The sequence below is a fragment of the Alkalitalea saponilacus genome (assembly GCF_900168165.1).
Classification (GTDB): domain Bacteria; phylum Bacteroidota; class Bacteroidia; order Bacteroidales; family Marinilabiliaceae; genus Natronoflexus; species Natronoflexus saponilacus.
In genome coordinates this window covers 57672-115342 of sequence record NZ_FUYV01000013.1, presented here as the reverse complement: position 1 = coordinate 115342, position 57671 = coordinate 57672, and the positions used below count along the sequence as shown (strand labels likewise).

General features: G+C 40.3%; 50 protein-coding genes and 1 tRNA gene (2 of these 51 cut by a window edge). 25 read left to right on the top strand and 26 right to left on the bottom strand.

What is annotated here, in order from left to right:
• The 8 genes from cobA to B5X70_RS11470 form a co-directional block, all read right to left on the bottom strand.
• A protein-coding gene (gene cobA / locus B5X70_RS11505; protein WP_079558050.1) for a uroporphyrinogen-III C-methyltransferase crosses the window boundary here: on the bottom strand, positions 1-1391 show its 5' portion. It extends 13 nt beyond the left edge of the window; the window shows 1391 of its 1404 coding nt (coding positions 1-1391); the start codon lies at positions 1389-1391; its stop codon lies beyond the left edge, outside the window.
• Complete coding sequence (locus B5X70_RS11500) at positions 1388-1876, bottom strand: precorrin-2 dehydrogenase/sirohydrochlorin ferrochelatase family protein (protein ID WP_079558049.1); 489 nt, start codon at positions 1874-1876, stop codon at positions 1388-1390. Before B5X70_RS11500 ends, cobA begins: the two co-directional genes overlap by 4 nt.
• Before the next feature lie 43 nt (positions 1877-1919).
• Entirely contained in the window at positions 1920-2150 is a 231-nt protein-coding gene (locus B5X70_RS11495) for a DUF2061 domain-containing protein (RefSeq protein ID WP_079558048.1), read from the bottom strand.
• Between the two features lie 3 nt (positions 2151-2153).
• Complete coding sequence (gene cysI, locus B5X70_RS11490) at positions 2154-3857, bottom strand: assimilatory sulfite reductase (NADPH) hemoprotein subunit (RefSeq protein WP_079558047.1); 1704 nt, start codon at positions 3855-3857, stop codon at positions 2154-2156.
• Positions 3858-3981: 124 nt separating this feature from the next.
• The gene (locus tag B5X70_RS11485; protein WP_079558046.1) at positions 3982-5790 is read right to left on the bottom strand and encodes an assimilatory sulfite reductase (NADPH) flavoprotein subunit; all 1809 of its coding nucleotides are present in this window, start codon (positions 5788-5790) and stop codon (positions 3982-3984) included.
• A gap of 198 nt (positions 5791-5988) precedes the next feature.
• The gene (cysK, locus tag B5X70_RS11480; RefSeq protein ID WP_079558045.1) at positions 5989-6915 is read right to left on the bottom strand and encodes a cysteine synthase A; all 927 of its coding nucleotides are present in this window, start codon (positions 6913-6915) and stop codon (positions 5989-5991) included.
• Positions 6916-6929: 14 nt separating this feature from the next.
• Positions 6930-7358 (bottom strand): RrF2 family transcriptional regulator, encoded by a 429-nt coding sequence (locus B5X70_RS11475; RefSeq protein ID WP_079558044.1) that lies wholly within the window; start codon positions 7356-7358, stop codon positions 6930-6932.
• Positions 7359-7718: 360 nt separating this feature from the next.
• Positions 7719-7792: transfer RNA gene (locus B5X70_RS11470), tRNA-Met, on the bottom strand.
• 206 nt (positions 7793-7998) lie between these two features.
• Here B5X70_RS11470 and B5X70_RS11465 point away from each other — a divergent pair.
• The 9 genes from B5X70_RS11465 (at position 7999) to xseB (ending at position 19023) form a co-directional block, all read left to right on the top strand.
• Positions 7999-8388, top strand: a complete 390-nt coding sequence (locus tag B5X70_RS11465; protein WP_079558043.1) for an START-like domain-containing protein — start codon at positions 7999-8001, stop codon at positions 8386-8388.
• 105 nt (positions 8389-8493) lie between these two features.
• The gene (locus B5X70_RS11460; protein ID WP_079558042.1) at positions 8494-9972 is read left to right on the top strand and encodes an LptF/LptG family permease; all 1479 of its coding nucleotides are present in this window, start codon (positions 8494-8496) and stop codon (positions 9970-9972) included.
• 603 nt (positions 9973-10575) lie between these two features.
• A complete protein-coding gene (locus B5X70_RS11455; RefSeq protein WP_079558041.1) occupies positions 10576-11814 on the top strand; it encodes a bifunctional 3,4-dihydroxy-2-butanone-4-phosphate synthase/GTP cyclohydrolase II in 1239 nt (412 codons plus the stop codon).
• 315 nt (positions 11815-12129) lie between these two features.
• Positions 12130-13116, top strand: coding sequence for a dihydroorotate dehydrogenase-like protein (locus B5X70_RS11450; protein WP_079558040.1), 987 nt, complete (start codon positions 12130-12132; stop codon positions 13114-13116).
• Positions 13117-13305: 189 nt separating this feature from the next.
• Positions 13306-15222: a molecular chaperone DnaK gene (gene dnaK, locus B5X70_RS11445; protein ID WP_079558039.1), complete on the top strand. Its 1917-nt coding sequence runs from the start codon at positions 13306-13308 to the stop codon at positions 15220-15222.
• A gap of 172 nt (positions 15223-15394) precedes the next feature.
• Positions 15395-16222, top strand: a complete 828-nt coding sequence (locus tag B5X70_RS11440) for a toxin-antitoxin system YwqK family antitoxin (protein WP_159450005.1) — start codon at positions 15395-15397, stop codon at positions 16220-16222.
• Positions 16223-16246: 24 nt separating this feature from the next.
• A complete protein-coding gene (gene xseA, locus B5X70_RS11435; RefSeq protein WP_079558037.1) occupies positions 16247-17635 on the top strand; it encodes an exodeoxyribonuclease VII large subunit in 1389 nt (462 codons plus the stop codon).
• 197 nt (positions 17636-17832) lie between these two features.
• On the top strand, positions 17833-18774 hold the full coding sequence (locus B5X70_RS11430) for a sensor histidine kinase (protein ID WP_079558036.1): 942 nt from the start codon (positions 17833-17835) through the stop codon (positions 18772-18774).
• A 48-nt stretch (positions 18775-18822) separates the two neighbouring features.
• On the top strand, positions 18823-19023 hold the full coding sequence (gene xseB / locus B5X70_RS11425) for an exodeoxyribonuclease VII small subunit (RefSeq protein WP_079558035.1): 201 nt from the start codon (positions 18823-18825) through the stop codon (positions 19021-19023).
• Here xseB and B5X70_RS11420 read toward each other — a convergent pair.
• The 6 genes from B5X70_RS11420 to B5X70_RS11395 all read right to left on the bottom strand — a co-directional run bounded on the left by B5X70_RS11420 (position 19020) and on the right by B5X70_RS11395 (position 26052).
• Positions 19020-19499, bottom strand: a complete 480-nt coding sequence (locus B5X70_RS11420) for a cytidine deaminase (RefSeq protein ID WP_079558034.1) — start codon at positions 19497-19499, stop codon at positions 19020-19022. The genes xseB and B5X70_RS11420 overlap by 4 nt on opposite strands.
• A gap of 15 nt (positions 19500-19514) precedes the next feature.
• Positions 19515-20471 carry a glucosaminidase domain-containing protein gene (locus tag B5X70_RS11415; protein WP_079558033.1) on the bottom strand — a complete coding sequence of 319 codons (957 nt, stop codon included), beginning with the start codon at positions 20469-20471 and terminating at the stop codon, positions 19515-19517.
• 131 nt (positions 20472-20602) lie between these two features.
• Positions 20603-21562, bottom strand: coding sequence for a methionyl-tRNA formyltransferase (gene fmt, locus B5X70_RS11410; RefSeq protein WP_079558032.1), 960 nt, complete (start codon positions 21560-21562; stop codon positions 20603-20605).
• Between the two features lie 97 nt (positions 21563-21659).
• Positions 21660-22238 (bottom strand): rubrerythrin, encoded by a 579-nt coding sequence (gene rbr / locus B5X70_RS11405; protein ID WP_079558031.1) that lies wholly within the window; start codon positions 22236-22238, stop codon positions 21660-21662.
• Between the two features lie 129 nt (positions 22239-22367).
• Positions 22368-24083 (bottom strand): OmpP1/FadL family transporter, encoded by a 1716-nt coding sequence (locus B5X70_RS11400; RefSeq protein ID WP_079558030.1) that lies wholly within the window; start codon positions 24081-24083, stop codon positions 22368-22370.
• A gap of 316 nt (positions 24084-24399) precedes the next feature.
• Positions 24400-26052: a hypothetical protein gene (locus tag B5X70_RS11395; RefSeq protein ID WP_079558029.1), complete on the bottom strand. Its 1653-nt coding sequence runs from the start codon at positions 26050-26052 to the stop codon at positions 24400-24402.
• Between the two features lie 555 nt (positions 26053-26607).
• Between B5X70_RS11395 and proS the strand changes: the two genes are divergently transcribed.
• The 4 genes from proS to B5X70_RS11375 all read left to right on the top strand — a co-directional run bounded on the left by proS (position 26608) and on the right by B5X70_RS11375 (position 31154).
• Positions 26608-28083: a proline--tRNA ligase gene (gene proS, locus B5X70_RS11390; protein ID WP_079558028.1), complete on the top strand. Its 1476-nt coding sequence runs from the start codon at positions 26608-26610 to the stop codon at positions 28081-28083.
• A gap of 179 nt (positions 28084-28262) precedes the next feature.
• Entirely contained in the window at positions 28263-28937 is a 675-nt protein-coding gene (locus B5X70_RS11385) for a hypothetical protein (protein WP_079558027.1), read from the top strand.
• Between the two features lie 18 nt (positions 28938-28955).
• The gene (gene pepT, locus B5X70_RS11380; protein ID WP_079558026.1) at positions 28956-30176 is read left to right on the top strand and encodes a peptidase T; all 1221 of its coding nucleotides are present in this window, start codon (positions 28956-28958) and stop codon (positions 30174-30176) included.
• Between the two features lie 345 nt (positions 30177-30521).
• Positions 30522-31154, top strand: coding sequence for a peroxiredoxin (locus tag B5X70_RS11375; RefSeq protein WP_079558025.1), 633 nt, complete (start codon positions 30522-30524; stop codon positions 31152-31154).
• Between the two features lie 79 nt (positions 31155-31233).
• Here the strand turns inward: B5X70_RS11375 and B5X70_RS11370 are convergent, their stop codons facing one another.
• Positions 31234-32547, bottom strand: a complete 1314-nt coding sequence (locus tag B5X70_RS11370) for a mechanosensitive ion channel family protein (protein ID WP_232468380.1) — start codon at positions 32545-32547, stop codon at positions 31234-31236.
• A 78-nt stretch (positions 32548-32625) separates the two neighbouring features.
• On the opposite strand from B5X70_RS11370, the gene B5X70_RS11365 reads away from it, so the two are divergent.
• From B5X70_RS11365 to B5X70_RS11355, 3 genes are all read left to right on the top strand, one after another.
• Complete coding sequence (locus B5X70_RS11365; RefSeq protein ID WP_079558024.1) at positions 32626-33912, top strand: M64 family metallopeptidase; 1287 nt, start codon at positions 32626-32628, stop codon at positions 33910-33912.
• Between the two features lie 119 nt (positions 33913-34031).
• Positions 34032-35036, top strand: coding sequence for an L-glyceraldehyde 3-phosphate reductase (gene mgrA, locus B5X70_RS11360; protein ID WP_079558023.1), 1005 nt, complete (start codon positions 34032-34034; stop codon positions 35034-35036).
• Between the two features lie 49 nt (positions 35037-35085).
• Complete coding sequence (locus B5X70_RS11355) at positions 35086-36954, top strand: ABC-F family ATP-binding cassette domain-containing protein (RefSeq protein WP_079558022.1); 1869 nt, start codon at positions 35086-35088, stop codon at positions 36952-36954.
• Here B5X70_RS11355 and B5X70_RS11350 read toward each other — a convergent pair.
• The 4 genes from B5X70_RS11350 to B5X70_RS11335 all read right to left on the bottom strand — a co-directional run bounded on the left by B5X70_RS11350 (position 36941) and on the right by B5X70_RS11335 (position 40702).
• Positions 36941-37705, bottom strand: a complete 765-nt coding sequence (locus B5X70_RS11350) for an ABC transporter ATP-binding protein (RefSeq protein WP_079558021.1) — start codon at positions 37703-37705, stop codon at positions 36941-36943. The two genes, B5X70_RS11355 and B5X70_RS11350, sit on opposite strands and share 14 nt — an antisense overlap.
• A 132-nt stretch (positions 37706-37837) precedes the next feature.
• Positions 37838-38956 (bottom strand): ABC transporter permease, encoded by a 1119-nt coding sequence (locus B5X70_RS11345; RefSeq protein WP_079558020.1) that lies wholly within the window; start codon positions 38954-38956, stop codon positions 37838-37840.
• Between the two features lie 70 nt (positions 38957-39026).
• Positions 39027-39617, bottom strand: a complete 591-nt coding sequence (locus B5X70_RS11340) for an ABC-type transport auxiliary lipoprotein family protein (protein WP_198314217.1) — start codon at positions 39615-39617, stop codon at positions 39027-39029.
• An 80-nt stretch (positions 39618-39697) separates the two neighbouring features.
• Positions 39698-40702 (bottom strand): MlaD family protein, encoded by a 1005-nt coding sequence (locus B5X70_RS11335; protein ID WP_079558018.1) that lies wholly within the window; start codon positions 40700-40702, stop codon positions 39698-39700.
• A 208-nt stretch (positions 40703-40910) separates the two neighbouring features.
• Between B5X70_RS11335 and B5X70_RS11330 the strand changes: the two genes are divergently transcribed.
• The 5 genes from B5X70_RS11330 to B5X70_RS11310 all read left to right on the top strand — a co-directional run bounded on the left by B5X70_RS11330 (position 40911) and on the right by B5X70_RS11310 (position 47209).
• Positions 40911-42914 (top strand): ATP-binding protein, encoded by a 2004-nt coding sequence (locus tag B5X70_RS11330; RefSeq protein ID WP_079558017.1) that lies wholly within the window; start codon positions 40911-40913, stop codon positions 42912-42914.
• Between the two features lie 324 nt (positions 42915-43238).
• Positions 43239-44141 carry a prephenate dehydratase gene (locus B5X70_RS11320; RefSeq protein ID WP_079558015.1) on the top strand — a complete coding sequence of 301 codons (903 nt, stop codon included), beginning with the start codon at positions 43239-43241 and terminating at the stop codon, positions 44139-44141.
• Positions 44142-44164: 23 nt separating this feature from the next.
• Entirely contained in the window at positions 44165-45325 is a 1161-nt protein-coding gene (locus B5X70_RS17925; RefSeq protein WP_088328533.1) for a pyridoxal phosphate-dependent aminotransferase, read from the top strand.
• Between the two features lie 6 nt (positions 45326-45331).
• Positions 45332-46435, top strand: a complete 1104-nt coding sequence (locus B5X70_RS17920; protein WP_088328531.1) for a bifunctional 3-deoxy-7-phosphoheptulonate synthase/chorismate mutase type II — start codon at positions 45332-45334, stop codon at positions 46433-46435.
• A complete protein-coding gene (locus B5X70_RS11310; protein ID WP_079558014.1) occupies positions 46436-47209 on the top strand; it encodes a prephenate dehydrogenase in 774 nt (257 codons plus the stop codon). It begins immediately after the preceding gene.
• A gap of 121 nt (positions 47210-47330) precedes the next feature.
• On the opposite strand, the gene B5X70_RS11305 is transcribed toward B5X70_RS11310, so the two are convergent.
• Positions 47331-48788 (bottom strand): DUF6298 domain-containing protein, encoded by a 1458-nt coding sequence (locus B5X70_RS11305; RefSeq protein ID WP_079558013.1) that lies wholly within the window; start codon positions 48786-48788, stop codon positions 47331-47333.
• 90 nt (positions 48789-48878) lie between these two features.
• On the opposite strand from B5X70_RS11305, the gene B5X70_RS18175 reads away from it, so the two are divergent.
• A complete protein-coding gene (locus tag B5X70_RS18175; RefSeq protein WP_198314216.1) occupies positions 48879-49091 on the top strand; it encodes a cupin domain-containing protein in 213 nt (70 codons plus the stop codon).
• Between the two features lie 6 nt (positions 49092-49097).
• Positions 49098-49727 (top strand): helix-turn-helix domain-containing protein, encoded by a 630-nt coding sequence (locus B5X70_RS11300; RefSeq protein WP_200812613.1) that lies wholly within the window; start codon positions 49098-49100, stop codon positions 49725-49727.
• Between the two features lie 297 nt (positions 49728-50024).
• Here the strand turns inward: B5X70_RS11300 and tpx are convergent, their stop codons facing one another.
• Positions 50025-50537: a thiol peroxidase gene (gene tpx / locus B5X70_RS11295; protein WP_079558012.1), complete on the bottom strand. Its 513-nt coding sequence runs from the start codon at positions 50535-50537 to the stop codon at positions 50025-50027.
• 393 nt (positions 50538-50930) lie between these two features.
• Between tpx and B5X70_RS11290 the strand changes: the two genes are divergently transcribed.
• The gene (locus B5X70_RS11290) at positions 50931-51542 is read left to right on the top strand and encodes a hypothetical protein (protein ID WP_079558011.1); all 612 of its coding nucleotides are present in this window, start codon (positions 50931-50933) and stop codon (positions 51540-51542) included.
• A 63-nt stretch (positions 51543-51605) separates the two neighbouring features.
• On the opposite strand, the gene B5X70_RS11285 is transcribed toward B5X70_RS11290, so the two are convergent.
• From B5X70_RS11285 to rpmH, 4 genes are all read right to left on the bottom strand, one after another.
• Positions 51606-52586 carry a D-alanine--D-alanine ligase gene (locus B5X70_RS11285; RefSeq protein WP_079558010.1) on the bottom strand — a complete coding sequence of 327 codons (981 nt, stop codon included), beginning with the start codon at positions 52584-52586 and terminating at the stop codon, positions 51606-51608.
• Positions 52587-52597: 11 nt separating this feature from the next.
• On the bottom strand, positions 52598-53674 hold the full coding sequence (locus tag B5X70_RS11280) for an RluA family pseudouridine synthase (protein WP_079558009.1): 1077 nt from the start codon (positions 53672-53674) through the stop codon (positions 52598-52600).
• A gap of 18 nt (positions 53675-53692) precedes the next feature.
• On the bottom strand, positions 53693-54541 hold the full coding sequence (locus B5X70_RS11275; RefSeq protein ID WP_079558008.1) for a PASTA domain-containing protein: 849 nt from the start codon (positions 54539-54541) through the stop codon (positions 53693-53695).
• 123 nt (positions 54542-54664) lie between these two features.
• Positions 54665-54823: a 50S ribosomal protein L34 gene (rpmH, locus tag B5X70_RS11270; RefSeq protein WP_079558007.1), complete on the bottom strand. Its 159-nt coding sequence runs from the start codon at positions 54821-54823 to the stop codon at positions 54665-54667.
• Positions 54824-55116: 293 nt separating this feature from the next.
• Between rpmH and B5X70_RS11265 the strand changes: the two genes are divergently transcribed.
• Positions 55117-57072: an SPOR domain-containing protein gene (locus B5X70_RS11265; RefSeq protein WP_159450004.1), complete on the top strand. Its 1956-nt coding sequence runs from the start codon at positions 55117-55119 to the stop codon at positions 57070-57072.
• A 5-nt stretch (positions 57073-57077) separates the two neighbouring features.
• Here the strand turns inward: B5X70_RS11265 and rsmG are convergent, their stop codons facing one another.
• Positions 57078-57671: the 3' portion of a 16S rRNA (guanine(527)-N(7))-methyltransferase RsmG gene (gene rsmG / locus B5X70_RS11260; protein WP_079558005.1), read on the bottom strand. Its footprint extends 30 nt past the window's final position; 594 of the gene's 624 nt are visible here — the last part of the coding sequence; the start codon falls outside the window, past its right edge; the stop codon is at positions 57078-57080.

The window sequence follows — 57671 nt, the reverse complement described above, 5'->3', positions numbered from 1 at the left end:
ACTGTATTTAAATCTTTTTTCAATTTACCACTCAACTCAAAAAACCGTTGTTCGGACTGCTGACCTCTGAATACGTATTCTAGGTGTTCGGGAAACGCTTTGTAAACCTCGAAGAATCTTTCTACAGCCGGAACTGAAGAAAATTCTACACCATGGAATTCCTCCAAATTGTGAATCACAATGTTTAGAGGTTTTCGGTTATAAAAGAGAACAATGGTAGTGATTTTATTGTCAAGTTTACTTAATGTATCAGGCAAATATTTTGAACTTTTGTCCGAACAGGGTATTAGAACTGACTGGTTTCTGATTTGATTTAGTTTGTAAAACTCAACCAAATCCTCCGAACTGCTGTTCAATCCGCGGGGTTCTGCAATAATTCCACGCTTTAATAAGGCTTCTGCTGTTACCGGTCCAATGGCATCAATCTCAACATTGGCCAGACTTCTTATGTCTTTTCGTACTTCTGTTAACCGGTCAAAGAAATGCTCCACGGCATGGCGACTGGTAAAGATGATGCGGTTAAAATCATGGATGTTCTCTATGGCATGCTCTGACACATCATCTTTTTCTGCCGGTTCAATGCTTACCAGTGGAGCATGAATCAGCATTCCCTTTTGGCGGCATTCGGTGATGTTTGAGCCGGTGTACAGCCACTTTTCAGGCAGATGGCTGTTGTTTTCTGCGGCTGTCCATCCAACTATTATAATAACAGGAGAAACCAATAAATCGTCTGTGTTTTCAAGTTGCTCCAGCGTGTATCGCTTGTTAACGCTGTGCGCGTACGATGCATTCTGTACCACAGCCACAGGAGTTCGAGCATGCCACCCCTCTTTTAAAAGGCGTTTTGCCAACTGGTTTTGCCTCGATGCGCCCATGAAAAAAACAAGGGTTTCTGCTTTTGGGATTACCAGTTTTGATATGTCATGACCCGACAGAAAAACCACCGATGAAGAAACACCCCTTGCCGTAAGTGGAACCAAAGCGTCAGCAGCAGCTGCCATGGCACTTGATATGCCGGGCACCAACTCCACATTTATTCCCCGTTTGGCCAGGTAATGGTACTCCTCAATGCCGCGTCCAAAAATCAGCGGGTCGCCACCCTTTAGCCGCACCACATTTTTGCCTTCCAATGCAGAGGAATACAACTGTTCGTTAATTTTATCCTGACTGAAAGCATGATTGGAGCTTCGCTTTCCTACATAAATCTTTTCGCCGGGAAATTGGTCAAGCAGAGAGGCATCCAATAAATCGTCGTAATATATCACGTCGGATGCTTTCAGTGCTTTCAATGCTTTTACTGTCAGTAATTCAGCATTGCCGGGGCCAAAGCCGGCCAGGGTCACTTTTCCACTCTTTGCGATTTCCCTGTTAGCTATATTGTTTTCAGTCATAATGTCTTCTCCTTATCTTTGTTCTCGGGTATCCACTTAATGAGTCCTTTTTCTGCCAAATCCCTGATGTCGTTGCGCCATTTTACGGCAGCATGCACATTTTTTCCTCCTGAACTTACCGCAACAGTCATATCACCTTCACTAAAAATAGCCGGAGAAATAAAATCTCCTGTTGATGGAGCGTCAACTACATTTACAAGGCAACGATGCTTTTGAGCATCGTTCCGTACTTGCTCGTTAACTTGTCGATGGTTTGTTGCAGCAAAAACCAGAAAAGCTCCTTTCAGGTCTTCCGAATCATAGATTTTTTCTTCCCATTTAATCCATTCCCTTTTCAGCAACCCGGGATGTAGCTCCGGCGAAACCACTCTGATGTTTTGTGTGAAGCGTTCCAATCCTTCCACTTTGTGAAGAGCTACGTTTCCGCCCCCAATAATGAGGATTTCCGCATCGGTAAGATTTATGTTTATGGGAAGATAAGTCATAAGTATACTTGTTTCTCAGGATTGTTGGCCGAGTGAAGTCAGCTTAAATTTCGTACTCCGGTTTTGCCGGTTTTTTTCCGTACTGAATTTTATCCCACAACCGCTCGTGAAAATAGTAGGCAAATATTTTTGAAACGGCCTCAAATCCGCTGATAGAAGCAGCCAAGACCAATCTCCCTGTTATGATGTAAGCTGCCAGAAAGGTGAATATCGTACCGGTTACCCGGTACGATACTGCTTTCATGATGCTTCTTTGTCTGTTTTCTTTTGACATCGCTTAAATAGTTTTAATGGTTTGGCCGGATTTCACGATGCCTTTTCGAACCACGAAATCACCAAATCGTTCTCCTTTATTTCTTTCTTCCGCGTATTTTGGAATGATTTCAGATAGTTCAGCCAGAATAGCCTGTTCATCCAGCATCTCTTTGTAAAGCGTGTTGAGACGCTCGCCGGAAAATCCGGCTCCCAGATATAGATTGTATTTCCCGAGTGAACGACCTACCAATCCTATTTCTCCAAGGAATGGCCTTCCACAACCATTTGGACAGCCGGTCATTCTTATCAGAATGTCTTCATTGGTTAAATCCACTTCTTTTAAAATGGCCTCAATTTTTGTGTTTAGTTTTGGCAGATAGCGTTCGGCTTCGGCAAATGCCAGGGTGCAGGTGTTAAGTGCAACACAGGCGATGGCATGTTTTCTTAATCCTGATAGTTTATCCAGATGATAAACATTGTATTTTTTCAGAATTTTTTCAACGGCAGCTTTGTCCGGTTCATCAATGCGACCAAGAACCAAACCTTGATTTCCGGTTAACCGGAAATCACAAACCTTAATTCTTGCCAAATCGCGCAAAGCCGATTTGAGTTTGTAATCACCAACATCTTTTACACGACCGTGCTCTACAAATAAACCGAGATACCATTTGTTGTTTTCGGCTTTCATCCACCCAAAAACATCTCCGTTTTGCTTAAATTCGTACTCTATAGCCGGCTGTAATGTGATTCCGGAGCGCTCTTCCACAAGCTGTTTAAAAACTTCTGTCCCCAAACGGTCAACGGTGTATTTCAAGCGAGATAGTTTTCTGTTTTCCCGGTTTCCGTAATCACGCTGAACTTTTACTATCTCCTCAATTACCTTAAGCGCGTCCTCTTTTGGCACGTAACCAATGATGTCAGCTAAGCGAGGATAGGTCTCTTCGTTCCCGAATGTCATGCCCATACCACCACCAATGGCAACGTTGAAACCCTTTAGTTCTTTGCCTTCGCCAATGGCAATGAGACCAATGTCGTTGGCAAAAATATCGGTGTCGTTGTATGGCGGTACGGCCAATGCTATTTTGAATTTACGGGGAAGATAGGTTTTTCCATACAATGGTTCATCGTCTGTTTGGCCTTCCGTAATTAGTTTCTTATCGAGCCATATTTCGTGGTAGGCGGTGGTTTTTGGCAGCAAATGGTCGCTGATTTTTTTTGCAAAGGCTGCCACTTCCGGCACAAGTGGTGATAATGCCTCGTTGGATGTGCCCATCACGTTGCGATTCACATCACCACAGGCGGCAATGGTATCTACCAAAGTGGAGTTAATGCCCTGCATGGTTTTCTTCAGGTTTCTTTTTAGAATCCCATGCCACTGGAACGTTTGGCGGGTAGTTAGTTTCATGGTGCCGTTTCCATATTGAACCGCCAGTCGGTCAAATACCAGCCATTGGTCTGCTGTTGCAATGCCTGCAGCCACCCTGGCACGAATCATAAAGCTGAAAAGTGGTTCCAGCTTTTGCTTTTTGCGCTCAGCATCCAGATCGCGGTCAGTTTGTTGATAACTGCCATGGAATTTTATCAGTTGGGTGTCATCTTTGGAGATGGAACCTGTGGTTTCATCTGCAAGGCTTTCCTTGATGGTTCCTCTGAGAAAATCACTCTTTATTTTTATATGTTCCACCGGGGATGGTTTCCACTCGATGGGGTCTGGTAATTTTGCCATGTATTCTCTTAATTATGGGTTACTTTAAATTTTATTTCCGAATGTAAAACGAACGTAGTGAGTTTTCTATACTTCAGTTAAGTCTATACAACATCACCTTTCTCAGCTCTCAACCTTCCCACCTCTAATATACATCTTCCTGATACCTGCCTTCTTTTCTCAATTTGGTTAAGAAGTTTTCACTCTCTTCGCGGCTCATGTTCCCTTCAATTTGCATGATGTCGAGAAATGCGCTTTTTACATCGCCGGCCATCTTTTTCATATCGCCGCACACGTAAAAATGTGCTCCTTCAGCAATCCAGCGATAAAGTTCTTTACCGTGTCGTTTCATGCGGTGTTGAACGTATCTTTTCTCCTCCTGGTCGCGAGAGAATGCAACATCAAGACGGGATAGCAGACCACTTCTTTTATACTTAAGCCATTCGGCCTGATATAAAAAGTCGGTTGTGAAGTGTCTGTCTCCAAATATCAGCCAGTTTTTTCCCTGGTCGCCTAAGGCAGCTCTGTGTTGGATAAATGCTCTGTATGGAGCAACACCAGTGCCGGCTCCTACCATGATGACGGGTTTATTGCCATCCGATGGCAATCTGAAATTGTTATTCGGCCTGATTTTAACTTTTACTGTATCGTCGTTTCCAAGTCGGTCGGCAATGAATGTTGAGCAAACTCCGCCTCTTTCTCGATTCTCTTTCTCGTATCTCACTGCGCCAACGGTAATGTGTACTTCATCGCCAACTTCGGCAGGACTGCTGGAAATTGAGTAAGCGCGAGGTGGTAGTTTCCTGAGAACAGATAATAATTGTTCTGCATTTACCGAAACCGGGTATTTTTGCAGTAAATCCAACACATCTGTCCCCACCAGGAATTCATCCAGTTTATCGGCATCATCGAGCAATTGATTCAGGGAATCGTTGCCCAAAAGGGTTGCGTACTTTTTTAAAACCTGAGGTGTTACGATGGTTAGTTCGTAATAGTTGGTCAGCGCTTCTTCAAGGTTTATTTTGCGCTCGCCAACTGATACTTGTTCGGTTGCGCTCAATGCAGTTGCGTTGAGTATTCCATTTACCAGTTCCGGGTTGTTGTTGGCATACACTTCAAGTGCATCTCCCGGCTGATATACCAACCCTTTTCTATCTGTGGAGATTTCCAGATGCCAGGTCTCTTTTTCTGAACCGCGTCCATTCAACTGAACTTTCTCTAGTACAGGTGCTTCAACCGGCGAGTTTGAAACTTGTATTTTCTCTACATTTTCTTTTTTTGGAGCCGATGAAGCAGACGCCTGTGATGCTGCAAACAGTTTTACCACGGAAGGAATCAATTCCCCAAGTTCATCATTAAAATCGGTATCAAGTGCAGCTACCTGTCTCAATGGTTTTCCTCCCTGTCGTTCCAGAAAACTGTAAAAATCGTAACCGGTTTTGCAAAAATGTTTATAGGAGCTATCGCCCAAAGCAATGACTGCGAATGGTTTGTTCGTAAAGTCAGGTGCATTTTTGCCGGATAGTTTTTCATAGAGTTCCTGCGCTGATAATGGAGGCTCACCTTCGCCGTGTGTGGAGATGACAACCAATACCTGTTCCTCATCTTTCAGAAACCGTGCGTTGTAGTCCTCCATGTTTTTTACTTTGCTTTTTATCCCTTGTCTTTCAGCTTCCTGATGCGCCAGCGTTGCAACTCTTTGTGAATTTCCGGAATGAGAACCAAAAAGTATGGTCAGGGATTTTTGTCCTCCAATGGCTGTATGCTCTTCTGTTTGAGCTACTGCCTGAGGCTCAATAATGGGGTCGGTGTAATTGCCGGAGGCTGAAGGTGCAAAGTCAATGGCAGCAGAGATGTAACCTCCCAGCCAAAGCAACTGTTCGCGGTTGAGGCCTGAAAGCACTTGTTGTAAACGGCTCCGTTCTTCCGGTTTGAATAATTGATTGTCAGACATTTTGAATGGATATGATTGTTTAAGTTTTGATTTTGAGCTTTGTTGTAATGTAATAGTTCGTTAAACTTTTTTATTTACTTGATTCTATCAAATATCTAAAAATCTAACGATCTATTGTAATGAGGTCTATTTCGAATCTGATACAAAACTGCCCCGTTGGGGGCAGTTTTTATTATTTAAGTTTTTTAGCTCAATTCCTTAGCTCTCAATGTTAAACGTGCTCAGGTAGCGCTCTCCGGTGTCAGGAAGAATCACCACAATTCGTTTCCCTTTATTTTCCGGCCGATTGGCAACTTCAATGGCAGCTGTTAAGGCAGCTCCGCAAGAGTACCCGCACAACAAACCTTCTTCTTTGGCTGCTCGGTGAGCCATCTCAATGGCATCTTCGTTGCTTACTTTTATTACTTCATCATATACCGATGTATTAAGCACATCAGGAATAAATCCGGCTCCAATTCCTTGTATTTTATGCGGGCCGGGTTGGCCTCCGGATAAAATTGGACTGGCCTCAGGTTCAACAGCCACAATTTTAACATTGGGATTGCGTTCCTTTAATACCTCACCTACACCTGTAATAGTTCCGCCTGTTCCGATTCCTGCTACTAATATGTCAACTTTTCCGTCTGTATCTGCCCAGATTTCTTCTGCAGTTGTTTTTCTGTGTATCTCAGGGTTTGCCAGATTTTTAAACTGTTGAGGAATAAAAGAATTTGGATTTTCAGCGGCTATTTCTGTTGCTTTGGCAATGGCACCTTTCATGCCGTTGGCGGCAGGTGTCAGAACCAGTTCTGCGCCAAACTTTTTCAAAAGTTTACGTCTTTCAATGCTCATACTTTCAGGCATGGTCAGAATCAATTTATATCCTTTTACTGCAGACACAAAAGCAAGTCCCACGCCCGTGTTTCCACTGGTAGGCTCTACAATGATGGAATCCTTTGTTAGAATTCCCTTGCGCTCTGCATCTTCAATCATGTTTAAGGCGATTCTGTCTTTTACCGAACCGGCAGGGTTGAAAAACTCACACTTTGCAACAAGCTCTGCTGCATCTGCATTAACCAGTTTGTTTATTTTTACCAAAGGTGTTTTACCAACCAGCTCTGTAATGTTGTTAGCTATTTTTGTCATGGCTTTAAGTTTTGTTAAATATAATACATTATTTTATCTGTTCTGTCGTAATATTTCTGGTGAAGCTGCTTTAAGGTGATGTTTTCAAGCGATTGCCAGAAATCGGTCATCACTGAATCCAAAACCTCTTCAACGACCTCACGAGTTGTTTCAATGTCTTTAATGATATTGTCTTTTCCGGATTCAATGCCTTCAATTGCCTTTACCACTTCAGCGAGTGTTATCTCTTCAGGCGCTCTGTTTAAACGGTAACCGCCTCCGGCTCCCCTTTTTACAACAACAGTTCCTCCTTTTTTCAGGCTCACGGCAATTGATTCCAAAAATTTATGCGGAATATTGCAGGAGATGGCCGCTCGTTGAATGTCGGTAAATTCCTCTTCATCCACATTTAAAAAAAGCAGAAACTGAAGTCCGTATTTAATCTTATTTGAAAATCGTATCATATTTGTATGATTTTGTATTGCAAATATATTAAGGAAAAAAGTGTTATGATGCAATATGTCTTAGGATAAAACATATCAAAAAGATATGAAAAATAGGGTCGCAGATCACTATTGTTGGTTAAGTGTCAATAATACAGGATAATGGGTGTTTGTATGTGTTGGAGTATTTTATTCATACAAAATAGGTATGAAAAGTATGCTTATGGTTTTTTAGTGTTGGAGGCAAATCATTTTTATTCGATATGATCTTAAGTGTTCGAAGTTGTTTTAAGGATGAATTAATGCAGTCGATTGGGGCTGCTTGAAATTTTTTTGTCAAAAAAAAGAGTTGCAAGATTAATCTTACAACTCTTTTTTCAGTACCGAGAGGCGGGCTTGAACCGCCGACCTCATGATTATGAATCATGCGCTCTAACCAGCTGAGCTACCTCGGCATCTCGTTTTTGCGGTTGCAAATGTAATGTTTTATTGTATTCGTTCCAACCCAAAACCTACAAAAAATAATAAAATTCTATTAGGTTGGGTTTAATTAGTTGTTGTACAGTTTGTTTGAGAATTATGATTAAAAAGGTGGTAATAGATTTTTTTTTATTAATAAAACCATTATATTGCCACCGATAATCCTTTTAGAACTCAAAAAATGACAGAACAAAGAGAAAAAATCGAGCTGGAATACATGCTCAAAACTTCACCCGCTATTCTCTTTAACAGGTTAAGTACCCCAAGCGGATTGAGCGAGTGGTTTGCAGACGATGTCTCGGTTAAAGGTAAAGAATTTATATTTATCTGGGGAGAGAGCCATCAATCTGCTGAACAAACCCTTCGCAAAGAGAATAAACTGGTTCGCTATACTTGGCTTGACGATGAAATGGACGGCTCATGGTTTGAGTTTCAGATTAATGTAGATGAACTTACCGGAGATGTTGCTTTGGTTGTTATAGACCATGTTGAACCTGAAGAAGTGGAAGATTCTAAGGAGTTGTGGAACCAACAAGTTGATGTTTTAAAACATGGATTAGGTTCTGCATAAGATTTAATCCTGTTTTTAGTTTCTAATCATTAAATTTGCACCCGTAACAGACACACTGTTCCGGGTGTTTTATTTTTAGGAACAGAGTTTGTAAAGAAATCAGTAATGAAAAAGCTACATCTTTTTATATTGAAGAGTTTTATCGGACCTCTGATAATGACCTTTTTTATTGCCATGTTCATCTTAGTCATGCAGTTTCTATGGCGATACGTGGATGATTTGGTAGGGAAAGGGCTGGAGTGGACGGTGCTTGGGGAACTTTTATTTTATGCGTCACTGCAAGTGGTGCCAATGGCTTTGCCATTAGCTATTTTACTGGCAGCATTAATGACTTTCGGAAATCTGGGAGAAAATTATGAGCTCACAGCGCTAAAAGCGGCAGGTGTTTCTCTTTTAAAAATCATGAAACCGATTTCCATTCTGATTGTTGCCATTTCGGGGTTTGCCTATGCTTTTTCAAATAATGTTTTGCCTGTAGCTAATCTAAAATTGGTTTCTATTCTTCATGGTATCAGGGAAACCCGGTTGGAAATGGATATTAAGGAGAGGGTCTTTTACAGAGGTGTAGATGACTTCAGTATTAAGGTTAACGAAAAGGATCGTGAAACCAATATGCTAAGAGATGTGATGATTTATGATCACCGGGACAGGCATGCAAGAAATAGCAATGTAACACTGGCTGATTCAGGGATTTTGCAAATGTCAGCAGATAAGCGTCATCTCGTACTTACATTATACGACGGAATTCGTTACGACGAAAGGGTTACGGCAGAGGGTAATCGCCGTCAGCAGAGACGTGATTCCAGGCTCTTTAGAACCGATGAGTTCCGAAAACAGGTGGCAATTATGCAGGTTCATGGTTTTGATTTTTCACGTACAGATGAAAGCTTGTTTCGACAAAGTGACAGAATGAAAAATATTGCACAACTAACACATGATCTGGATTCTATTCGAGGAGAGCGTGGCGTGTTTGTGGATTTAATTGAAGACAGATCTTCTCTGACTTATTTTAGTCGCATTCACCAAACACATGCCAATAGGCTGGAAATGATAGATACAGCTTCTGTATTAGTAAATGTTGATTCTCTCTTTTTAACGCTTGAAGGATCTCAAAAGCAGATGGTTATTCAGAATGCATTACGAACAGCTCGAGACCTCAAACAATCTATCGATGATCAGATGCGATTTATAGAAAGGGAGGATTTGCGGATTAGGCGTCATGTAATGGAAATACACCGAAAGTTTACGCTTTCGTTCGCATGTTTGATTTTCTTTTTTATTGGAGCTCCATTGGGAGCGATCATTCGAAAAGGAGGTCTTGGTATGCCGGTGGTCATCTCCATCTTCTTTTTTATCGTTTATTATGTTATAGACACCATGGGGGCGAAGTTTGCCCGTGATGGAGTATGGATGGTACATCAGGGTATGTGGCTCTCTTCATTTGTGCTGCTTCCGATTGGTATATTTTTGACTTATAAATCGGCCACTGATTCGGCATTGCTAAATGCCGACGTCTACTACTCAAATTTGCGAAAATTCAGAGAAACGATTGAAAAATATCTGAAAAAGAGAAGAAGAGAGTGATTTCAGAATCACTGGTTTCCGTTTAAAATCTTTAAGTATATTAGCACGTTTTGGTACGTGAGGAGTTAAACATATTTAGCATAGAGGGAATAGAGCGGAGAGACTTGTTGCTGCTCGGTCAAATTCATACCATCAGTGTCTGATTGTTGTTTTATGAATCTTTCAAATTCAACAACTAAATAATCTGTGAAAAATCAAATTGTTTTTTGTGAAAGATAGGTTAAGTGTCATGATGTTAGTTAGATGAGTGTTCTTGTTTGTATGACTCTGGTTTAGATAGAACAGAAGCATCCTCAAGTTGTTTATAGGTCTATAGTCCGAAACTGCTTTAATTTATTAATTTTGTGCTTTTATTTTTATATCCGATTGTTATACCCTCATATTAGTTCGCTTGATGAAATTTAGATTTTTTAGGCTTGAACAGGCTTCGGTCATCCGAAAACTAAAGAATTCAAACCAATGAAATCTTAAGTATAGAATTATTATCGAACTATTGTATATCAGTCGGTTAATTTTATTAAATTGAATATTTAATTTTTGTCTGCTAGAAAAAGCAGATTTTGAAATCAAAATAGTGATCAAATAACATTCGAAATACCTGATATGTCTGAACAGAGTGATATAAAACTGGATAGTATTGAAGAGGCAATAGAAGCCATTAAAAAAGGAGATCTTGTAATAGTTGTCGATGATGAAGATCGTGAGAATGAGGGTGATTTCATCGCGGCAGCGGAGTTGATAACTCCTGAAAAAGTGAACTTTATGGCCAAGCATGGCCGGGGATTAATTTGTGCTCCTATTACTGAGAAAAGATGTGAGGAACTGGAACTGGACTTAATGGTGGGACAAAACACTTCCCTTCATGCCACTCCTTTTACTGTCTCAGTCGACCTTATTGGTGAGGGTTGTACAACCGGGATTTCTGCTTCAGATCGTGCAAAAACGCTTTTGGCGTTGTGTAACCCTGATACGAAACCGGAAGATTTGGGTCGCCCCGGACATATTTTTCCATTGAAGGCCAAGGAACGTGGTGTTTTGCGTCGGGCAGGACACACCGAAGCTTCTGTGGATTTAGCACGTTTGGCCGGATTATATCCTGCCGGTGTGTTGGTGGAAATCATGAATGATGATGGTACCATGGCTCGCTTGCCTGAACTCATTGAAATCGGCAAGAAATTTGGTCTGAAAATTATATCCATTAAAGATTTGATCGCCTACAGATTAAAACAGGATAGCTTGATTACCAAAGGCGTTGAAGTGCATTTGCCAACCATCTACGGAGATTTCAGATTTATTCCTTTCAGACAAAAATCCAACGGGTTGGATCACATGGCTCTGATTAAGGGCAGTTGGAATGCAGATGAGCCTGTTCTTGTCCGGGTTCATAGCAGTTGTGCTACCGGCGATATTTTTGGGTCTCAGCGTTGCGAATGTGGTGAACAACTAAGAAAAGCCATGGAGACCATCGAAAAAGAAGGTCGTGGTGTGATTGTATACATGAATCAGGAGGGCAGAGGAATTGGGCTCATGAGCAAAATTGAGGCTTACAAGTTGCAGGAAGAAGGACTTGATACTGTTGATGCCAACATCGAACTGGGGTTTGAAGCTGATGAGAGAGATTATGGCGTTGGTGCACAGATTCTTAGGGAGCTTGGAGTGTGCAAAATGCGGTTGATGACCAATAACCCGATAAAAAGAATTGGATTAGAAGGATATGGTCTCGAAATAGTAGATAACATCCCCATTGAAGTTGAGCCAAATAAGTTCAATGAATTTTATATGCATACGAAGAAAAAGCGTATGGGGCATAACCTACAGTACTTCAAATATAATGTTAAGTAGATTTTCGAGAAATAGATAGCTATTTCTGAGTTGTCTTTACTATAAAACTTAAGCAACGACTCAATCTGGTAATACCAGATTGAGTCGTTGCTTTTTTAATAACCATGACTCATTTTTTTAATTCTAAAACCTGCTAAATTGATCATTCAGGTACCATTTTGTAAATTAATCTGACCATTTAATAAAAAAAAGTTTTTTTAGAATTATCCTTTTTGTCTTGTTCTTTGTAACTTGGAGCATAATCAATAAATGAAACTCGTTCCGAGGCTTCGGGAGCAACTTGAAAATATATTATAAACACTTGAAATTGGCGTTATGGTTGATTTATCTACATTTTACATGGGGCTGATGTTACCCTCACCAATTGTGGCAGCAAGCAGTGGATTAACCGGAAATATTGAGCAACTAAAGGAGTTGGAGGCTAATGGAGCCGGTGCTGTTGTCCTTAAATCCTTATTTGAAGAGGAGATTGTGGTTGATCTGGAAAGACATATGAACAAATTGCATTCGGAAAACTACCTGTACCCGGAAACAATGGATTTTTATGAGAATACCAATGTTGAAGATACTTTGACAAATTATTTGAAACTGATATTTGAGGCTAAAAAGGAACTATCTGTTCCCGTTATTGCCAGTGTAAATTGTATAACTCCATATAACTGGCCACGTTTTACTCAATATTTCCAGGAAGCAGGTGCCGATGCTGTAGAATTAAATGTTTTCTCTCTTCCGGCTGATTTAAACCAGGAGGGTGCCTTTTACGAGGATACTGCTTTGAAAATTGTTGAAGCGGTTGCTAAAGAGGTGACAATTCCAGTTTCAGTAAAAATCGGTCCATATTATTCAGGATTGGCGAATATGATAAACAAATTGTCGCAGGCAGGAGCGAGAGGTGTTGCATTGTTTAACCGGTTTTATTCGCCGGATTATGATTTGGATTCACTTGAAATTATTCCGGCTCCTGTATATAGCTATCCCAATGAATACATCAATCCACTCAGGTGGATTGCTTTGATATCCGGAAAAATCAGTTGTGACCTGATGGCTACCACCGGCATCCATGACGGAGCATCAGCTGCTAAAATGATTTTGGCAGGTGCTAATGGAGTTCAGGTTGCATCGTCCTTATATAAAAATGGCATTCCTTATCTGAAAGAAATCAATCAGCAACTGTCTGATTGGATGGCAGAGAAGGGGTTTGAGTCTCCTGACCAATTTCGGGGAAAACTTAATCAGAGCAACGTGGAAAATGCAGCCGGTTTGCACCGGGTGCAGTTCATGCGTCATTTTGCCGGAAAGTAACGTGAATTAGTTTGTCAGTATCATTGTGCGACAATTTGTCACAATTCTGACAGGGTTATACTTCATTTGATTGTTTTTAATGTCATATTTGCGCAATCAGTGGCTGTTTTTGTTATGGCACATCCTTTGATTTAACAACAGCGAATTTACATTGTGACAATTTTAAAACATTATAAACAATCATTTAAAATGGGAAAAATAATTGGAATCGACCTGGGAACAACCAACTCTTGTGTTTCTGTAATGGAAGGAAAAGAGGCAGTTGTTATCCCTAATAGTGAAGGAAAAAGAACCACTCCTTCGATCGTGGCATTTGTGGGTAATGGAGAGCGCAAAGTTGGAGATCCGGCGAAAAGACAAGCCATCACAAATCCCGAAAAAACCATCTATTCTATAAAGCGGTTTATGGGAACCATGTACAATGATATTCCCAATGAAGTTACCCGTGTTCCATACAAAGTAGTTAAAGGCGACAACAATACACCCCGTGTGCAGATTGACGATCGTCAATATTCGCCACAGGAAATTTCAGCTATGGTTCTTCAAAAAATGAAGAAAACTGCCGAGGATTATCTTGGTCAGGAAGTGACTGAGGCTGTTATTACCGTTCCTGCATATTTTAACGATGCACAGCGTCAGGCGACCAAAGAGGCCGGAGAAATTGCCGGGCTGAAAGTTCGTCGCATCATCAATGAACCCACTGCCGCTTCGCTTGCATATGGCTTGGATAAGCAGAATAAAGACATGAAAGTGGCAGTATTCGACCTTGGAGGTGGTACTTTCGATATCAGTATTCTTGAGCTTGGCGATGGCGTTTTCGAGGTAAAATCAACCAATGGAGATACTCACTTGGGTGGAGACGACTTTGATGACGTTATTATCAACTGGTTGGCAGAAGAATTTAAGAAAGAGGAAAATATTGATCTTCGTAAAGATCCAATGGCTTTGCAGCGTTTGAAAGATGCCGCTGAAAAAGCTAAAATTGAACTGTCGAGCGGTACCAGCACCGAAATCAACCTGCCATATATTATGCCGGTGGATGGGATTCCAAAGCACCTTGTTAAAACTTTGAGCCGTGCACAATTTGAACAACTGGCTGATGGTTTGATTCAAAGAGCTTTGGTGCCATGTCGTCAGTCTCTTAAGGATGCGGGCATGACTGCTTCAGATGTGGATGAGGTGATTTTGGTAGGAGGATCAACTCGTATCCCCGCCATTCAGAAATTGGTTGAAGATTTCTTTGGAAAAAAGCCATCAAAAGGAGTTAACCCCGATGAGGTGGTTGCTGTTGGAGCGGCCATTCAGGGTGGTGTTTTAACCGGAGAAGTGAAGGATGTACTGTTGCTTGACGTGACTCCGCTTTCACTTGGTATTGAAACCATGGGTGGCGTAATGACCAAATTGATTGAAGCAAACACAACCATCCCGACCAAAAAATCGGAGAGCTTCACAACAGCTGCCGACAATCAACCTTCTGTGGAGATTCATGTTTTGCAGGGCGAGCGACCAATGGCCAAAGACAATAAAACCATCGGAAGATTCCATTTGGACAGTATTCCGCCTGCTCCAAGAGGTGTGCCTCAGATTGAGGTAACCTTTGATATCGATGCCAACGGCATTTTACATGTAAAAGCCAAAGATAAAGGTACAGGAAAAGAACAAAGCATTCGTATTGAAGCATCATCGGGACTTTCTGAAGATGAAATCAAACGAATGAAGGAAGAAGCCGAAGCCAATGCAGAGTCTGATAAGCAAGCAAAAGAGCGCATTGAGAAGCTGAACATGGCTGATAGTTTGATTTTCCAAACCGAGAAGCAGCTTAAAGAATTCGGTGATAAAATTCCTGCTGAGAAAAAAGCACCCATTGAAAGTGCCCTGGAAAAACTTAAGGAGGCTCACAAATCTCAGGATATTGAGGCCATTGATGCTGCTACCAACGAGTTGAACACTGTGTTCCAGGCAGCTTCGCAGGATATGTACAATGCCACTCAGCAAGAAGGTGGGCAGCCTCAGGGAGACGCCGGACAACCTGGTGGACAGCAGGGAGGAGATTCTAAAGGTGACGATGACAGTGTTACCGATGTGGATTTTGAAGAAGTGAAGTAAACGTTTCTTTGCCATATTAAACAAAATCAAAGAGTAAGACAATTATAATGAAAGCCGGGTCGTCCGTATGGACGACCCGGCTTTTTTTTGGTACTATTATTGGAATATATTAATTTGGACACGATTTTTATGCTGAACTATTTTAATTAACGGGATTTATCAAATGGGAAAAATGAGAGTTGTTTTATTGGTGGTTTTGATGGCTGTATTGTCTGGAGTTGTTTATGCTCAGCAGACTTTCAGGGCTTCTGAAGGTCAGGATGCACAGGTTAATTATACCGATGAGAATGGATTGCGACAGGGATTATGGGAACGATCATATCCAAACGGACGATTAATGTATCGTGCAAATTTTGTGGATAATATGCCGGTAGGGGAAATGGTGCGTTTTCATCCCAACGGGAATAAAATGGCTCAGATTATATATGATGAAGATGGCGAGAATGGTGATGGGAAACTTTTTGACCACAATGGAAGGCTTATTGCAGAAGGAAAATATAGGCAAACCAGTAAAGAAGGTGAGTGGGTTTTTTATAATGAACGAGGAACAATCATATCCCGTGAAAGCTACAAAAATGATAAACTTCATGGCGAAGCCATTGCCTATTACCCCAATGGGAATAAAGCTTCGGTAAGAAATTGGGTAAACGGAATTCAGGATGGTCAGGAGGTTGTTTTTTTTCCTAACGGAAATAAACGTCTGGAGGCTAACTATCGTGAGGGAAACCTTCATGGAGCTTATACTGTCTATTACAGAAACGGACGCAGAGAAGTACATGGCATGTATAACCGTGGACGAATGCACGGGCCATGGTTCTTTTTTGACGGACTTGGAAATGAGGATTACCGTCTGAATTTTGAAAACGGTGTATCGAAAGAAGCTGACTTGCTTGATCAGCAACAAGAAGAACGATTCCGGGAGTTTGAACGAAATCGTGGCCGGATAGCTGATCCCGAGGATTACATGGATGATCCCGACGGGTATATGAGAACCTGGTAACAAAATAATATCCTAGTTTTTGTCATGCCACAAGAAAAAGCTATTTCACTATTTGAACTGAATCAGCGACTGCGTGATGTTGTTAAGGAATCCTTTTCAATTGCCGTATGGATAAGGGCAGAAGTGGCCGAGTTGCGCGAAAACCGAAATGGGCACTGCTATCTTGATCTCATAGAGAAGGATGAAGCTTCAGATCAGGTTATTGCCCGAATGAAGGCCATGATCTGGAGTTACAACTACCGGATGATTAAGCCATATTTTGAAACCACAGCAGGCCGGCCATTGAGTCAGGGGATAAAAATAATGGTCAGGGGAGTTGTTGAGTTTCAAGAGTTGTATGGTATAAGTTTTATAATAAGGGATATTGATCCTGCTTATACACTGGGCGATCTGGCCCAGCGACGAAGGGAGGTTCTATTGAAATTGCAGGAGGAGGGAGTGGTTGATATGAATAAGGAATTGTCTCTTCCGCTGGTTCCCCAGCGAATAGCGGTGATTTCGTCTCCAACTGCAGCAGGGTATGGCGACTTTGTTCATCAATTGCGGACCAATTCCAGAGGAATTATTTTTTATCCCAGATTATTTCCCGCTTTAATGCAGGGTGAGCAGGCTTCTGCTTCTATTATTGCTGCATTGGATAAAGTGTTCGAAAACAGTTCTTTGTTTGATGTGGTGGTGATAATTAGAGGCGGGGGGGCTTCTCTTGATCTACTCTGTTTTGACGATTACTGGCTGGCATCGCATATTGCTCAGTTTCCAGTGCCGGTTTTAACCGGCATTGGTCATGAACGAGATACTTCCGTGGCCGACCTGGTGGCTCATACTTACTTAAAAACTCCAACTGCAGTAGCTGAATTTCTGATTTCCGGCACCGAGCAGGTTTTGGAAAAACTGGATGAGTTCTCAGAGACTCTAATGCATAGTGTACGCAGAAACATTAATCAACAAACCAGATTGCTTGATAAGTATTCCTATAATTTTACCCGGGTGGTAAAAGAGTTGCTACAGATAGAGAAACACGGACTCCAAAGAATCACAGAAAAACTCCCGGTACATACAAGTCAGATCATACGTGGGCAGAGAGAAAAAATCAATCAATTCTCTCAATACCTAAGTCGTACCCCTTTAAAAAATCTGGAAACTAACCGAAATGATCTAAATCACTTGCAATCTTTTTTGAGATCACAGGTAAAAGTTCTCCTGAAGCAGGAGTTAGGTAAAATGGAATTTTATGACAAATCCTGCCGGTTAAATGATCCAATATTGATACTAAACCGAGGATTCACCATTAGCAAACACAACGGGAAAGTTGTAAAAGATGTTTCAGCCATTTCTCCGGGAGAAATTCTCGAAACCCGCTTCAGGGATGGTATCGCTGTCAGTGAGGTGATTTCAAAGAGCCAAGAGAAATAGAATAATCAACCACAAGATCTTTACTTTTAAAAATTGGTTTCGTATTTTTGGTTTTATTTATTTTAATGTTGAGTAGCGATTTCTGTCTGACAATGAGCTGCGATCATTGTACGAACTGGGGATATTTAAAAACAACTCCTATGGAATTGTTTATTTAGGTTTTTCTTGCAATATGCATACATCACAACCGTTACCACATGTTGTTATTTTACGTAGTTTCAAATTTTCCTGGCATTTTTATCAGACAGTCGTCAGGTGCTGGTTCGCAATATCTGATTCAAAATGTTATTGGATTTCAATCTAATATGTGGTTTGGCTTTCCCTCCATTGCCATTATTGCATTATTTGTTTTGATTTCAGCGTTGATATTTCTAATGGTTATTTTTCGTCAGAAAAATCACAAGTTAATGGCTCGTAATAAGAAGCTAGAACAGGAGAATGCTGCAAAAGACCGTTTTTTTTCCATCGTTGCACACGATCTGAAAAGTCCTTTTAATTCATTAATTGGATTGTCGGAGATGCTTATGCTTCACTCTGAAAGCATGAATCAGGAGCAGGTAAAAAACTACAGCAAAATGGTGCACCAATCCACCTCTAAGCTCTATTCATTGGTTGATAATTTGTTACAATGGTCGCGCACTCAATTGGGGAAAACTGATTACAGACCCGAAAAAATTGATGTCAGCATTGTATCCTCTAATATTGTTAATCTTCTGAGGATTTCTGCTCAGGAGAAGGATATTGTGATATCTCTAAACATGGACCAGGATTTGATCGGAATTGCGGATGTTAATATTTTTTCTGCTGTAATAAGAAACCTGGTCAGCAATGCTGTGAAGTTTTCAAAAATAGGTGGGACAATATATGTCAACGGAAAAATGCGTCCTGATAAAATGATTGAGGTTGAGGTTGTAGATCGCGGTGTGGGAATGGATGAGATGCAGATTGAAAAAGCTTTCAGAATTGATTCAGGCTCTTCCACAACCGGAACATTTAACGAAAAGGGAACTGGGCTAGGGCTTATACTGTGCAAAGAATTTGTTGAAATTAACAAAGGTTCCATTCTGCTCGAAAGTAAACCAGGGAAAGGTACTTCAGTGAAATTTACACTCCCATCCATCGGGTATAATATGAATTAGAAGTTTTTTGTAACTTTAAAGCTGAATACAAAATCTCAAAATTTTACTATGAGCAAAAAGAAATTGAAATATAGTGAGGCCATTGCTGAAATAGAAGAGGTTCTGGAGCAAATGGAAAATGAGGAGTTAGATGTGGATGATTTATCCGAAAAAGTAAAACGTGTATCAGAATTGATTCGTCTATGCAGGGATAAACTCACCAAAACAGAAGATGAGGTGGTAAAAGTGTTAAACGAGATTGAGGATTAAAAATTATCAGGCCCAAAGATTAATGGAAGCAGGCCTGTTGCGTCATCAATTTTTACAATGTTGTGTTTCCCGATTAGTATAATCGGGAAATTTTGCTTATATCGATGAGAGGTTTCAACAATAACCTGCCTACAGCTGCCGCATGGTGAAATCACCTGATTTGTTATTTCACCATTTTTTAGGGCCACAACAGCCATGGAAGAGACAGGAACATCCGGGAAGTTTGCGCCGGCGTAAAATAGAGCCACTCTTTCGGCACATAAGCCTGAGGGGTATGCAGCATTCTCCTGGTTGTTTCCACAAATTATTTCCCCATTTTTTAGTTTGATGGCGGTGCCCACGTTGAATCCAGAATACGGAGCATATGCTGATGTTGCGCTGATAATTGCCTTCTCTGCTAACTCCCTGTCGCCGGGGGATAATTGATCAACAGATTGGTATTCTGTATAACTTATGGTCATTTTATGGGATTGCATAATTCACCTGTTAGGTTATTGCCTAATGCGTCGTCGTAAATTAAGTCTGTCGCCCGCTTTAGGTTGCTCTCCATCTTGCATCCTGTTAAAATGGTATAGTCGGTTTAATCTGACCCCGTATTGCTGGCTGATTTCATGCATTGTTTCACCTTCTTTTACAATGTGAAATGGATGATCGGGATGTGAGTTTCTTCTTTTATTCTCAATATAAAGAATTCGGTATTTATTGATGTCGGCATTGGCCGGAAGATCGTTATAGCTTGGGATTTCCCAGCTTCTGAGGTTAAAGATCCTTGACAAACTTTCGAAGGTGTCTCCGGGTTCAACCATTACATATCTTACCCCGTTATTATATGCTGTTTGGCGCTTGCCAAACGGATCAATAACCAGTTCTCCGGAAGTGTCTCTTCTCTGTGTTTCCCTGCGTGAGCGACGTGCTGTTTCAGAAATGTCCTGATCTAAAAGATATAGCTGATTCTCTTCTATGATTCTAATTAATAGCCTGGCGTAGTTGGGGTTGGTGGCATAACCGGCTTGTTGCAGACCGTTTGCCCAGCCTTTATAATCGGTAGTGGCCAATTCAAACAATCCAGAGTATCTTGGACGTGTAGTTAAGAAAGTCGTATGGTCTTCAAAAGATTGTCGGGGATTTCTATATTTTCTGAAGCATTCGTTTCTGGCATCGTCATGATGAAAAACTCTCTCTCCTTCCCATCCTGTATGACATTTTATACCAAAATGGTTGTTGGCCTCAACGGCCAGACGGCTATTGCCGCTGGCAGATTCTAAAATGCCTTGAGCCAGTTTGATAGAAGCCGGTATTCCTGAGCGCCTCATGTCCTCAATGGCCCAGTCCTTGTAAGTTTCAATATATTGTTCTCGGGTAATGCGGTTTTGGGCTGTAATCTCCGAAATCTGAAAAAATAGAATCGCAAATAAGAGTAAACCCTGACTCGAAAATTTATTGATCATTGCTTTATAGATGTTTCGTATGGCGTTAATAATGGACAGTTCGTACTTGAATTCTGTTATTTAGTGTACAAACCTTCTGAAAACGTTAATAACACAAATATAATTATTACCTGATAATTTGCAAGCAGTAGTTATTTCAAAACAGTTCCGTTTTGCCAGTTGTTACCTTTAAGAAAATCAACCAATGTCATACGTTTTTTGCCGGCAAGTTGAAGTTCTTTAATTTCCAAATCACCATCAGCTGTGCCAACTAATATATATGTTTTATCATCGGTACGACTTTCTCCGGGTTTTAGATCACTGGAAGGTCTTGGTATGGTTTTGAATATTTTCATGGTGGTGGTTTTGCCATCGGGGGTTTCTATTTCGGTCCAGCTTGCGGGATATGGACTTAGTCCCCGAACTCTGTTGTGCACGGCCATAACTTGCTGATTCCAGTCTATTTTGCAATCCTCTTTAAAAATCTTGGGAGCGGGCTTAAGTTCAACGTCTTTTATTAATTTCTCCTGAGGGATTGGTTTGATGTTGTTTTCAGTAATGGAATTCACGGTTTCTACAACCAGCCGGGCTCCGGTTTCCATTAGCTTATCATGGACTGTGCCGGCATCATCTTCCGGTTCTATGACAACTTTTTGTTGCAGAATAATATTGCCGGTATCAATGTCATGATTCAGAAAAAAAGTGCTGACACCGGTTTCTGTTTCTCCGTTGATCACTGCCCAATTTATGGGAGCAGCACCACGGTATTGAGGCAAAAGTGACGCATGTAGGTTGAAGGTGCCTTTTGGCGGAAGGTTCCAGACTTGTTCGGGTAGCATTCTGAAAGCCACTACCACTTGCAGATCGGGTTTATAACTTTTAAGTTCTTCCAGAAATACGGGGTCTTTTAATTTTTCAGGTTGAAGTATTGGTATGTTTAGTTCCAGAGCAGTTTCTTTTACATGTGAAGGTGTGAGTTTGCGTCCACGTCCTGCCGGTTTGTCCGGAGCTGTAATGACTGCCACTATGTTTGCGCCGGCCTGCGAAAGTGCTTTTAAACTATATGACGCAAACTCAGGTGTGCCCATGAAAACGATACGAAGATTTTCCATTGATCAGTTGTTTGAATGCAAATTTACAATTAAAAAATAAGAGCACGGATTTCTCCGTGCTCCTAAATTATTTCTTTTGTGCCTTATGTGTTAATTTCTAGTAATGCTGGCAATCCACTTCAAAATGCTCACGGTCGTGATCGCATGCAGGACAAACTTTTGGTGCTTTTTGTGATTCATGAACAAAACCGCAGTTTCTGCATTTCCAGCGAACTTTCTCTTCCTTCTCGAAAACCGTTCCGTTTTCAACATTTGCCAACAATGCCAAATATCTTGCTTCATGCTCTTTTTCTACTTTGGCGATGTTTTTGAAAGCATTGGCGATTTTTTGAAACCCTTCTTTTGCAGCTATTTCGGCAAATTCAGGATAGAGGTCAGCCCACTCTTCGTTTTCTCCTTCGGCGGCGGCTTTTAGGTTTTCGGCCGTAGTTCCTACTTTTCCCGCAGGGAAAGTAGCTGTTACTTCAACCATGCCTCCCTCTAAATACTTGAAGAATCGTTTCGCATGCTCCAATTCCTGCTCTGCAGTTTCCATAAAAATGGCTTCAATCTGACGGTATCCCTCTTTGCGAGCCTGCTTGGCAAACATGGTGTAACGGCTGCGGGCTTGCGATTCTCCGGCAAATGCTTTCAGTAGATTTTTTTCAGTTTCAGTTCCTTTCAATGATTTTTCCATCTTATTATTTTCGTTTTTAGTTAAACTTTCGAGACTTCGAAAATAATATGGGAAAAGTTGAGAATGAAACTAAATAGGCTGTTCAGTTGCTTCTGCTTATTAACTCAACTACCAACCCTTAACTTCTTATTAAAACCTCCAGCCCAGAGTTACTGCTAACGTATGAGTGTTGGCTATCATGGAAACAGGCTCCTGAAACTCTTCTTCAATATGTGGAGCATAGTACATCGAATACATGTATTTTTGGTTTCTCATCATGTAGGCAACGTCCACAAACATGTTCTGCATTCTGTAACCAACTCCAAAAGAGTATGTTTGGGTTTTATCACCACTTCTGAAATGGTTCGATTGATAAGGACTTTGATAATTGGCAAATCCTCCACGCAAAGTCACAGTCTCTGTAGGTCGAAATTCTGCTCCAAATCTCAGGTTGTGTGTAGCTCTGAAGGTGTTGTTGATTTGATTATTGAGCTCAGAAACCGCAGCTTTATCCGCTATGCTTGAACTCTTACTTCGATATTGCATGCTTGTGTTATCTGTGTACTCATAATCAACACTTATTAGTCCACGTGTTCCAAATAAATACGATACACTTCCTATTGCTTTAAATGGCGTGCGAAAGTTGTAGGAGTTTTCTGCATAACGGCGTTCATCAAATCTGTCCAGATCATAAAACAGGTAAGTTTCTTCATCGTCACTTAAGTCAATTAAAAACTGGTCAGCAATAATCCTTGTGGTATATTCATTGTCAACGGAAAAGAATGTGGGTGTGTGAAACGCAGCACCAATTCGCAATGCATTAATGGGTTTATAGATGATTCCGGTTTTTAGATTGATTCCGGTGGCTCTTGTGGTTATTCTTTCTCTGAATGTGTAATCGTCAAGACCAAAGAATCCTTCTTCTTCGGTATCCAGCCAAAGTTGTTCTGATTCAAGCCATCGGTATTCATAATACCCTTCAAGCTGTTCAGGGAAATTTGCATAATTATTTCTGCCTCCTGCAACTTCCTCAAAATGATCCATGTTTCTGGTATATGAAAAAACCGGGATTCCTAATGATGCTCCAATATAGAACGTATGGCTGATATTTGCTCCCGCAGCTATATTAAACTCTCCTGAACTTCCGCTTTCTGATAAAATCCGGGTCTGATTTATTCCATCCAGAGGTCCCCATTGCGGAACAGCCAAATCATAACTAGGAAATCCGTTCTCATCATCAACATTAAACCTGTTGTATTCAAATGCATTCAAATAGTTATGCGGATATGATTCATTTGGAAACATGCTCGCTACTTCTGATGCAAAAGGGTTTCTGTCCAATAAAAATGCATCGTACGCAAGTCTTTCATATAAGTTATCCATTCTTCCCATATTGGCATTATGGGTGAACATATCCAATAATGATGAGCCAATGTTTAAACCGTTTATATACGTTTTTCTTGAAAACGTTTTATTTCGGTTATAGCCTATGGCAAAATGTGTGCTTATTATTCCGCTTGTTGCTTCCCTAATTGGCTTATAAGTTCCAACAAACCCAATTTGCTGGAAAGGCATGGTAATTCTGTCGTCATCGGTTTTCAATCCATAGTAATCGGCTTCAGTTCTGTCGAAACGAAATGAGGGAGTGAAGGTGAATTCACTACTTCTATAAACTGCAATACCAGCCGGGTTTATCCCAATGCTGGAGTAATCACCACCTAATGAACCCATGGCATTCCCCAAAGACATGCTTCTGGCCGTTCCGGTGGGCTGGCTTGATGTAAACCGAATGGCATCTTCTGTTGTTTGGCCTGTTACCATTAATGAAGCTGTTAGAAAGGCCAGAGCACCTATATATCTTTTCATCTGCTTATAATTTATTTTTTAATTACCAGATGAAACTCGCCATATAATCATTATCCTGTGTGAGAACTAAAATCAAGGCTAGTTTCATCATAATGAGTTTAATTAATTTATCGGAATTATGATTCTATACTCAGGAGGGGTCGTTGTATTACTTAATTGTTTAATTCTAATATGAACCTAATTCAAATATTACAGAAAGATGTGAAAACAATCTAACCCGTTTCGTTAATTTTTTAACAAATCAATGAGTTTTATTTTCCCTCAGTTTTATCAAAAACTGAGGGAAAATAAATTTGAGGAGAATTTTATCTAAATTTTAACGACGTCCACCTCTGGATGAAGAACTGCTTGAGCTACTACTTCCACCTGAACTTCTACTTGAAGACCCACTGCTGCTTGATGGAGCAACCGATCTTGATGGCGAACTGCTACTAGATGGAGCGACCGATCTAGATGGAGAGCTGCTGCTTGATGGAGCAACCGACCTTGAAGGTGTGCTGCTTCTCGCTGGCGCAACAGATCTGGATGGTGTTGCAGTCCTTGAAGGAGAACTCTGAACACCTGATTGTCTTTGAGGTGTGCTGCTGCTACCTCGTTGGTACGTCGCAGGTGCGCTTTGCCTGGTTGTTGTTCCGGATTGACGGGTTCCGGTATTTTGAATGTCTTGTCTGGTTGGCGCTGATTGCACTGACCTTGTGTTTTGCTGAGTTGTCGTACGTGATGTTTGTTGCACTTGCCGGGTTGTACTACTTGCTCCCTGAACTGTTCCGGTGGTTTGTGCCTGCCTTGTATTATTGGCATTACTCACCCTTGTATACGTCGCCCGGTTGTATGTTGGTCTCGTGTTTCCTTCCGGTTGAGAGTATGTAGGAGTATAGCTTCTACGCACAGCTGTCTCAGAACTTCCGCGAGATGAAGCAGAACTTTCTCTTGTAGATCTAAGTTCCCCGTCACCACTGGTTCCTCTGGCGATCGCTCCGCTTGCGCTTCCTGATACCCGGCTTGATCTTTCACGTGCATCTAAAGTGGATGTTCGTGCCATGCGATCGTCTGAAGAGGTTCTTGGGGCTCTGTCGGTGGTGCTTCTCAGACCTTCGCTTCTACCAACAGATGCCGTTCCACGGCTGTCTCCGCTTAAGCTACCTCTGAATCCTTGATATACAACAGGACGGGTAGTATGTGGTCTGTGATTGTATGGCCTGTGATGAGCATAATATGGGTGGTAATGGTAATGGTAATGTCTGTGGAATCCGCCCCAATAATATGGTCTGTGCCAGTGCCAGTAATGGCCTGCGTACCAAGGGGAGTGCCAGCTATGCCAGCCAAAGCTAGAATAATATGGCGAGCCAAAGTGCCAATTCATGCCCCATCCAAATGGACGACCGTGCCATCCTCCGAAGTAGAAACTGTTATACCATCTGTTATGCCAAGCTGGAACTGCGTATGCATAATGTCCGTCTATATATACATTCCAGTCATAATGATTGAAATATACAATCTCACTGAAAGCTGGAGAGTGATATGGGATACGTACGGCAGGTCCATGAAACCTGATGATGCGTTCTGCATAATTTCGATCCGAGGCAGAGCCTCTAAAACCATCTAACCAATATCCGGTTTCTTCATTAAAATAGAGTAAAGTATCCGTTTCCTGAATGTTTTCATCACTCAGAATGGCAGCATACTCTTCCTGAATTCCTGAAAAGTCACGAAGGTCTTGCTGTTCACGAGATCTTTGGCTTCTTTCGAATTCATTTTGCTGAATGGCCAAATCACGCCTTTCATTTTTTCTATCTTCACCAGTCAATGAGGGTACAGGCGAGAATGCCTGATGCACATTTTCACGACTGGATCCTGGTACAAAATAAATATCATCGTAATAAACTCCAGGTCCTGTCAAATTAGTTGATGCGCAGGATGCAAGAATCATTACGCTTACCAGTGCAGTTGTTAATTTTATAGCTTTCATAATATCTCCTCCTCATTGGTTTGCTACTTTTAATTTAGCAAATACTATACCAAAACATATCTCTTTTTCTTTGATTTGCTTATTTATATAAAATATTTCTAAAATATGTGAAATATTACTCAAATATGGCTGTTTGTTTACAAATATGCAAACAATGAAGGTGTTTTCGTGAGGCAACCGAATTTAAACAGAAGCCATATTTAGGCCCTGTTTTATAACCTGTTTAAATTCTAATTACGGTTTTTATTAAGCCTCTGTAGGTGGCATATAGCGACTGAATAATCGTTATTGGTATTCCTAGCGCATCTAGGGTCCGCAATCGTTTTTATTTTTTTGTTAACAGTGCATATTTTGTGAGATGTATTTTATGTAATTATCAGTAAGCCAGATTTGTATTATTGAAGTTTAAGTTAATGTGCGGAGTTGAATCTTCCTGTTTCCATAAACTATTAATGATTTTTCGCTCTTTTTAAGGCGATAATTCCTATTTTTGTGCCTCAAAATGTGACACACAGATAGAGTTTTAGATTCATTATTTTTGAATTAATCATATTTATGGCAAAAGTATTAACAAGCCGCTCCGAGAGTTATGCACAATGGTACAATGATTTGGTGCTAAAAGCTGATTTGGCTGAAAACTCTTCCGTGCGTGGGTGTATGGTAATAAAGCCTTACGGTTACGCTATTTGGGAGAAGATGCAACGTGTTTTGGATGATATGTTTAAAGAAACCGGACACGTAAATGCTTATTTCCCCCTGTTTATTCCAAAATCATTTTTTAGCAAAGAGGCTGCTCACGTAGATGGCTTCGCCAAAGAGTGTGCTATAGTTACTCATTACAGACTGAAAAATGATCCTGATGGTAAAGGTGTAATCGTTGACCCGGATGCCAAACTTGAAGAAGAGTATATTGTTCGTCCAACATCTGAGACCATAATCTGGAATACTTATAAAAACTGGATTCAATCTTACCGTGATTTACCAATTTTGGTTAATCAATGGGCAAATGTGGTAAGATGGGAAATGCGTACCAGATTGTTTTTGAGAACTGCTGAATTCTTATGGCAGGAAGGACATACTGCCCATTCAACCAAAGAGGAAGCGATAAAAGAAACTGAAACCATGCTTGGTGTTTATGCCAATTTTGCTGAGCAGTGGATGGCAATGCCGGTGGTTCAAGGATATAAAACTGCCAACGAGAGATTTGCCGGTGCATTGGAAACTTTAACCATTGAAGCTTTGATGCAGGATGGAAAGGCTCTTCAGTCAGGTACATCGCACTTTCTTGGTCAAAATTTTGCCAAAGCTTTCGACGTAACTTTCACCAACAAAGAAGGGAAAATTGAGCATGTATGGGCAACTTCATGGGGCGTTTCAACACGACTAATGGGTGCACTAATCATGACCCACTCTGATGATAACGGATTGGTTTTGCCTCCCAAACTAGCACCTACCCAGGTAGTCATTGTGCCGATATACAAAAAAGATGAAGAGTTAAGCAAAATCTCAGAAGTAGCCGAAAAATTGGTGACTGAACTGAAATCACTCGGTATTTCGGTGAAATATGACGATGATGATAAGCGTAAACCCGGTTGGAAATTTGCAGAGTACGAATTAAAAGGTGTACCCGTTCGTTTGGCCATTGGCCCCCGCGATCTTGAAAACGGAACCGTGGAAGTTGCTCGTAGGGATACACTTACCAAAGAGGTTATGCCACTGGAAGGTATCACCGGAAAGATTGAATCTCTATTGAATGATATTCAGGAGAATATCTTCAAAAAAGCACTTGATTATAGAACTGAACACACTACCAAAGTGGACGATTACGAGGAGTTCAAGCAACTTTTGGATGATAAAGGTGGATTTTTCCTCTGTCACTGGGATGGGACTTCCGAAACTGAAGAAAAAATTAAAGCCGAAACAAAAGCTACCATTCGTTGTATCCCATTGGATGCGCCCAATGAAGAGGGTAAGTGTATGGTTAGTGGTAAACCTTCTCCAAAGCGAGTGTTGTTTGCACGATCGTATTAGTCTGTTCGTTTTAATACACAGATACAAAGCTCACAAAGGATAATCAAAATTTTCTTTGTGGGCTTTGTGCTTTCGTGTGGGTTTTTTACTTTGAGTCTCTGCTCTTTTTTAAGCCCCCTGGTCACTTTTTGCAATATTTCCTTAAATTGTAGCACTCAATTAATCATTAAGAACCACTTATGGAGAAGAGAATAGTTGAATTGCTAAGGACACGTGCATCTTTAAAACAAGGTGTATTTGACACCACGCTTGATACATTTAATACACTGAAAGAAGTTCTAAGAGACTTACCATCTCTGTATAATTCTCAAATTGCAGAGCAGGATAGTCGATTATTTCTGGAATATGAGGAAGTTGGCAACTTTGTAGCCAAACTGAAAATTGCAGGTGATGTTTTGGTTTTTTTCATGCATACCAATGCCTTTATGTTCGATCGCGATCATAAAGTTTGGAACAATGCGCATGTCAAGGAAAATGCAGCTCGATGTTATACTGGCGTCATAAATATCTACAATTTTTTATACGACTCTTTCCGATACAGCCGGATGGAGGATTACGGTTACATGGTGGCGAGGGTTTTTGTAAACCGGGAACGTAGTTTTTTTGTTGAAGGCAAACGACAACGATCTATGGGATTGAGCAATTTTGGTAAGTCAAAACTTGATAAAGATAACATCCTCAAGATTGTAGAAACGGCTATGCACTATTCCCTTGAATTTGATTTGCTTGTACCCCCATACGAAAATATGAATGTGATTACCATGGCTCAGATGAACGAAGAAATTTTTCAATCGCGACAACGAACCGGTAAGCGACTAGGTTTCATCTTTAAAAGTGACGATGTACAGCAATAAACATACTGTTAGTTATTTATGAATGTAGTAGATAGATTCCTTGAATATGTATCGATAGATACCCGTTCCGATGATCAATCAGAGGAATGTCCCAGCACTTCGGGTCAGATGTTTTTGGCTCGTCTTTTATATGATGAATTGAAAAGAATCGGGATGCAGGAGGTTGAGGTGGACGATAATGGTTATGTTATGGCCACCTTGCCATCGAATTTCGATGGCAAGGTTCCCGTAATTGGCTTCATCGCGCACATGGATACCAGTCCTGACATGTCGGGAAAAAATGTGAAACCGCAAATAGTAAAAAACTATGATGGCAGAGACATCATTCTTGATAAGAAAAATAATATCATTCTTAAACCAGATGACTTCCCGGAGTTAATAAAATACATCGGTCAAGATATCATTACCACCTGCGGACATACTCTTCTAGGGGCAGACGACAAAGCCGGAATTGCCGAAATTGTATCGGCAATGGAGTTCCTGATTCAAAATCCATCGGTAAAACATGGTAAAATAAGGGTCTGTTTTACACCTGATGAAGAAATTGGACGTGGTGCCAATAAGTTTGATATCAGAAAGTTCGGGGCTGATTTTGCTTATACCATGGATGGAGGTGAAATTGGGGAGTTGGAGTATGAAAATTTTAACGCCGCAGTAGCGCTGATTGAAATTCAGGGAAGGAATGTTCATCCCGGTTATGCATTCAAGAAAATGGTCAATTCCATCGAAATTGCTGGTAGGATTATTTCAACTCTACCTGTTTCAGAGTCCCCGGCACATACAAAAGATTATGATGGGTTTTATCACGTTATATCGGTAAATGGCGAGGTGGAGAAAACTGAAATCGAAATTCTCATCAGAGATTTTGATGAGGAAAATTTTAATTCAAGGAAAAAATATCTGGAAAATCTGGTTTCCAAGATAAATGAAGAGATTTCGATTAAACCGGTTAAATTAAAGATCGAGGATCAATATCAAAACATGCGTAAGCAAATTGAGCCGGTGCTGCATGTGGTGGAATTGGCTAAAAAAGCCATGTTGGAGTCCGGAATTAAGCCAATTATTCGGCCAATAAGAGGCGGTACCGATGGCGCACGACTTTCTTATATGAGATTACCAACCCCCAATATTTTTGCAGGAGGCCACAACTTCCATGGTCGATATGAGTTCATTCCTGTACAGAGTATGCAAAAAGCAGTTGAGGTTATTGTGAAAATTGCTGAATTGGCAATTAATTAATGAAATCATTCTTCAATAGATCGTTAGACTCGAAGTGAAACGAAGTCCCGAAAATCGGGATTAGATAATTAGATGTAGATAAGTTCTTTATTATTAGTTAATTGTGTGATGTGGCAGCAGGCCTGCACACATCTGGTAATCAGGCAAATAAAAAAGTTTAACGAACTATTAATTCTTTATAGATTTTGTTTATGGTTTATCAGGAATAATTAAGCAAAAAAATACTCTTATACTTGGTTGTGTTTGTTTGATTCTATAAGTTTGCAACTGAAAACATGGCAGTTGTTTTCATATTATTGCATTTAGCGAGAATTTACTTATAAATTAACTTTTAAATTGTAATCTATGTCAGTATTAGTAGGAAAAAAAGCTCCTGCCTTTTCTGCAAAAGCAGTGATTAATGGCCACGAAATTGTTGATAACTTTTCTTTGGAACAATATTTTGGAAAGAAGTATGTGGTGTTCTTCTTCTATCCAGCGGATTTTACCTTTGTTTGTCCAACAGAAATTATTGCTTTTCAGGAAAAACTTGAAGAATTTGAGAAACGTAATGTAGCTGTGGTTGGAGTTTCAACCGACTCTGAGTTTTCTCATTGGAAATGGTTGCAAACCGAGAAAAAAGAAGGAGGAATTAGAGGTGTTAAGTTTCCCCTTGTTGCAGACAGCAGCATGACCATCTCTGATAACTATGATGTGTTGGCAGGTGAGTATGATTATAACGATGAAGGCCAACTTGAGTTCAAAGGAACGCCAATGGCATACCGTGGGTTATTCCTAATTGATAAAGAAGGCGTTGTTCGTCACCAGGTTGTAAACGATATGCCGCTTGGGCGAAGTGTTGACGAAACCTTACGTATGATTGATGCATTGCAGTTTTTTGAAGTGAATGGAGAGGTTTGCCCTGCCGACTGGAGAAGTGGTTCTGAGGGATTAAAAGCAACCCAGGAGGGGATTTCAGAATACCTAAGCAAAAATTAACCGTTAGTTTCCTATTTTAATTTTAACAGGGACAGTATTTATATGCTGTCCCTGTTTCGTTTTAAGTTTTATGGCACTATTAGTTTTTTAGCGATGATGCGAGCGAACTAATAGCCTCACGCAAATCATCGCCGGCAGGTAGCTGGAAAACTCTTAAATCAAATTCAGGGATTACGGCTAGAACATGGTCAAATATGTCGGCCTGAATCTCTTCGTATTTTGCCCATGCCTTATCTTTGCAGAATACATAAATTTCCAGCGGGATGCCTTTTTCAGAAGGCTGAAGGTGGCGGATTAGAAATATCATCTCCGTATTCAACTTTGGATGGCGAATAACATAGTTTTCAAGATATTTTCTGAAGACACCCAAATTGGTCATATGTCGCCCATTCACCATAACGGTTTCATCTATGTTATTGGCTTTGTTATATTCGTCAATCTCTCTTTCCCGGTTTTCAATGTATTCTTTCAGATGATGGATTTTTTTGTATTTCTCAAGCATCTCCGGTGTGCAAAACTTTACGCTGCGCATATCCAGATTTACCCATCGTTTGATGCGTCGTCCTCCGGACTCCTCCATGCCACGCCAATTTATAAACGGACTTGATACCAATGCGTAGGTCGGGATGGTGGTGATGGTTCTATCCCAATTCTGAACTTTTACGGTGTTGAGAGTAATTTCAATTACATCTCCATCTGCATTGTGAGCCGGCATTGAAATCCAGTCGCCCACCCGAACCATTTTATTGGCGGAAAGTTGTATCCCGGCCGTCAATCCCAGAATGGAGTCTTTAAAAATCAGCATCAGGACAGCCGCCATGGCGCCCATACCGGCAAAAATTCTTGTAACTTGTACGTCAAATAAATACGATAACAGGATAAAAAAGCAGATTACATAGGAAAGTAAGTGTATCAGCTGCATGTAGCCTCTGATGGGACGTTCATGTGCAAACGAGAGTGTGTTGTAAATATCTTCCAAAGCATTAAGAGCAGCCTGGATGCTCCAAAATAGTACCACAATCATGTATATGATTGAGGTGCTTGTTAAAAAGGATTCAAACTTTGGGAAAATTCCGAAAAGAGATTCTGAAAAGAGATATATTATAACTGCCGGAGCAAGATGCGATAACCTGTGAAAAACTTTTCTGTGAAGAAAAAAGTCATCTTTGTCGGTTTTTGATTTTTGTATGAATTTTACGATGTAAAAAAGGACAACCTTTTTTACGACATAGTAAACAATGCTACTCAGAATTGCCAATAAAGTAAAACGTACACCAAAATCAACCAGCGTAAATGCCTCATCAGGCAAATTCATGTTTTCCATTGTTTGGCGTAGCCATTCTCTCAGCCAGTCAGACTGGCGCACAATATGGGTTATCACAGTTTCTTGCATTAGATTTAAGTTTTTATTGGGTCATAAAACTAGTAAAGAATTCTTATCTTGCCAATAATTAATTTCTTCATTAAAATAATGAGAAGACATAATTTAAATAGGTATTTAGCTTTAGTATTTTTAATCTCCTGTAGTTGTTTAACTAAAGGTTTAGGTAATGAGGAGTTTGATTTTGAAACAACTCTGCGGTTTGATTTCATCCTGGCTGGTGATCATTCCAATCAGAGAGCATATCCGGTTTCGTTTTCACAGCATCCAGGATGGAGTGGCACAGTTAACCAGTTAATTTCACCTTTCGATTTTGGCGAATATCGCTATTTGTTGATCCACCCCGAGTCCGGGGACACTTTATTTCAAAGAGGATTTTCCACATTGTTTGAGGAGTGGAGGACGGTGGAGGAAGCAAAATATTCACGCAGAGCGTTTCAGCAAACTGTTCTCATGCCAATGCCATTGATGAAAATGACTTTGGTTATTGATGGTCGTGAAAGAGATGGCCTTTTCCTTCAATTACTTAAGGAGACGATTGAACCTGGATCTTTATCCATAAAAATAAGCCAACCGACAGAATTCGAAAAAAGAATTTTGCATGGTGATTTAGGAGTTCCGAAAGCCGATTTTTTAATAATGGCAGAAGGTTTCGAGATTGATGAAATGGAGGTTTTTTTTCAGAAAGCAGTGGAATTGACAGAGGCAATTCTGAATGTTGAGCCATTTAAATCGCATCGCGATTTAATGTCTGTTTCAGCGTTGGGAGTTCCTTCAAAGCAATCCGGAGTTAACGATCCACATCAAAATACCTGGAGAAATAGCGCCATGGGTGTAAGTTTTAACAGCCTGGGAATCGATCGATACCTTGTGACAGAATCATTCTGGAAAGTTCATGATTACGCGGCACAAGTTCCACACGACCATCTTATTATTTTAGTTAATGGAAACAAATATGGGGGTGGAGGAATATATAACCATTTTTCCGTAGTTACTTCACACAACAGATTGTCGGCCGAAGTTTTACTTCATGAAATAGGGCATGGTTTTGCGGGACTTGGAGATGAATATTTTGATTCAGACGTTTCGTATACTGATTATATAAATCAGGAGATTGAACCGTGGCAACCCAATCTTACCACATTGATAAATTTTGGTTCTAAATGGGAGTATTTGCTATCCTCTGACACGCCTGTTCCCACACCAATTCGGCCTAAATATCGTAACGTTACCGGGGTTTTTGAAGGTGGAGGATATGTTGCCAAAGGAGTTTTTCGGCCTGCCATTAATTGTAGAATGCGAAGCGTTGACGCTTCCGCATTCTGCGAAGTTTGTCACAAGGTTATTCTTCAAAAATTACTGTTCTATTCTCAGTAGATTGGATAAATTCATAAGATCAGAATAAAGAAGTACTTTTGCGAATCCTAAATTATGATTTAGCAGAAAGTTTGCCGACGGTATTAAGTCGGCTATTACAAATATAAAGTTTACAAACTATGATTTATAAAGCATCAGAGTCGCGTTATGAGAAGATGCAGTACCGCAGGAGTGGTAAAAGTGGAATACTGCTTCCGGTAATTTCTCTGGGATTGTGGCACAATTTCGGTTCAGTGGATCGTATGGAGAATATGCGGGAAATGTTGACATTTGCATTTGATCAGGGAATAACTCATTTTGATTTGGCCAACAATTATGGCCCGGTTCCCGGATCAGCCGAAGAGAATTTTGGTCGTTTTTTGGCTTATGAATTTAAGCACTATCGTGATGAAATGATCATATCTACCAAAGCTGGTTATGGAATGTGGCCGGGTCCATACGGTGAGTGGGGATCAAAAAAATATCTGGTGGCCAGCCTTGATCAAAGCCTTAAACGTATGGGACTCGACTATGTGGACATTTTTTACAGTCACCGTCCCGATCCTGATACACCACTAGAGGAGACCATGGCCGCTTTGGATTTGATTGTTCGCCAGGGCAAAGCGCTGTATGTTGGTATTTCCAACTATACAGCTGAACAAACACAGCGTGCAGAATCTATATTGCACGAGATGGGTACGCCGTGCCTTATACATCAGCCTAGATATAGTATTCTCGACAGATGGGCGGAGGATGGATTACTGAATGTGCTGGATAAACGAGGAGTGGGATGCATAGCCTTTTCACCGCTTGCACAAGGTTTGTTAACCAGCAGATATCTTGATGAAATACCTGCCGATTCCCGGATTGCAAAACCCCACGGGTTTCTACAGAAAGAGGCACTCACGGAAGATCGTCAATCTGCCTTGCGTAAATTAAACGAAATAGCTCAAATGCGGGGGCAAACACTATCACAAATGGCCATTGCCTGGTTATTGCGCGACACCCGCATAACCTCTGTTTTGTTAGGAGCAAGTTCCGTAAATCAATTAAAGGAGAATCTGGAAGCTTTGAGAAATTACTCTTTTTCGGCGGAGGAACTTGAATTAATTGACAAAACCTCCAAACCGGTGATGATGAGGTAGAAACATCAGCATGTTGGAAATTATCTTAGATATTATTTGAAATTAGGTTATGGCAAACATATTATCAGTAGAGGAAGTAACCCATCATTACGGAGACGTTCGGTTATTCAGTAACGTTACATTTGGGTTGGAAGAGGGAGATAAAGCAGCTCTAATTGCCAGAAACGGAACCGGTAAAACTACATTACTAAATATTCTTTGGGGCGATTTAATTCCGGATAGCGGTTCTGTCACCATCAGGAATGGCATAAAAACCGGTTATCTCACGCAGGATCCTGTTTTTGATGAAGCCCATACCGTTTTAGAGGCCATATTTGATAGTGACAATGAGGTTATTCAGTTAGTTCGTCAATATGAAAGAGCCATTGAGAACAACGATGAGGCTGAGATTTCCAGGCTGGTGGCTTTAATGGATGCCAAAGATGCATGGGATTATGAATCGAGGGTGAAACAGATTTTGACAAAGCTGAAAATATCCAGGTTAAATCAGCCGGTGAGAGAGCTGTCGGGTGGGCAGGTGAAACGTATTGCATTGGCGGCTGTTCTGGTTACAGAACCCGATTTTTTAATTCTGGATGAGCCCACCAACCATCTTGATTTGGACATGGTTCAATGGTTGGAAGATTACCTAAGTAGAAACAGAGCCACATTGCTAATGGTAACTCACGACCGCTACTTTCTCGACAGGGTTTGCAATACCATTTTAGAAATTGATAGAGAGCAACTTTTCAGGTACCAGGGGAATTACTCTTATTTTCTGGATAAGCGTAAAGAGCGGATTTTGTTGAAGCAACAGGAGGTAGAAAAAGCCAAAAACCTGTTACGCAAAGAACAGGACTGGATGAACCGAATGCCTCAGGCTCGTGCCACCAAAGCAAAATACCGGATTGATGCTTTTTATGAATTAAAAGATGTTGCCGGTCAAAAGACTGATGAGCAGAGTATGAGGTTAAATATTCCAACTTCGAGATTGGGATCTAAAGTGTTAAACCTTCACGAAGTGGGTAAGTCTTTCAATGGACACGATTTCATAAAGAATTTCTCCTATAAATTTGTCAAGGGAGACCGAATTGGCATCATTGGAAAAAACGGAACCGGTAAAAGTACTTTCTTAAATCTGGTAACTGGTATTTTACAGCCGGACAGTGGACAGGTAGAGTTGGGTGAAACTCTTGTGTTTGGCTATTACAGACAGGAAGGCATTCAACTTGAAGAAGATAAAAAGGTGATTGAGGTCATTTCCGATATAGCAGACATCATACAAACCGATTCCGGTAAAACATTGGACGCAGCTCAGTTCTTGCGTCAGTTTATGTTTCCAAACGAAATGCACCATGTATTGGTAAACAAACTCAGTGGTGGCGAGAAAAAGCGTCTGTATTTGATGACGGTTCTTATGCGTCATCCCAACTTCCTGATTTTGGATGAGCCTACCAACGATTTGGATATTTTCACTTTAACCTTGTTGGAAGAGTATTTAAATGACTTTGGAGGGTGTGTTCTGGTGGTTTCTCACGACCGGTATTTTCTTGATAATGTAGTAGAACAACTGTTTGTGTTTGATGGGAACGGTTTGATAAAGCCGTTTCCGGGAAACTATTCCCGGTATATGGAGCATATTAAGAAGGAAGAGGCTGAAATCAATCGCAAAAGATCTTCCCAATCAGCACCTAAACCACGTGAACAAAAAGAAAAACCCCGAAAATTATCATTTAAGGAGAAGCAGGAGTTTCAGCAATTAGAATTGAAAATTTCTGAACTGGAGGATGAGAAGGCAGATTTGGAGGGGAGATTAAATTCAGGACAGTTGTCGCCCGATGAGTTAATGGAAGCCTCAAATAGAATAGGTAAACTGCTTGAAGAGCTGGATATGGCTGAAATGCGTTGGCTTGAACTGAGTGAAATCAATGATCAGTAGTTAGAGTTGCTCCGGTGCCTTTGCTGAAAAAGTCTTTTACAACCGGGATGTCAGACTTAAGCGCATCTTCTGGCGTGCCTTTGAAAGCTATAACTCCATCATCAAGAAATATAATCTTATCGGCAATGCGCAAAATGCTGGAAACTTCGTGTGTGACCATCACTACAGTGATTCCCAAAAGGTTTCGCAAGTTTAGGATGAGTTGATCCAAAGAAGCGAGTGAAACGGGATCTAGTCCTGCTCCCGGTTCATCACAAAATAGCAACGGAGGATCCATAATGATGGCACGTGCAAGTGCAGCACGTTTCAACATACCGCCACTCAGTTGCGACGGGAAAAGTTGGTAAGCATCGCCCAAATGTACCAGTTCAAGTTTTGTCCTGACAATATTTTCAATTATATCGGGAGGGAGGGAGGTGTGTTGTTCCAATGCTAATGCCACATTTTCTCCAACAGTTAATGAGTTTAACAGAGCTCCATTTTGATAAAAAACTCCAAGCTTCATAAAAAACTCCAACTGTTCTGATTCATTCAGGTCGGCAATGTCTTTGTCAAAAATGCGGATGGTTTTATATGGAACATCATAAAGCCTAAGCATGTGGCGAAAAATAGTGCTTTTCCCGCTTCCGCTGCCTCCAAGAATTACAGCAATCTCCTTTTCGTTTACTGTGAAGGAAACATTTTTCAGCACTTGCCTGTCGTCGAAAGACGCTGTTAACCCCTTAACTTCTATCATTGTGTTGTTCGCCATTCGCTAAGTTTCGTAGTTCGTTAACCTTTATTTTATGCCTGATTTACATGTGGATGAAAGTTGTTTAAAATTAGGAATATAATTAATTCGTAAATCTGAAATTCTTATAGTCTAACGATCTCTTTTCTTCTGTTATCTGTAAAAAATCAACCCCATGATTAAGTCAGCCACAATTACTAATGAAATAGCAGCCACCACCGATTTGGTTGTGGATTTCCCAACTCCTTCAGCTCCTTTTTCAACGCGCAAACCGAAATAGCAGCCGGTAATTACTATCAGATTGATATAAACGACGCTTTTAATTATGCTTGTGATGATGTCTTTTTGATATAAAACACCACTCATGCGGTTTATAAATATTTCCGGAGTGATATCAAGATAAATGTATGAGGCCAAAGCACCGCCTGCAATTCCTGCCACGTTAGCAAGTATGGTTAAAAAAGGCATGGTAATAATGCCTCCGTATATTTTAGGAATGACTACATATCGCAAGGGGTTTAAACCCATGGTTTTCAGCGCATCTATTTCGGATGTAACTTTCATGGTGGCAATTTCGGCAGCAATGGCTGACCCGCTGCGACCGGCCACAAGTATGGCGGTTATCAGCGGCCCCATTTGAGCCATCATGGATATCACAATTAAATCAACGATAAATATGTTGGCTCCGTAGTTTCTCAGCTGAGTTGCCGATTGCACAGAAATGACCATGCCGATGATGAACGTTAGAACCACCACAATAGGAACAGCATTTACCCCAATATTGACAGCCTGATTTACGAATTCACCTTTGCGACGTTGTTTTCTGTTAAATATGTCAGAAATAGTCCAGTATGAGATGTCCGCAATTAAATATAAAAATGATAATGCATGCTCTTTAAAAACTTTGTAAAGCAGATCCCCAACTTTTAATAGAAAACCATATTCTTGTTCGCTTTTATGTTTTTCAAAAGCAGGTGGTTTAAAAAGTTCTAGCTTCTCCTTAATGGTCTCACTTTCTCCGGTGAATGATGTTGTTATGCCTTTTTTGTTGAGAATGCTCACCGTATTATATATGGCTGCAACGCCTGCACTGTCAATTGATTTAAGTTGATTAAAATCGATGGTTAGATTCCTCTCTTTAATATTTGGCAGGAACTTGCGAAGCCTGTTAGAGTAGTCACCAGCATTTGAAAAACCCAGGTGGTTTTTCAAATAAAGCACTCCTCCCAGGTAGCTATAATTATTGTAATCAAAAACTTTTAAAGGCTTCATTATATATTAAATTAAATCCCTTTCCACCTTATACCCTTCACCCTTTTACCTTTCCCCCCTCCAACCCTTTTTATCTTCCATCTTTAAAATGATCTTTAATTTGGTTTGAGAATAGTGAAAGCTCTTCAAACATGAACTCACTGATTGTTTCGGCCAATAGGTTCAGGTTTCGTTTTTCAAGTTCTCTTTTTCGCACAGCACTGTGCGAAAGAATTACCTTATCTGCTCGTATGTCTAACAAGGCCAGTTCGATATTGAGGTGTGCATAAAAAGTTCGGCCATCCTGTATCACTTCAAGGTTATTAATGTTGGTTTGTATTTGATATGTTGGAATAACCTGCCAAAATCTTGTAGCAACCCTTTTAAAGATGTTGCTGTCAGAAAAATAGTCTATTATCATGTGAGTAACTGCTTCGGATGGTCGAACGGCCCATTCATGATTCTCAAAATAGCGAATTTGGTGGGATTGGTTCCTCAGTGCAATATCTCGTATGGCATAGGCTGGTGAAATCCTTATTTCCGCAATTTCACACCAGGCGTCAATCAACGGTACAGAGTCCGAAATGATTTCAGCGCGATGTGTTTGTGTCAATTCTATCAGGTAGTAGTTTTTTACGACTGTTTTTTTACTTCCACATGCCGATAGAAATAAGAAAATCATTAGTAATATGAATAAATTTGACTTCATATGAGTTGTTGCTTAGATTAATTTCTTTTGATGATGAATTAAAGCATAGATAATCAATCTCTTAAAAGATCATCCGGTGAATCTTTGGTTCGTGATCCGCGAATGAGTAGCGAAGGATCGCGGTTTATCTTTCTGGATGCTTCGTCAAGGTTTCTTAAAGTTGATTTTAATAATGACTGGGACTCTACAAGATATTGACTTCCCTTGTTGATGTCATCATCTACTTTGATGAGAAGTTGTTGAGTATGTTGAGCCAGAATCGCTAAATCTTCAATCAGTTGTTTTATGTTAGATTCATTAATCGCATGTGTTATTTCCCGCAGGTTTCCTATTATTTCGCTTATGGAATCACCAGTTGCGTATGTATTGATCTGTTCAACGGTTTTCTGAATGAGATTTGTAGAAGCTATCAGATTTTCTGTAACCTGATTGGCCGCATCAACGGTTGATCGGATGTTGGCTCTGTTTTCTCTGATGATGGTATCGAGCGAGAGGATGGTTCGGTCGGTATTGTTCGCCAATCGTGTGTAATCATCAACCATGCCCGTTATTTTATCGATGTTTTGTTGACTGGTGAGCCTCAATAGATTGTTGAGAACTTGTTCCGCTTTTTCTGCAATGACTTCTGCTTTCCCGGTTATTTCGTCAGCCAGTGAGGTTCCGGGCTCAATAAATCCACCCGGTTTTAAAAAAGCAGATTCATTGGTGCCTCCACGGATTTCTATCGATTTCAGTCCGGTAATCCCCATGGTTACGATATCTGCCTTTGAGTCTTCTTTAACAGGTGTTCCCGGTTTTAGAGAGAGTTCAACTATGATACTGGTAATGTCTACGGGGTTGATTTGTATGTCGGAAATTGAACCAACACGAATTCCCAGATATCGAACCGGACTGCCAACCTCCATTCCACTGACAGAAATATCCTGAAATGAGATGAAATAGGTGTCTTTCCTTTCAAGTAATTGACGGGCAGTGAAAAACACCATTAGGAAAATGATTATGGCAGCGCCGGTTGCAATGAAAATCCCCAGCCGTATTTTTTGAGCACGATTCTTCATCCCTTTATGTTTTATGAATCTATCGATGTGTTAAATTACATATTTTAATTAAGATCTACAATACAATTGGCTTAAGAGCCAAATGTAAAAGGTAAGGCTATAATATATAGTTGATATATAGATTGTTTTGTTGAAAAAAAGATTTAAAAAGATGCGCCCAATGTTAAAATTTATTAAGTTTGTATGTTAATTAATTCATTACCCTACCATGAATTTCATTAGAATTATCCTTATTTGTTCATTTTTTTTCCAACTTAGCAATATCAGCGATATTGCTGCCAAAATGCCCCCGGATACAATCCGGATTGCTGCGTATAGTAATTATCCGTTCGTTTTTGTAAGTGATTCAGGTTTGGCAATGGGATTGTATATTGACATTGTTGAACATGTTGCTGAAAGAAACAATTGGGAGCTGGAATATGTTTCCACTACTGTCCATGAAGCATTGGGAATGCTAAAGAACGGAAGTATTGACCTCATTCCTGCCATTGGTTATTCAGAACTCAGAGATTCGTTGTTTTATCTTAATAATGAATTGATTTTTCTTAATTGGGGTGCGGTATATACATCCAGGGGCCAAAACATTCAATCGGTTGTTGATTTGGAAGGAAAAGTAATAGGCATGAAGTATGCCGATATGCATGCTATTGAATTTCAGCAAATGATCAAAGATTTTCGTGTTGGCTGTCGACTCAGATGGTATGCTTCTTATGATGATATGAAACATGCTTTGTCAGTTGGTCATATTGATGCTGCTTTGTTTAACCGCGCATATGGAGAAAGAAACAAGTATTTATTGCGAATGGATTCAACTCCCATCATCCTGAATCCTGTAGAGATGAAGTTTGCCGGAAACCATTCTGGTCAGCACCTGCTTGCAGCAATAGATGATCAGATTCGATTGTTAAAAACCAATAAGACATCCGAATTTCAGGTATTACTGGATCAATGGACAACTCCGGGTCTTGACTTTTCAGTTTTTCGGAAATGGATATATATTTTCATCGTATTTATTTTGGTGATTTTAGTTTCGTTTCTGATTTTATTGACTGTGTTTTTAAAATCCCGATTTGAAGAGAAGTCTGCTCTGCTTGAGAAAGAAAGAGCTTCGCGGCAAGACATTGAACGACGTATGGAAATTTCAGAGAAGGAAAAGTCAATGATTTTAAACAGTGTGAGTGATCTGGTGCTCTTTTTATCTCCCGAAAACCAGGTTTTATGGGCCAATAATCATTTCTTTAAAACTTTTAATAAGCGCGTGGAGGATGTAAAAGGCAAAGCTTTTAATGAGATAGTACCCATAGATGCTTCACAATTTGCTCATGAACCTTCTGAGGAGGGAAGATTGAAAACAAGATATCATGAATATTTCTTGCCCGATGACCACAGAGTGTTTAAAGCAACAGTAAACCCTGTGTTTAATGAAAATGAGCAATTTGAAGGCTATGTGAAAACACTAACCGATGTCACTCTTCAAAAGCATATTGAAAATGAGCTGCTAAAAGCAAAAGAGGATGCTGAAGAGTCTGATAAACTTAAAAGTGCTTTTTTGGCCAATATGAGCCATGAAATTAGAACCCCAATGAATGCCATTATTGGATTTACAGAATTGCTTGAATTAGATGATTCATCAAACGACGAGAAGAAGGAGTATCTTAAAATAATTCGTTCTAATGGCCATCATCTGATGATGCTGATTTCTGATATTCTGGTTTTTTCTCAAATTGAGACAGGGCAATTGCAAATAGTCCGCAGTGCTATTGATATAAATTCACTTCTCAATGAGATTTACAGCCAGTTCTATGAGGAACTACGACGCAATGATAAACAAATAGAATTTAAGCTTGAAGCTGAAATATTCAACAACGGGGAAATATTCACAGACCCAATTCGATTACGGCAAATTTTGTATAATCTCATTAATAATGCCATAAAGTTTACCTCAAAGGGATTTATTGTTTTAGGATGCAGAGCCGGAAAAGAAAACTTTATGTTTTATGTAAAAGATACTGGTACAGGTATTCCAAAATCAAAACAACAGGTTGTTTTTAAGAGATTTGAACAGATACATGGCAGTAATGGTAAGAAGTATACCGGTACCGGCTTGGGCTTAGCTATTTGTAGAGAATTGGTTTATCTTATGGGCGGTCGAATCTGGCTGAAATCAAGGGAAGGGGAAGGCAGTACTTTCTATTTTGAGCTGCCGGGATAAAAAGTGTGAGAATTATCACTTTTTTTTGAAATGATTTGTACCGTGAAAATTTTATACTTAATTTTGTGCTGTTAATGTAACAGGATTTTATTATCATGAAGCGATACACTTCCTATTTTTATTATTTCTTTTTCTTCTTTTTTTGGTTCTGTGGCCAAAAGAGGTGGGTTTTGTGTTTCCCTGAACAAGAAATGAAATAGGAATCCAGGATATTTAAATCCCGCCTCTTTAAAAAGAAGGCGGGATTTTTTGTTTAGTGAAGGTTTAAACTCGAATTTATAAAGTGAAAATGCCTGGTTAGGCATATTCAAAATAAAAATTAAAATGGAAAAGTATAAAGTGGCCATTCAGGGATGGCAGGGAGCAAACCATGATATTGCGGCCAGGGCTTATTTCAATGGGGGAGAGGTTGAAATAGAACCATGTTTGACCTTTTATGAATTATTTGATAAAGTGGGGAATGATCAAAACGGATTGCTCGGAATGGTTGCCATTGAGAATACACTGGTTGGAAGTTTGCTGTCGAACTACACTTTACTGAAGAATTCCGGTCTCTCTGTACTTGGTGAGCACAAGCTTAGAATTCGACATCAGTTGATGGCGCTTCCGGGGCAAACCATAGCCGACATCAAGGAGGTTCACTCGCATCCCATGGCCTTGGCTCAGTGTGAGCAGTTTTTCAGGGAGTATCCCCACATACGGCTTATTGAATCAGAGGATACAGCTTTAAGTGCAAAGCTTATTCAAGAAGGAAAAATTAAGGGTGTTGCGGCCATTGCTTCTTCTCTTGCTGCTAAACTATATAACCTGGAAATCATTGCAAAGGATATTGAAACCAATAAGCATAATTATACCCGGTTTTTAGTGGTAGGCAAACCTAATCAGTCTGAATTCAGCAAAATGCTGGAGCAAAACCTGATTAATAAGTCGTCAATTGTATTTTCGGTGCCTCACGAGGAAGGAAGTTTGTCAAAGGTGCTAACCATCCTGGCTTTTTATAGAATTAATCTCTCCAAAATCCAGTCCTTGCCAATTGTAGGGCAAGAGTGGCAATATCTTATGTACATTGATATCGATTTTAATGATTATCAACGTTATTTACAATCACTGGATGCCATACGTCCTCTCTGTGAGCAGCTGAGTGTGTTAGGTGAGTATCGCGCCGCAGACACTCTTTATGTTACCAATGGAGATGCAGTGGTGAAAAAAGCAGATGTCGAAAATTAACCAGATAACAAATATTTTACAGAATGATTGAACCAGCAAAACGGATTGGAACCGTACAAGAATATTACTTTTCTATTAAACTGAAGCAGATAGAGCAAATGCGGCAGTCAGGAATCGATGTGATCAATCTTGGAATTGGAAACCCGGATCAGGCACCTGCGGACTCAGTTCTCGATAAGTTGCATGAATCTGCGCAGGTACCCGGCAATCATGGTTATCAGAGTTATGTTGGAATTCCGGCTCTGCGGAATGGCTTCTCAGAATTATATAAAAAGTATTATAACGTTGATCTGGATGCCAACACCGAAATCTTGCCCATGATGGGCTCCAAGGAAGCCATCATGCATATTTCAATGGCGTTCTTAAATCCCGGAGATGGTGTTTTGCTACCCAATCCGGGGTATCCAACTTATTCGGCTGTTGCTAATCTGGTAGGAGCAGAAACTCATTTTTATGATCTGAAAGATGAAAATGGATGGCAACCTGATTTGGCTGAACTGGAAAAACAGGATCTCTCAGGGGTGAAACTCATGTGGGTGAATTATCCCAATATGCCCACGGGAACTGCGGCAAATCCGGATGTCATGAAAGCTTTAATTGATTTTGGGAAACGCCATAACATTGTTATTTGTAATGATAATCCATACAGCTTTATCCTAAATTCAAAACCTTCAAGTATCCTTTCTGTTGAAGGAGCAAAGGATATTGCCATAGAGCTAAACTCGCTTAGTAAGTCTCACAATATGGCCGGATGGCGCATCGGGATGGTGGCAACCAATTCTCAGTTCATTAATTACATTCTGAGAGTTAAAAGCAACATGGATTCCGGTATGTTTCGTCCTTTACAGGAGGCAGCTTCAATTGCTTTGTCGCTTGGTGATGATTGGTATCAAAAAGTGAACAGTGTATATGAAAAACGCAGGTCTCTGGTTTGGGAAATCATGGATACACTTGGATGCAGCTACGATAAAAACCAAGTGGGAATGTTTATTTGGGCTAAAGTCCCTTCAACTGTTGAAAATGGGCAGGCTGTTAGCGATGAGGTTTTGGAGAAAGCTCACGTATTTATTACTCCGGGATTTATTTTTGGTAGTAATGGAGAACAATACATCAGAATATCATTGTGTACACCTGAAGACAAATTGAAAGAAGCAATTAATCGAATTAAGAATATACAAATTTAATAAGCCATGTCAAAACTTAATATTGAAACAATTAAATTTCCGGGATTGGAGTTAAAACGTCCGGTTATTATTTCCGGCCCTTGTAGTGCCGAAACCGAAGAGCAGGTGTTGACTACCGCTAAAGAACTTGCTGCTATTGGAGTTAAAATTTTTCGCGCAGGTATATGGAAGCCACGCACCCGCCCCGGAGCTTTTGAGGGGGTAGGGTCTCTTGGATTGCCCTGGTTAAAGCGTGTAAAGGAAGAAACCGGAATGTTTATTGGTGTTGAGGTTGCTACATCGCATCACGTATACGAAGCATTGAAATTTGGGGTTGACATGGTTTGGGTTGGGGCCCGTACGTCGGCAAACCCATTTGCAGTGCAGGAAGTTGCTGATGCATTAAAGGGCGTAAATATTCCCGTTTTTGTAAAAAATCCGGTTAACCCCGATTTGGATCTCTGGATTGGCGCACTAGAACGAATTAACGGAGCCGGAATTACTCAATTGGGAGCCATCCATCGTGGGTTCAGTACCTATGATAAATCTGAATTCCGCAACCATCCTCAGTGGCAAATTCCTATTGAATTGCATCGTCGAATTCCTGAATTACCAATTATTACTGATCCAAGTCATATCGGAGGTACACGCGATCTTATTGCTGATATTTCTCAGGAAGCCATGGACCTTAACTTTGACGGGCTGATTATTGAAGCACATACTTGTCCTGAAAAAGCCTGGAGCGACGCTTCACAACAAGTTACTCCCGCTCGCCTTAAAGAAATACTGGACAATCTTGTTTTGCGTCGCCCTAAAATTGGAGATACTCCACGTAACGCACTGGATGAACTGAGGAAAAAAATTGACGAACTGGATAATCAGTTATTGGATGTACTGAATGAACGTATGAAAATATCTGAAGCCATTGGTCAATATAAATACGAGAATAATATTACCATTCTTCAGACTCGCCGATACGATGAGATTATGAAGGATAGGGTCGGAAGAGCAGCCAGTCGTGGTCTGGATGCTGAGTTTGCCACAAAAATATTTGAATCCATTCACGAGGAGTCCATCTCTTGTCAGAGTGCCATCATGAATCGTGAGTTAAAACGTAAAGAAGGTAAATAGATGAAGATATGTGTGCTTGGTGCCGGCAAAATGGGCACATGGTTGACCGATGCGTTGTGCCTTCAACATGAAGTAGCAATTTATGATGTTGATAAAGAACGTCTGAGGTATGTTTTCAACACTCAGAGATTAACAACTTTGGAGGAGATTCGGGAGTTTGCTCCCGAATTGCTCATCAACAGCGTGAATTTGAAATATACCATCAAGGCTTTTGAAGAGGTGCTTCCTTATTTACCTGATGGTTGCATTTTAAGTGATATTGCATCGGTGAAAACGGGGTTTCAGGAGTTTTACAAACAAACCGGTCGCCGGTTTGTCTCTACTCACCCTATGTTTGGGCCAACTTTTGCTAATTTAAAGGATCTAAGTGCTCATCATGCCATTATCATTACAGAATCAGACCATATGGGCAAGGCCTTCTTTAAGGATTTCTTTGGCTCATTGGGGTTAAACATCCATCAATATTCATTTGATGAACACGATGAAACCATTGCCTATTCGCTTTCAATTCCATTTTCATCAACACTGGTTTTTGCCGCCTGCATGAAAAAGCAGGATGCTCCCGGAACTACGTTCCGTAAGCACATGGATATTGCAAAAGGTTTGTTGTCGGAAGATGATTATCTGTTAACCGAAATCCTTTTTAACCCATACACCATTGGTCAGGTAGAGCAAATCAGAAAGGAACTCAAAGAGTTGCTTGAGCTCATTGGAAAGCGGGACTCGGATGGTATGCAAAAATTTCTCGGTAAAGTTCGAAAGAATTTGGAGTAATTATTTGACGCATAACGAAAATCAAAAAGCGCATGGATTTTTTGATCCATGCGCTTTTTGATTATTTTATTAGATTCTTAATAATTGAAGTTTATCCGGTTCGTGGTGGTTTTTCAAAAGGTTAATCTTTTTGAACAACAACAGCCCATTGTCCTGAGCCTGGTGTCTGTAAGCTGATGTTTCCTCCCCCTTCCACATATTGAGGTTCCAACCATGAGGCGGTTTTAATATTGAGCCAACGAAGTTGCAATTTCCCGTGAATATCTGAAACATTCAGAGTTACAGTCCCCTCATCAGGAAAGTATACTGCGTATTGTTTTTTCTTATTGTTAAGGGCGTAAGCTTCGTTACTTGCCCGTTCAGACAACAGGTTGTTTGCCGGTTTTGAAGAGAAAACATCAAAAATATCCGCAAACATCCGTCCACTTCTTATGGTTGTTTGTGCTACAGGCCCTAAACCTAAGCCCCATTCAGTTGAAATTTCATGAGCTCCCGCATCGTCCCGGTAAGCCGGCCGATGAAATCTGGCACTGGCGCCACCTGCAAAAATTATACGGAAGAAACGGGCTACAGATTCTTCATTGCCATGTCTGTTGTAGATTTTTACATTATTGACAGGGCGAGGGAATTCAGCGATATAATCTCTAACAAAGATCATTTGATCATAATGATGTTGATCTGTCATCCAGTTGTTTTGAGAAACATCAAGATAATTGAATCGCTCCGCATTATCATAGGTATGATAGTGATCTGAAGCAGTAAGATCAGCATTTCTACGCATATCGGTAACATACAAGGTTCGTCCTGCCTCTTCCCCTTTCTTATGAATATAATCAGCCCAATAGTCACCAAAGGCTAACTCCTCGCCGGTTTCATTTTGTATGCTGTAAATCACATTTGGAAATCTAAGTGAAATGGAAAGCAATTTATCCACAAAGGCCTTCTGGTAGCCTAATACAAGCTGATTATTGTGGAGTGCGGGTACGGTGTAATAAAAAGTGTGATCGCTTGGAGACCCTGCGGGTGCATAATTTGCCTCAGTTGGCAATCCAGATTCAGTTGCAGTGTAGTTAATATTGTTGGCAGGATTATAAGGGTGTAACGACCAGCCTCCCTGCGCTTCATGATCTTCAAACAGATCCCAGGGATCAAAAACCTCAATTTGGACAATGATGTCCCGTTCGTACGTCATTTTTAGGAAATTTTCAAAGCGCTGCCAATACTCATCGTTAAACTGGTCCAGGTCAAATTCCCCATCTGATTTAACATAGGCAAAAACATTATCTGTATTGCGATGACTCATTGTATTGCGAACGTAATTTCCACCATTTTCAAGGAGCAAATTCAGATGCCTTTCAAGTCCGTTTGGGTGATTGAAAAGGTTATCCTGCCATGTTCCGCCCAGTAATAATACAGGATTTCCTTTGTATTGCCAATAATACGTATTGTTTTCATATGGGCGAATGTCATAATTGGAGGGAAAATTTTCATGGGATCCACCTGCAGATTTACAGGATACAGCAATCATGATAATGGTCAGCAGAACCACCATCCCGGCTTTTAAATCGATTTTAACCATAGTTATCTACTTTTTTGAGTGAAGTAATTTATTTTAAATGTAAATTTAGCATCGAAATAGCATTTAAACTAGTCTGATTTTGGTGAAAATATGTCGAATTCCGAGAAGTTGTATACGTTTGATGAAACACGAAAAGAATTTAAACCATACGGTTTAACCTGCGAAGCGTGGATGCCAGCTATGATGAGAAAAGCCGACAGACACAACGAAATAGAAATTAATTTTTTTACAAAAGGAAGTCTGACATACCACTTTAAGGGTGCTAAAATAACCATTCCGGAAAAAAGCTTTTCTTTGTTCTAGGGTCTTGTGCCACATCAAATTGTAGATTATTCCGGTTCAGATCCGTATTATGTATGTACCGTACCTTTGACAATTTTCTTAGATTGGAAACTACCAACTTCATTTATCGACAGATTACTTAAAGGCGAAATTATAATTGAAAAATCGGGAGATTATTCAAAATATGATGAATTTCTATTTAAAAGCTGGTTAAGAGATCTGTCTGAGGATATTAACCCGGAAGCCACGCTATACGAAATGCGAGCCAGGTTGTTAAGATTAGCTTCCCGGGTATCGTCGGATAAACAAAGTGAACGCATACAAATTCAGCCCGGTGAAATCAGTAAAGTTGAAGAAATTGCCTTGTTTATTGCTCAAAACTACATGAATCCTCTTAAATCTGCTGACATTGGAAAGAAAATAGGTTTGCATCCGGATTACGCCAATGTTTTATTTAAAAAAGCCTTTGATACAACCATTAATGACTATGTTATTCAGGAAAGAATAATGCATGCACAACGAAAATTAATTACAACGCATAAGAAAATCGCCGACATTGCGTTCGAATGTGGATTTAGTTCCATTAACCGCTTTAACGCAGCTTTTCGGAAAATCAATAAATGCACTCCGCGGGATTTCAAAAAGGAATATCAATAACAATACAATGACTCCCCGATTCTTGAAAAAGGGTCTTTGAACATGATGTTGATTTGCTTAATTAGAAGTTTAGGGTTTGTTTGATAGGGGAGTACTTATTTCATGGAATATCATTCATGTTTATATTATGCTGCAGATAACTGCTTCAATGAATCCATAATATTGTTGAAGGTTCATTTCTGAGTAACTTCTATACCTTTCAGACGACTAGGATATTTTCATACAAAAATAAGAAGGAGGAAAACTTATTTGTTTTCCTCCTTCTTAAAAGTAAAATAGTTGATTCTAAAGAATTGCTTAAAGAATGTCATTTAGAACTTTCAATGCTTTTTCGTAATCAGGTTCTTGTGTTACCTCAGGAACATATTCTACGTATCTTATTTTATCTTCTTTATCAATGATGACAGTTCCTCTGGAAAGCAGCCTCAATTCCTCAATTACAAAGCCGTATTTAAGGCCAAAATCCAGGCTTTTGTGATCAGATAGAGTCACAATGCTGTTTAATCCTTCGGCTGCACAAAATCTGCTTTGCGCAAATGGCAGATCCACCGAAATTGAAAGCACTGCTACATCCTTTAACTTGTCTGCCTCCTGGTTAAATCTTCTGTTCTGAGCCTGACAAATTCCTGTATCAATTGAGGGGTAAACCGCTATGACTTTCACTTTTCCCTTGAAGCTTTCCAATGAAACAGGCTCCAGACCTGATGAGAGCACTGTAAAGTCAGGCGCTTTTTCACCTTGGCTCACCTCTTTGCCAACTAGGGTAACCGGGTTCCCTTTAAAGGTCACTTTTGTTTTATTCTTTTCCATATTTAAAATATTAGGGTGTTTCTTATAGCATGTAAACAGATGTACTGTCAATTTGTTTGGATTTATTTGAAATACATTCGGAAAACAAGTTATTCTGTGAATGGTCATATATGATTCTAGTTCATGTCTGGTGTGTTTGGAGTTTTTTTTGGGGGGTGGGGTGATAAAATATTAACATTTGGTTGATTTGGGGTTAAAATTAATTCATGTTATAGGAAATTTACCAAAATTCTGTTGGTAAGCCCTAAAATAAAGGGAGGATGGGTTAAAGATTGGTAAGAAAATATAAATCGGTAATCAAATGCTTGATACCTGTGTTATAATATCATTAGATTTGCACATATAATTACTATTTGTTATTCGATTTGTATTATTAATTTTAAATTGAAAATCATGAAGAGATTATTTAGATTGAAAAGTTTGTTGCTGGTAGCAACATTTTTCGCAGTAACCTTGGCTGCGTCAGCCGAAAGCAGAATTTCTGTCACTCCTTACCCAAGATCTAGTTTTGCATTAGTTTCTGCAATTCCATCAGATGCAGGGTTTTACTCGGTAGTAATTCAAGATCGTTCTGGCAATGTGGTTTTTGTAAGCAATCGTTTTGAGAGCGGAGACAGTTTCTCTCGCCTGTTTGACTTCTCAAAGCTTGCCGATGGTGACTACAGAGCACGCCTAAGAAACCGCAACGGGATAGATTCTGAGACTATGTTTAGTTTAAGAGCAGGTCGTCTGGTAGAAAATGCGCCAACTGCTGTTAGAGATTCTGAATCTTTAGCTAAAATATGGACTGCTTCCGACTATCTGTTTGTTAGTCATTTAAACAAAGAGATGAAGCCTACGGCAATCAGATTAGCTGATTCCAAAGGGAATATCATTTATTCCGGTGAATTGCCATCAGAGTTGACTTATTCAGGCAGATACAACATTTCAGCACTGCCCGTTGGAGACTATTCAGTAAGTTTAATTTCAGGTAATACGGTTTATAACTATGGATTCAGAAAGTGATCAGATTATTTATCATCAGCTATTTAGAAAAGTGTGTCTTTAATTTATAAGGATACACTTTTTTTATGCATGCATGGCGTCTTCTATGATTTCTGTAAAAACCTCCTTTATATCCAATTTTGCTGCTTCAATTTGCTGTGGAATAAAGCTGGTAGGCGTCATTCCCGGTGTGGTATTTACTTCCAATAAATAGTGTTTTTCGGCTTCAATGATGTAATCAATTCTAACAATTCCTTTACAACCAATTAGCTCATAAGCCGCTTGGGTGGTTTTCTTGATGGCCTCTGTAAGCTCATCTGAAATGCGAGCCGGCGTAATTTCGGTTACTTTTTCAGGTGTGTATTTGGCCTCAAAATCAAAGAACTCGTTTTTGCTGATGACCTCTGTGATAGGCAGAATGACGGTTCTTTCTTTTGTTTTATATAATCCGCAAGTAACTTCAACTCCTTCAATAAATTGTTCAATGATTACCTCATCGCTTTCCCTAAAGGCTTTTTCTATGGCCTGCTTCAGGTTATCCATCTCCTTTACTTTTGATATCCCAAAACTAGAGCCTCCAGCATTGGGCTTAACAAAACAGGGGAAACCACAGGTTTTCCCTATTTTATTGATGTCGTAGGGCTTGTCTCTTCGAACCAGAACCGAAGTAGCTACTCTTATTCCAAAATTCTTAAGGTAGTTATTGCACATGTATTTATTAAAGGTCAGAGCAGCAGTTAGAACGTCGCAGGTTGAGTGCGGGACATTCATTAGTTTCAGGTATCCCTGAAGGAGTCCGTCTTCTCCCGGTGTTCCATGGATGGTGATGTATGCAAAATCAAATTTTATGTGCTGGTTACTAAGGATTATTGAAAAATCGCTTTTGTTTACTGCTATTTCGTCGTTGTTTAGAACAACGACCCATTTTTCCGGAGTTATTAGCAGGGGGAATAAATTGTATCTTTGAGTATCAATGAATGAGAGTATGCCTTCGGCACTTCTTTTGCTAACAACCTCTTCGGAGGAAAATCCTCCATAAACAACGGCGATGTTTCGTTTTTCCATAAGTGATTAAGTTATTGCGGTCTGGATGCGATATAGTTTTTCCACTTCTCAATTACGGTGGTTATATCTTCTGGCAGTTCTGAATTGAATTCGATGTATTTTCCGGTTTTTGGATGCTCAAAACCAAGGGTCTTGGCATGCAGCGCCTGTCTTGGCAAGATCGAAAAACAATTCTCAACAAATTGTTTATACTTGGTAAAGGTGGTGCCTTTTAATATCTGGTTTCCTCCATATCTTTCATCATTAAACAGAGGATGCCCAATGTGTTTGAAATGTGCACGTATTTGATGTGTTCTTCCTGTTTCCAGCCGGCATTCAACCAGACTTACGTAACCAAGTTTTTCCAGAACAGTGTAGTGGGTTACCGCAGCTTTGCCGTAATCTCCCTCAGAAAACACAGCCATTTGTTTTCTGTCTTTCAGGCTTCTTCCTATGTGACCTGTTATGGTGCCTTCTTCAGGCTCGGGAGCCCCCCAAACAATGGCCTGATAAGTTCTGGTGCTGGTTTTTTCGAAAAACTGAGAGGCAAGGTGCATCTTGGCCTCTTCTGTTTTGGCTATTACCAATAATCCGGAGGTGTCTTTATCTATTCTGTGAACCAATCCCGGTCTGGGATCGTCCGAGTTGAACCAGGGTTGATCTTTAAAGTGCCAGGCCAGTGCATTTACCAGTGTGCCGGTGTAGTTTCCATAGCCGGGGTGTACCACCATGCCGGGTTCCTTATTAATTACGATGAGGGTGTCATCTTCAAAAACAATGTTAAGCGGAATATCCTGCGCAATGATCTCAATTTCCCTCGGAGGATAAGACATCACAACAGAAACAACATCGTTTGGTTTTACTTTGTAGTTGGCTTTAACGGGTTGGTTGTTGACGCGAATACAACCTGCCTGGGCTGCTTCCTGGATTTTGCTTCGTGAAGCATTTTCAATTCGATTAACCAGGAACTTGTCAATGCGCAGAGCGCTCTGACCAGTATCAGCAGTAAAACTGTGGTGCTCATAAAATTCTCCACTTTCACCATCGGTGGTTTCTTCCGAATAGTTTTCGTCCTCAAGTTCTTCAAACTCTTCCTGATAATCCTGCATTGGTGGTTGTGATTGTTGTTAAAAGAATTCGTCCCCAAAATCATCTGTAATCTCTTGTTCAGGCAGCTCTACAGGCTCATCAGGTTTTAGCAGGTCTTCGTCAATGGATAGCCAGACATCGATGGATGCACCCAGATTTAGCTGAAACCCTCTTTGTGACGGCGGGTTTTGTCGCCAAACAAATGCGTTTAACGAATCTGTCGCAGTGGCTACAGTATCTGCATAAATAGTAGCTCCAATATTTAACGAAACACTTCGAGCTACTCTTCTAGCTTCTTCAAGAGTCATTCCAATCATATCGGGCACTGCTGTGGTTTCGCTGCTAAGCCCACGACCTATGAGAAGATCTATTTTAGAGCCTCTCGGTACCAAGGTTCCGGGTTCAACCGGTTTTCCTTCCTTGTGCTGCCCTAATACAAGATTGGTATATTCTGAAGGGATGTAAATGAGGTCACCTGTTTCGAGACCAAAGGACTCAAGTATCACTTTGGCGTTTCTTAAACTATAGTCCATCAGACTTGGAACAGCGACTTGTTCTTCTGTCCAGGCGTTAATGGTAAAAAAGATCCTTCGGTTCTTTTTTACTTTTTGGCCGGCGCCCGGTACTTGCTCAATAACAACGCCTTTAGGCATGTTGTCAATGTGCACTGAATCAATTATCGTGTATCTGAGATTTCTGGAATTAATCAGGTGCTGTAGCTGTTGTTCTGTAAGCCCTGTAAAATCCGGAACAGGAGCCCCCTGTCCGTGAAGGGTGTATATTTTAAGGAAAAAAAAGATCGATATCAGAAGCACGACAGCGGATCCGGCCAGAATTCCGATGTGCTTCCAAAGTGTTTTTTCAAGTAAGATTTTCCAGCGAGACATCTGTATTCTTTTTTTATTCGATCTCAAAAATAATATAAAATATTCAAATATAGCGGGTCGGTGTTCATAAACAAAAAAAGACCCGCGTTACGGGTCTTTTTATTCTATAGCGTAGCCCCTTGATTAGGCTTTGTGCTTTCTTTCATCAGATACAGTTAGTTTTTTTCTGCCTTTGGCACGTCTGGATGCCAAAACACGACGACCATTTGCGGTTGCCATCCGGCTTCTGAAACCATGTTTGTTTCTTCTTTTCCGGTTCGAAGGTTGAAATGTCCTTTTCATTTTAGTTTCGTTTTATCTTTTTATAAATGCCTTGTATTCATTTCGGACTGCAAAAATAGACGTTTTTTTCATCAAACCAAAGAAATGACGTTTATTTTTTATTCCTTTTTTAAAATGCACATGGGTTGATCCCCAGCTTCTTGATTGATGATCATTCTTGAGTGGTGATTGTTTTATACAGGTAAACAAGTGCATTTATGCGCTTAATTTGCAATTGTTTCGAAAACTAAACCTTTATGTTTGTTTTGCGTATACTTTGCAGTAACTAGTGAGTCTGCAGAATGAAAAGTGCGTTGAATAGATTTTTTATCGGGGTCATTATTCTTCTTCTGGGAAGTGCTCAGGTTAATTCTCAGATAATTATAAGAGATCCACATCATGCAACCTTCCGAAGAGCCATGAATGCCTCGGATGTAGGTGATTTTTCCAGAGCGATTGAATTGTTTCAGAGCATACTGGTTGAGTCGCCCCAACATATTGATGCCCTCACTCAGTTGGGGATGAGTTATATGTTTTCTCATCAAAATCTTGACTCGGCTATTGTTTTATTTGATAAGGTACTAGAGATCATCCCGGAGGATGATGCTTTTAATGAGTTTGGGATCTACATACAGCACGCAAAAAGCAGAGCATATCGGTTAATGAATCAGCCCTCCTTTGCCATACCTATATTGGAGCAATTGAGAGATTCAGTTCAGGACACTGAACTGAAGGATGATTTTTCATTGGAACTGAAACAAGCCAGGCACGCAGCAATTCTGGTACAAAATCCTGTCCCATTAAAAATCACGAGCATCGGAGATGTGATTAACTCAGAGTTTGATGATCACAGTCCTCTGGTATGTTTAACCGGAAATCGCATTTTTTTCACTTCTCGCAGGCCAGTAGCTCGTGAAAGAGCATTTCAGGATGGACAATATGCCGAGAAAATATTTGTCTCTGAGTTTAAGGATGGACAATGGCAGGAGCCAGACTTGGTTCGGGAGCTATATTCCCGGCATGAGCACATCTCAATACTTTCTCTTTCTCCAGACGGGACAAAACTTTTTCTGTTTATGAACGACCGGTATCCCGGGCGTAATATTTATGTCAGTAATCTGGTTAACGGAAAATGGCAGGAACCTGAGATGTTGCCGGCACCCATCAATTCAGAGTGGGACGAAACTCATGCAAGCCTTTCTCCGGATCAGAGTACGCTCTTCTTTACCAGTAACCGACCGGGCGGTTATGGTGGTTTGGACATTTATAAAGTAAGAATGGATGAGAAGGGGAATTGGGGAGAACCGGTAAATATGGGGCCAAACATCAATACTGAATTAGATGAAGAGACTCCAAAGATGCATCCTGATGGATTGACTCTCTATTTTTCATCGGAAGGACATAACTCCATTGGAGGTTTTGATGTGTTCTATACTCAAAAATTGCCGGATGGCAGTTGGGCGGGTGCTGTAAATATGGGCGTTCCTGTAAATAGCGCAGATGATGATTACTTTTTTGTACCTACCCTCAATAAAAGTCAGGCCTATTTTGCCTCTTACCGTTTTTCCGGAAAGAAGGCTCGTTCAGATATTTATCGTGTAAGTTTTGATGAGCAACGAAAAGGTTCATTAGCAGTGGTTGAGGGGTATGTTTCAGATGATTCCGGAAAATCCGGATTGGAGGTAAGAATATTGGTTTGGCGTGACGACGATAGCAAGATGGTAGGAGATTATCGGCCTAACCGGCACACCGGCAGGTATTTGCTTTTTCTTGAAGCAGGTGAGTCTTATCGCATAGAGGAGGTCATTATGGATGAGGTTGTTAAATCCAGAGAAGTTTACATCCCTGAAGAATTGACTTATGAGAGGGAACAAAATGTTGTCCTGCTTCAGGAATTGTCTATGGAGTCTCCTCTTAAACGTGAAATAGAAAGGTTTGATGAACAGGAACCTATTTTTCCTCATTTCTATATGACAGAAATTATAGAAGAACCCCGGTCTGAACTTTATACAGTTCAGATATTAGCTCTTTTGCGCAACCCGAACCCGGCAGATAGTTTCTTTTCAGGTCTGAACCGACAAAATATCAGAGCTTATAAAGGGAAAGACGGATTTATTCGGTTTGTTGCCGGCGAGTTTTCCAGCGAGGAGGATGCCGAGGAATTTCTGGAGAGCATTCGTAAGTCAGGAAAATATCACGATGCATGGATAAGAGAATTACCTGAACTGAAAGCAGGGTCTGAAGAGGAGTGGGTGGTGATGTTAGACTAAAAAGGTTAAAGCGAAAGATGAACCAGTTTTTTGGTTTCAAAGAATGGCTCCTGAAAGTATTGATTAAGATTTATTACAGAGGCTCTTTTGCCAAATGGCTTGACTTCCGAAAGAATCTCACCTCCTTTCAAATACAGAATCCCATTGGAGATGGCATTCTTTTGGTTTGGAGAAATCAGGTGCTTGGTCAACTTTACAAAATCAGGCAATGTGGTTACAGCTCTGCTTACAATGAAATCATATTTCCCAGAGTGTTGTTCTGATCGGGACTGCAGCCCTACTGCGTTAATTAGCCCTATTGATTTTATCACTTCATTAACCACCTTAATTTTTTTTCCAATAGAGTCAACCAAAACAAATTTGCAATCGGGAAACATGATTGATAGTGGAATGCCCGGAAACCCTCCACCTGTTCCAATATCAACGATTTGGCTTCTTGGTGAAAAGCTGATGAATTTTGCGATGGCGAGCGAATGAAGAACGTGGTGTTCATAAAAGGCGTCCATGTCCTTTCTTGAGATCACGTTGATTTTGCTGTTCCAATCATCATACAATGACTTTAACTGATCAAATTTTTCTTTTTGTGCGTCCGTTAAAAT

What these genes read in the sequence shown, in the direction of transcription:
- B5X70_RS11500 (WP_079558049.1), bottom strand. Translation starts at nt 1,876, where the DNA reads ATGACTTATCTTCCCATAAACATAAATCTTACCGATGCGGAAATCCTC.
- B5X70_RS11495 (WP_079558048.1), bottom strand. Translation starts at nt 2,150, where the DNA reads ATGTCAAAAGAAAACAGACAAAGAAGCATCATGAAAGCAGTATCGTAC.
- cysI (WP_079558047.1), bottom strand. Translation starts at nt 3,857, where the DNA reads ATGGCAAAATTACCAGACCCCATCGAGTGGAAACCATCCCCGGTGGAA.
- B5X70_RS11485 (WP_079558046.1), bottom strand. Translation starts at nt 5,790, where the DNA reads ATGTCTGACAATCAATTATTCAAACCGGAAGAACGGAGCCGTTTACAA.
- cysK (WP_079558045.1), bottom strand. Translation starts at nt 6,915, where the DNA reads ATGACAAAAATAGCTAACAACATTACAGAGCTGGTTGGTAAAACACCT.
- B5X70_RS11475 (WP_079558044.1), bottom strand. Translation starts at nt 7,358, where the DNA reads ATGATACGATTTTCAAATAAGATTAAATACGGACTTCAGTTTCTGCTT.
- B5X70_RS11465 (WP_079558043.1), top strand. Translation starts at nt 7,999, where the DNA reads ATGACAGAACAAAGAGAAAAAATCGAGCTGGAATACATGCTCAAAACT.
- B5X70_RS11460 (WP_079558042.1), top strand. Translation starts at nt 8,494, where the DNA reads ATGAAAAAGCTACATCTTTTTATATTGAAGAGTTTTATCGGACCTCTG.
- B5X70_RS11455 (WP_079558041.1), top strand. Translation starts at nt 10,576, where the DNA reads ATGTCTGAACAGAGTGATATAAAACTGGATAGTATTGAAGAGGCAATA.
- B5X70_RS11450 (WP_079558040.1), top strand. Translation starts at nt 12,130, where the DNA reads ATGGTTGATTTATCTACATTTTACATGGGGCTGATGTTACCCTCACCA.
- dnaK (WP_079558039.1), top strand. Translation starts at nt 13,306, where the DNA reads ATGGGAAAAATAATTGGAATCGACCTGGGAACAACCAACTCTTGTGTT.
- B5X70_RS11440 (WP_159450005.1), top strand. Translation starts at nt 15,395, where the DNA reads ATGAGAGTTGTTTTATTGGTGGTTTTGATGGCTGTATTGTCTGGAGTT.
- xseA (WP_079558037.1), top strand. Translation starts at nt 16,247, where the DNA reads ATGCCACAAGAAAAAGCTATTTCACTATTTGAACTGAATCAGCGACTG.
- B5X70_RS11430 (WP_079558036.1), top strand. Translation starts at nt 17,833, where the DNA reads ATGTTGTTATTTTACGTAGTTTCAAATTTTCCTGGCATTTTTATCAGA.
- xseB (WP_079558035.1), top strand. Translation starts at nt 18,823, where the DNA reads ATGAGCAAAAAGAAATTGAAATATAGTGAGGCCATTGCTGAAATAGAA.
- B5X70_RS11420 (WP_079558034.1), bottom strand. Translation starts at nt 19,499, where the DNA reads ATGCAATCCCATAAAATGACCATAAGTTATACAGAATACCAATCTGTT.
- B5X70_RS11415 (WP_079558033.1), bottom strand. Translation starts at nt 20,471, where the DNA reads ATGATCAATAAATTTTCGAGTCAGGGTTTACTCTTATTTGCGATTCTA.
- fmt (WP_079558032.1), bottom strand. Translation starts at nt 21,562, where the DNA reads ATGGAAAATCTTCGTATCGTTTTCATGGGCACACCTGAGTTTGCGTCA.
- rbr (WP_079558031.1), bottom strand. Translation starts at nt 22,238, where the DNA reads ATGGAAAAATCATTGAAAGGAACTGAAACTGAAAAAAATCTACTGAAA.
- B5X70_RS11400 (WP_079558030.1), bottom strand. Translation starts at nt 24,083, where the DNA reads ATGAAAAGATATATAGGTGCTCTGGCCTTTCTAACAGCTTCATTAATG.
- B5X70_RS11395 (WP_079558029.1), bottom strand. Translation starts at nt 26,052, where the DNA reads ATGAAAGCTATAAAATTAACAACTGCACTGGTAAGCGTAATGATTCTT.
- proS (WP_079558028.1), top strand. Translation starts at nt 26,608, where the DNA reads ATGGCAAAAGTATTAACAAGCCGCTCCGAGAGTTATGCACAATGGTAC.
- B5X70_RS11385 (WP_079558027.1), top strand. Translation starts at nt 28,263, where the DNA reads ATGGAGAAGAGAATAGTTGAATTGCTAAGGACACGTGCATCTTTAAAA.
- pepT (WP_079558026.1), top strand. Translation starts at nt 28,956, where the DNA reads ATGAATGTAGTAGATAGATTCCTTGAATATGTATCGATAGATACCCGT.
- B5X70_RS11375 (WP_079558025.1), top strand. Translation starts at nt 30,522, where the DNA reads ATGTCAGTATTAGTAGGAAAAAAAGCTCCTGCCTTTTCTGCAAAAGCA.
- B5X70_RS11370 (WP_232468380.1), bottom strand. Translation starts at nt 32,547, where the DNA reads ATGCAAGAAACTGTGATAACCCATATTGTGCGCCAGTCTGACTGGCTG.
- B5X70_RS11365 (WP_079558024.1), top strand. Translation starts at nt 32,626, where the DNA reads ATGAGAAGACATAATTTAAATAGGTATTTAGCTTTAGTATTTTTAATC.
- mgrA (WP_079558023.1), top strand. Translation starts at nt 34,032, where the DNA reads ATGATTTATAAAGCATCAGAGTCGCGTTATGAGAAGATGCAGTACCGC.
- B5X70_RS11355 (WP_079558022.1), top strand. Translation starts at nt 35,086, where the DNA reads ATGGCAAACATATTATCAGTAGAGGAAGTAACCCATCATTACGGAGAC.
- B5X70_RS11350 (WP_079558021.1), bottom strand. Translation starts at nt 37,705, where the DNA reads ATGGCGAACAACACAATGATAGAAGTTAAGGGGTTAACAGCGTCTTTC.
- B5X70_RS11345 (WP_079558020.1), bottom strand. Translation starts at nt 38,956, where the DNA reads ATGAAGCCTTTAAAAGTTTTTGATTACAATAATTATAGCTACCTGGGA.
- B5X70_RS11340 (WP_198314217.1), bottom strand. Translation starts at nt 39,617, where the DNA reads ATGATTTTCTTATTTCTATCGGCATGTGGAAGTAAAAAAACAGTCGTA.
- B5X70_RS11335 (WP_079558018.1), bottom strand. Translation starts at nt 40,702, where the DNA reads ATGAAGAATCGTGCTCAAAAAATACGGCTGGGGATTTTCATTGCAACC.
- B5X70_RS11330 (WP_079558017.1), top strand. Translation starts at nt 40,911, where the DNA reads ATGAATTTCATTAGAATTATCCTTATTTGTTCATTTTTTTTCCAACTT.
- B5X70_RS11320 (WP_079558015.1), top strand. Translation starts at nt 43,239, where the DNA reads ATGGAAAAGTATAAAGTGGCCATTCAGGGATGGCAGGGAGCAAACCAT.
- B5X70_RS17925 (WP_088328533.1), top strand. Translation starts at nt 44,165, where the DNA reads ATGATTGAACCAGCAAAACGGATTGGAACCGTACAAGAATATTACTTT.
- B5X70_RS17920 (WP_088328531.1), top strand. Translation starts at nt 45,332, where the DNA reads ATGTCAAAACTTAATATTGAAACAATTAAATTTCCGGGATTGGAGTTA.
- B5X70_RS11310 (WP_079558014.1), top strand. Translation starts at nt 46,436, where the DNA reads ATGAAGATATGTGTGCTTGGTGCCGGCAAAATGGGCACATGGTTGACC.
- B5X70_RS11305 (WP_079558013.1), bottom strand. Translation starts at nt 48,788, where the DNA reads ATGGTTAAAATCGATTTAAAAGCCGGGATGGTGGTTCTGCTGACCATT.
- B5X70_RS18175 (WP_198314216.1), top strand. Translation starts at nt 48,879, where the DNA reads ATGTCGAATTCCGAGAAGTTGTATACGTTTGATGAAACACGAAAAGAA.
- tpx (WP_079558012.1), bottom strand. Translation starts at nt 50,537, where the DNA reads ATGGAAAAGAATAAAACAAAAGTGACCTTTAAAGGGAACCCGGTTACC.
- B5X70_RS11290 (WP_079558011.1), top strand. Translation starts at nt 50,931, where the DNA reads ATGAAGAGATTATTTAGATTGAAAAGTTTGTTGCTGGTAGCAACATTT.
- B5X70_RS11285 (WP_079558010.1), bottom strand. Translation starts at nt 52,586, where the DNA reads ATGGAAAAACGAAACATCGCCGTTGTTTATGGAGGATTTTCCTCCGAA.
- B5X70_RS11280 (WP_079558009.1), bottom strand. Translation starts at nt 53,674, where the DNA reads ATGCAGGATTATCAGGAAGAGTTTGAAGAACTTGAGGACGAAAACTAT.
- B5X70_RS11275 (WP_079558008.1), bottom strand. Translation starts at nt 54,541, where the DNA reads ATGTCTCGCTGGAAAATCTTACTTGAAAAAACACTTTGGAAGCACATC.
- rpmH (WP_079558007.1), bottom strand. Translation starts at nt 54,823, where the DNA reads ATGAAAAGGACATTTCAACCTTCGAACCGGAAAAGAAGAAACAAACAT.